This window comes from Streptomyces canus (assembly GCF_030815415.1).
Lineage (GTDB): Bacteria > Actinomycetota > Actinomycetes > Streptomycetales > Streptomycetaceae > Streptomyces > Streptomyces canus_F.
Genome location: NZ_JAUSWW010000001.1, coordinates 10,292,801 through 10,348,968 on the forward strand (window position 1 = coordinate 10,292,801; position 56,168 = coordinate 10,348,968).

At 69.4% G+C, this 56,168-nt stretch carries 51 protein-coding genes and 11 pseudogenes (2 of these 62 running past the window's edge); 23 read left to right on the forward strand and 39 right to left on the reverse strand.

Annotation, left to right across the window (positions count from 1 at the left end; all coding sequences use genetic code 11):
• Positions 1-9, reverse strand: the 5' portion of a protein-coding gene (locus QF037_RS48195; RefSeq protein WP_307036606.1) for an NACHT domain-containing protein. The gene continues 2,982 nt to the left of window position 1, outside the view; 9 of the gene's 2,991 nt are visible here — the first part of the coding sequence; the start codon lies at positions 7-9; its stop codon lies beyond the left edge, outside the window.
• A 332-nt stretch (positions 10-341) separates the two neighbouring features.
• Between QF037_RS48195 and QF037_RS48200 the strand changes: the two genes are divergently transcribed.
• Together QF037_RS48200 and QF037_RS48205 are read left to right on the forward strand one after the other, a co-directional pair.
• Positions 342-650, forward strand: coding sequence for a transposase (locus QF037_RS48200; protein WP_307036608.1), 309 nt, complete (start codon positions 342-344; stop codon positions 648-650).
• Complete coding sequence (locus tag QF037_RS48205; RefSeq protein WP_307036610.1) at positions 647-919, forward strand: IS3 family transposase; 273 nt, start codon at positions 647-649, stop codon at positions 917-919. The genes QF037_RS48200 and QF037_RS48205 overlap by 4 nt, the downstream gene beginning before the upstream one ends.
• Before the next feature lie 73 nt (positions 920-992).
• Here the strand turns inward: QF037_RS48205 and QF037_RS48210 are convergent, their stop codons facing one another.
• The 6 genes from QF037_RS48210 to QF037_RS48230 form a co-directional block, all read right to left on the reverse strand.
• Complete coding sequence (locus QF037_RS48210; RefSeq protein WP_307036612.1) at positions 993-1,418, reverse strand: hypothetical protein; 426 nt, start codon at positions 1,416-1,418, stop codon at positions 993-995.
• A 9-nt stretch (positions 1,419-1,427) separates the two neighbouring features.
• Complete coding sequence (locus QF037_RS48215) at positions 1,428-1,580, reverse strand: hypothetical protein (RefSeq protein WP_307036614.1); 153 nt, start codon at positions 1,578-1,580, stop codon at positions 1,428-1,430.
• Positions 1,581-1,678: 98 nt separating this feature from the next.
• Positions 1,679-2,062 (reverse strand): hypothetical protein, encoded by a 384-nt coding sequence (locus QF037_RS48220; RefSeq protein ID WP_307036615.1) that lies wholly within the window; start codon positions 2,060-2,062, stop codon positions 1,679-1,681.
• Positions 2,059-2,265, reverse strand: coding sequence for a hypothetical protein (locus QF037_RS48225; protein ID WP_307036617.1), 207 nt, complete (start codon positions 2,263-2,265; stop codon positions 2,059-2,061). Before QF037_RS48225 ends, QF037_RS48220 begins: the two co-directional genes overlap by 4 nt.
• An 85-nt stretch (positions 2,266-2,350) precedes the next feature.
• Positions 2,351-2,590, reverse strand: coding sequence for a lantibiotic dehydratase (locus QF037_RS51280; protein WP_373464001.1), 240 nt, complete (start codon positions 2,588-2,590; stop codon positions 2,351-2,353).
• Between the two features lie 65 nt (positions 2,591-2,655).
• On the reverse strand, positions 2,656-3,888 hold the full coding sequence (locus QF037_RS48230; protein ID WP_307036619.1) for an SWIM zinc finger family protein: 1,233 nt from the start codon (positions 3,886-3,888) through the stop codon (positions 2,656-2,658).
• 161 nt (positions 3,889-4,049) lie between these two features.
• On the opposite strand from QF037_RS48230, the gene QF037_RS48235 reads away from it, so the two are divergent.
• Positions 4,050-5,258 (forward strand): RNA-guided endonuclease InsQ/TnpB family protein, encoded by a 1,209-nt coding sequence (locus QF037_RS48235; protein WP_307036621.1) that lies wholly within the window; start codon positions 4,050-4,052, stop codon positions 5,256-5,258.
• Between the two features lie 13 nt (positions 5,259-5,271).
• On the opposite strand, the gene QF037_RS48240 is transcribed toward QF037_RS48235, so the two are convergent.
• From QF037_RS48240 to QF037_RS48265, 6 genes are all read right to left on the reverse strand, one after another.
• Positions 5,272-7,065, reverse strand: coding sequence for an ABC transporter ATP-binding protein (locus tag QF037_RS48240; protein ID WP_307036622.1), 1,794 nt, complete (start codon positions 7,063-7,065; stop codon positions 5,272-5,274).
• Positions 7,062-7,700, reverse strand: a complete 639-nt coding sequence (locus QF037_RS48245; protein ID WP_307036624.1) for a nitroreductase family protein — start codon at positions 7,698-7,700, stop codon at positions 7,062-7,064. The genes QF037_RS48240 and QF037_RS48245 overlap by 4 nt, the downstream gene beginning before the upstream one ends.
• Positions 7,691-9,388, reverse strand: a complete 1,698-nt coding sequence (locus QF037_RS48250) for a hypothetical protein (RefSeq protein ID WP_307036626.1) — start codon at positions 9,386-9,388, stop codon at positions 7,691-7,693. The genes QF037_RS48245 and QF037_RS48250 overlap by 10 nt, the downstream gene beginning before the upstream one ends.
• Complete coding sequence (locus QF037_RS48255) at positions 9,381-10,007, reverse strand: TOMM precursor leader peptide-binding protein (RefSeq protein ID WP_307036628.1); 627 nt, start codon at positions 10,005-10,007, stop codon at positions 9,381-9,383. Before QF037_RS48255 ends, QF037_RS48250 begins: the two co-directional genes overlap by 8 nt.
• Positions 9,986-11,296, reverse strand: coding sequence for a YcaO-like family protein (locus QF037_RS48260; RefSeq protein WP_307036630.1), 1,311 nt, complete (start codon positions 11,294-11,296; stop codon positions 9,986-9,988). Before QF037_RS48260 ends, QF037_RS48255 begins: the two co-directional genes overlap by 22 nt.
• A 139-nt stretch (positions 11,297-11,435) precedes the next feature.
• Positions 11,436-11,567 carry a hypothetical protein gene (locus QF037_RS48265; RefSeq protein ID WP_307036632.1) on the reverse strand — a complete coding sequence of 44 codons (132 nt, stop codon included), beginning with the start codon at positions 11,565-11,567 and terminating at the stop codon, positions 11,436-11,438.
• A gap of 353 nt (positions 11,568-11,920) precedes the next feature.
• On the opposite strand from QF037_RS48265, the gene QF037_RS48270 reads away from it, so the two are divergent.
• Entirely contained in the window at positions 11,921-13,168 is a 1,248-nt protein-coding gene (locus QF037_RS48270) for an outer membrane protein assembly factor BamB family protein (protein ID WP_307036634.1), read from the forward strand.
• A gap of 271 nt (positions 13,169-13,439) precedes the next feature.
• Here the strand turns inward: QF037_RS48270 and QF037_RS51285 are convergent, their stop codons facing one another.
• Positions 13,440-14,270: a transposase gene (locus QF037_RS51285; RefSeq protein ID WP_373463920.1), complete on the reverse strand. Its 831-nt coding sequence runs from the start codon at positions 14,268-14,270 to the stop codon at positions 13,440-13,442.
• A gap of 554 nt (positions 14,271-14,824) precedes the next feature.
• Here QF037_RS51285 and QF037_RS48280 point away from each other — a divergent pair.
• Positions 14,825-15,481 (forward strand): hypothetical protein, encoded by a 657-nt coding sequence (locus tag QF037_RS48280; protein WP_307036636.1) that lies wholly within the window; start codon positions 14,825-14,827, stop codon positions 15,479-15,481.
• A gap of 27 nt (positions 15,482-15,508) precedes the next feature.
• Here the strand turns inward: QF037_RS48280 and QF037_RS48285 are convergent.
• Positions 15,509-15,691: pseudogene (locus QF037_RS48285) on the reverse strand (DUF3459 domain-containing protein); the annotation flags it as partial.
• Between QF037_RS48285 and QF037_RS48290 the strand changes: the two are divergent.
• From QF037_RS48290 to QF037_RS48300, 3 genes and pseudogenes are all read left to right on the forward strand, one after another.
• Positions 15,690-15,851: pseudogene (locus tag QF037_RS48290) on the forward strand (IS3 family transposase); the annotation flags it as partial. The pseudogenes QF037_RS48285 and QF037_RS48290 overlap by 2 nt on opposite strands.
• A 199-nt stretch (positions 15,852-16,050) precedes the next feature.
• Positions 16,051-16,776: pseudogene (locus QF037_RS48295) on the forward strand (LD-carboxypeptidase); the annotation flags it as partial.
• A 149-nt stretch (positions 16,777-16,925) separates the two neighbouring features.
• Positions 16,926-17,069 (forward strand): hypothetical protein, encoded by a 144-nt coding sequence (locus QF037_RS48300; protein WP_307037789.1) that lies wholly within the window; start codon positions 16,926-16,928, stop codon positions 17,067-17,069.
• A gap of 263 nt (positions 17,070-17,332) precedes the next feature.
• Here the strand turns inward: QF037_RS48300 and QF037_RS48305 are convergent, their stop codons facing one another.
• Positions 17,333-17,725 carry a transposase gene (locus QF037_RS48305; RefSeq protein WP_373463921.1) on the reverse strand — a complete coding sequence of 131 codons (393 nt, stop codon included), beginning with the start codon at positions 17,723-17,725 and terminating at the stop codon, positions 17,333-17,335.
• 71 nt (positions 17,726-17,796) lie between these two features.
• On the opposite strand from QF037_RS48305, the pseudogene QF037_RS48310 reads away from it, so the two are divergent.
• Positions 17,797-18,660, forward strand: a pseudogene (locus tag QF037_RS48310) (alpha-galactosidase); the annotation flags it as partial.
• Between the two features lie 63 nt (positions 18,661-18,723).
• Here QF037_RS48310 and QF037_RS48315 read toward each other — a convergent pair.
• Together QF037_RS48315 and QF037_RS48320 are read right to left on the reverse strand one after the other, a co-directional pair.
• On the reverse strand, positions 18,724-20,250 hold the full coding sequence (locus tag QF037_RS48315) for an alpha-N-arabinofuranosidase (protein WP_307036638.1): 1,527 nt from the start codon (positions 20,248-20,250) through the stop codon (positions 18,724-18,726).
• A 470-nt stretch (positions 20,251-20,720) separates the two neighbouring features.
• A pseudogene (locus QF037_RS48320) lies at positions 20,721-21,361 on the reverse strand (glycoside hydrolase family 3 N-terminal domain-containing protein); the annotation flags it as partial.
• Here QF037_RS48320 and QF037_RS48325 point away from each other — a divergent pair.
• The 4 genes and pseudogenes from QF037_RS48325 (at position 21,281) to QF037_RS48335 (ending at position 24,570) form a co-directional block, all read left to right on the forward strand.
• Positions 21,281-21,661 carry a hypothetical protein gene (locus QF037_RS48325; protein WP_307037851.1) on the forward strand — a complete coding sequence of 127 codons (381 nt, stop codon included), beginning with the start codon at positions 21,281-21,283 and terminating at the stop codon, positions 21,659-21,661. The pseudogene QF037_RS48320 and the gene QF037_RS48325 sit on opposite strands and share 81 nt — an antisense overlap.
• Positions 21,662-22,455: 794 nt before the next feature.
• Complete coding sequence (locus QF037_RS48330) at positions 22,456-22,917, forward strand: hypothetical protein (RefSeq protein WP_307036641.1); 462 nt, start codon at positions 22,456-22,458, stop codon at positions 22,915-22,917.
• A gap of 17 nt (positions 22,918-22,934) precedes the next feature.
• Complete coding sequence (locus tag QF037_RS51290) at positions 22,935-23,240, forward strand: AbfB domain-containing protein (RefSeq protein WP_373463922.1); 306 nt, start codon at positions 22,935-22,937, stop codon at positions 23,238-23,240.
• Positions 23,241-23,305: 65 nt separating this feature from the next.
• A pseudogene (locus tag QF037_RS48335) lies at positions 23,306-24,570 on the forward strand (IS701 family transposase).
• 396 nt (positions 24,571-24,966) lie between these two features.
• Here the strand turns inward: QF037_RS48335 and QF037_RS48340 are convergent.
• The gene (locus QF037_RS48340; RefSeq protein ID WP_307036643.1) at positions 24,967-28,290 is read right to left on the reverse strand and encodes a S8 family peptidase; all 3,324 of its coding nucleotides are present in this window, start codon (positions 28,288-28,290) and stop codon (positions 24,967-24,969) included.
• Positions 28,291-28,792: 502 nt separating this feature from the next.
• On the opposite strand from QF037_RS48340, the gene QF037_RS51295 reads away from it, so the two are divergent.
• Positions 28,793-28,960: a hypothetical protein gene (locus QF037_RS51295; RefSeq protein ID WP_373464009.1), complete on the forward strand. Its 168-nt coding sequence runs from the start codon at positions 28,793-28,795 to the stop codon at positions 28,958-28,960.
• Here QF037_RS51295 and QF037_RS48350 read toward each other — a convergent pair.
• Positions 28,926-29,283 (reverse strand): annotated as a pseudogene (locus tag QF037_RS48350) (transposase); the annotation flags it as partial. The gene QF037_RS51295 and the pseudogene QF037_RS48350 overlap by 35 nt on opposite strands.
• Between QF037_RS48350 and QF037_RS48355 the strand changes: the two are divergent.
• Positions 29,281-29,400: pseudogene (locus QF037_RS48355) on the forward strand (IS5/IS1182 family transposase); the annotation flags it as partial. The pseudogenes QF037_RS48350 and QF037_RS48355 overlap by 3 nt on opposite strands.
• 56 nt (positions 29,401-29,456) lie before the next feature.
• Here QF037_RS48355 and QF037_RS48360 read toward each other — a convergent pair.
• Positions 29,457-30,227, reverse strand: a pseudogene (locus QF037_RS48360) (hypothetical protein); the annotation flags it as partial.
• Between QF037_RS48360 and QF037_RS48365 the strand changes: the two are divergent.
• The 3 genes from QF037_RS48365 (at position 30,197) to QF037_RS48375 (ending at position 33,055) form a co-directional block, all read left to right on the forward strand.
• The gene (locus QF037_RS48365) at positions 30,197-31,423 is read left to right on the forward strand and encodes a toll/interleukin-1 receptor domain-containing protein (protein WP_307036646.1); all 1,227 of its coding nucleotides are present in this window, start codon (positions 30,197-30,199) and stop codon (positions 31,421-31,423) included. The pseudogene QF037_RS48360 and the gene QF037_RS48365 overlap by 31 nt on opposite strands.
• Positions 31,402-32,664, forward strand: a complete 1,263-nt coding sequence (locus QF037_RS48370) for a tetratricopeptide repeat protein (RefSeq protein WP_307036648.1) — start codon at positions 31,402-31,404, stop codon at positions 32,662-32,664. Before QF037_RS48365 ends, QF037_RS48370 begins: the two co-directional genes overlap by 22 nt.
• A gap of 100 nt (positions 32,665-32,764) precedes the next feature.
• The gene (locus QF037_RS48375; protein ID WP_307036650.1) at positions 32,765-33,055 is read left to right on the forward strand and encodes an alpha/beta hydrolase fold domain-containing protein; all 291 of its coding nucleotides are present in this window, start codon (positions 32,765-32,767) and stop codon (positions 33,053-33,055) included.
• A gap of 515 nt (positions 33,056-33,570) precedes the next feature.
• Here the strand turns inward: QF037_RS48375 and QF037_RS48380 are convergent.
• The 10 genes and pseudogenes from QF037_RS48380 to QF037_RS48410 form a co-directional block, all read right to left on the reverse strand.
• The gene (locus QF037_RS48380) at positions 33,571-33,924 is read right to left on the reverse strand and encodes an antibiotic biosynthesis monooxygenase family protein (RefSeq protein ID WP_307036652.1); all 354 of its coding nucleotides are present in this window, start codon (positions 33,922-33,924) and stop codon (positions 33,571-33,573) included.
• 171 nt (positions 33,925-34,095) lie between these two features.
• Positions 34,096-34,557: a hypothetical protein gene (locus QF037_RS51300; protein ID WP_373463923.1), complete on the reverse strand. Its 462-nt coding sequence runs from the start codon at positions 34,555-34,557 to the stop codon at positions 34,096-34,098.
• A gap of 122 nt (positions 34,558-34,679) precedes the next feature.
• On the reverse strand, positions 34,680-34,814 hold the full coding sequence (locus tag QF037_RS51305) for a hypothetical protein (protein WP_373463924.1): 135 nt from the start codon (positions 34,812-34,814) through the stop codon (positions 34,680-34,682).
• A gap of 185 nt (positions 34,815-34,999) precedes the next feature.
• A pseudogene (locus QF037_RS51310) lies at positions 35,000-35,380 on the reverse strand (N-acetylmuramoyl-L-alanine amidase); the annotation flags it as partial.
• On the reverse strand, positions 35,317-36,006 hold the full coding sequence (locus QF037_RS51315) for a hypothetical protein (RefSeq protein ID WP_373463926.1): 690 nt from the start codon (positions 36,004-36,006) through the stop codon (positions 35,317-35,319). The pseudogene QF037_RS51310 and the gene QF037_RS51315, both read right to left, overlap by 64 nt.
• A 504-nt stretch (positions 36,007-36,510) precedes the next feature.
• Complete coding sequence (locus QF037_RS48390) at positions 36,511-37,059, reverse strand: hypothetical protein (RefSeq protein ID WP_307036654.1); 549 nt, start codon at positions 37,057-37,059, stop codon at positions 36,511-36,513.
• A gap of 204 nt (positions 37,060-37,263) precedes the next feature.
• On the reverse strand, positions 37,264-37,536 hold the full coding sequence (locus QF037_RS48395) for a hypothetical protein (protein ID WP_307036656.1): 273 nt from the start codon (positions 37,534-37,536) through the stop codon (positions 37,264-37,266).
• Between the two features lie 9 nt (positions 37,537-37,545).
• Complete coding sequence (locus QF037_RS48400; RefSeq protein WP_307036658.1) at positions 37,546-38,412, reverse strand: sigma factor; 867 nt, start codon at positions 38,410-38,412, stop codon at positions 37,546-37,548.
• A gap of 218 nt (positions 38,413-38,630) precedes the next feature.
• The gene (locus QF037_RS48405) at positions 38,631-39,863 is read right to left on the reverse strand and encodes an NAD(P)/FAD-dependent oxidoreductase (protein ID WP_307036660.1); all 1,233 of its coding nucleotides are present in this window, start codon (positions 39,861-39,863) and stop codon (positions 38,631-38,633) included.
• 222 nt (positions 39,864-40,085) lie between these two features.
• Entirely contained in the window at positions 40,086-40,820 is a 735-nt protein-coding gene (locus QF037_RS48410) for an alpha/beta fold hydrolase (protein WP_307036663.1), read from the reverse strand.
• 233 nt (positions 40,821-41,053) lie between these two features.
• On the opposite strand from QF037_RS48410, the gene QF037_RS48415 reads away from it, so the two are divergent.
• The 3 genes from QF037_RS48415 (at position 41,054) to QF037_RS48425 (ending at position 43,782) form a co-directional block, all read left to right on the forward strand.
• The gene (locus QF037_RS48415) at positions 41,054-41,818 is read left to right on the forward strand and encodes a class I SAM-dependent methyltransferase (protein ID WP_307036665.1); all 765 of its coding nucleotides are present in this window, start codon (positions 41,054-41,056) and stop codon (positions 41,816-41,818) included.
• Positions 41,819-42,026: 208 nt separating this feature from the next.
• Complete coding sequence (locus tag QF037_RS48420) at positions 42,027-42,599, forward strand: YceI family protein (protein WP_307036667.1); 573 nt, start codon at positions 42,027-42,029, stop codon at positions 42,597-42,599.
• A gap of 121 nt (positions 42,600-42,720) precedes the next feature.
• Positions 42,721-43,782, forward strand: a complete 1,062-nt coding sequence (locus QF037_RS48425; RefSeq protein ID WP_307036669.1) for a ferritin-like domain-containing protein — start codon at positions 42,721-42,723, stop codon at positions 43,780-43,782.
• A gap of 117 nt (positions 43,783-43,899) precedes the next feature.
• Here QF037_RS48425 and QF037_RS48430 read toward each other — a convergent pair whose 3' ends face one another.
• The 3 genes from QF037_RS48430 to QF037_RS48440 all read right to left on the reverse strand — a co-directional run bounded on the left by QF037_RS48430 (position 43,900) and on the right by QF037_RS48440 (position 46,841).
• Positions 43,900-44,589, reverse strand: coding sequence for an alpha/beta fold hydrolase (locus QF037_RS48430; protein WP_307036671.1), 690 nt, complete (start codon positions 44,587-44,589; stop codon positions 43,900-43,902).
• Positions 44,590-44,768: 179 nt separating this feature from the next.
• Complete coding sequence (gene qcrB, locus QF037_RS48435; RefSeq protein WP_307036673.1) at positions 44,769-46,400, reverse strand: cytochrome bc1 complex cytochrome b subunit; 1,632 nt, start codon at positions 46,398-46,400, stop codon at positions 44,769-44,771.
• A gap of 174 nt (positions 46,401-46,574) precedes the next feature.
• Entirely contained in the window at positions 46,575-46,841 is a 267-nt protein-coding gene (locus QF037_RS48440; RefSeq protein WP_307036675.1) for a WhiB family transcriptional regulator, read from the reverse strand.
• 161 nt (positions 46,842-47,002) lie between these two features.
• Between QF037_RS48440 and QF037_RS48445 the strand changes: the two genes are divergently transcribed.
• A complete protein-coding gene (locus QF037_RS48445; RefSeq protein WP_307036677.1) occupies positions 47,003-47,812 on the forward strand; it encodes an alpha/beta fold hydrolase in 810 nt (269 codons plus the stop codon).
• The gene (locus QF037_RS48450) at positions 47,704-47,928 is read left to right on the forward strand and encodes an alpha/beta fold hydrolase (RefSeq protein WP_307036680.1); all 225 of its coding nucleotides are present in this window, start codon (positions 47,704-47,706) and stop codon (positions 47,926-47,928) included. The genes QF037_RS48445 and QF037_RS48450 overlap by 109 nt, the downstream gene beginning before the upstream one ends.
• On the opposite strand, the gene QF037_RS48455 is transcribed toward QF037_RS48450, so the two are convergent.
• From QF037_RS48455 to aceE, 5 genes and pseudogenes are all read right to left on the reverse strand, one after another.
• The gene (locus tag QF037_RS48455; protein WP_307036682.1) at positions 47,918-48,439 is read right to left on the reverse strand and encodes a MarR family winged helix-turn-helix transcriptional regulator; all 522 of its coding nucleotides are present in this window, start codon (positions 48,437-48,439) and stop codon (positions 47,918-47,920) included. The two genes, QF037_RS48450 and QF037_RS48455, sit on opposite strands and share 11 nt — an antisense overlap.
• A complete protein-coding gene (locus QF037_RS48460; protein WP_307036684.1) occupies positions 48,436-49,167 on the reverse strand; it encodes a sigma-70 family RNA polymerase sigma factor in 732 nt (243 codons plus the stop codon). Before QF037_RS48460 ends, QF037_RS48455 begins: the two co-directional genes overlap by 4 nt.
• A gap of 401 nt (positions 49,168-49,568) precedes the next feature.
• Positions 49,569-52,334, reverse strand: coding sequence for an ATP-binding protein (locus QF037_RS48465; protein WP_307036686.1), 2,766 nt, complete (start codon positions 52,332-52,334; stop codon positions 49,569-49,571).
• A gap of 193 nt (positions 52,335-52,527) precedes the next feature.
• Positions 52,528-53,711, reverse strand: a pseudogene (locus QF037_RS48470) (2-oxo acid dehydrogenase subunit E2); the annotation flags it as partial.
• A 27-nt stretch (positions 53,712-53,738) separates the two neighbouring features.
• Positions 53,739-56,168 carry the 3' portion of a pyruvate dehydrogenase (acetyl-transferring), homodimeric type gene (gene aceE / locus QF037_RS48475; protein ID WP_307036688.1) on the reverse strand. It continues 258 nt past the right edge of the window, so only the last 2,430 of its 2,688 coding nucleotides appear in the window; its start codon lies beyond the right edge, outside the window; it ends in the stop codon at positions 53,739-53,741.

The window sequence follows — 56,168 nt, forward strand, 5'->3', positions numbered from 1 at the left end:
ATCACCCACGAGGTCATCGTAGAGAAGGCACAAGCACGCCGGAGCCTCTTTCCGAAGATTCGCCTCTCCCGGACAGGTTCTGTGATGTAGCTGCTGCCTGATCTTGGCTGTGGCCTGCTGTTGCTCAGCTGGACTGGGCGGTGCGTTGGTCGGTGGAGGCAGGCTGAGGAATTGCCGGCCAGTGGGGTGTGGATTGAGCTGGCTGTTTGTGCTGCGCAGTGAGCCGCCGCGGTCCTGGGGTCGTCGCCTCCAGCCTGTGAGCAGCGCGAGGGTGAGGTTCCCCCGAGATGCGGAGGAAGTTGACAGCGGGTCAGATGGGACTCATGAGAGGACCTGTGACCATGGCTGCACCCCGGAAATACTCGCTCGAGTTGCGTGAGCGTGCGGTACGGATGTACCGCACCACCGAGCCGAAGCCGCAGATCAAGAAGCTGGCCGTCGACCTCGGCGTGCACCCCGAGGCCCTGCGCGGCTGGATCCGCCAGGCCGAGGCGGACGCCGGCGAACGCGACGACCGTCTCACCGCCGACGAACGCGCCGAGCTCGCGGCCCTGCGCAAGGAGAACGTCCAGCTCAAGCGGGCAAGCGACGTCCTGCGGACGGCCTCGGCTTTTTTCGCGGCGCAACTCGACCCGACCCGGCCCAGGTGACGGCGCTCGTTGACGAGCATCCCCGCCTGGGAGTCGAGTGCGTCCTGCGGGAACTGCACATCGCCTCCTCCACCTACTACCGCTGGCGCCGCGCGGAGAAGGAGCCGTGCGAACGGCGGCGCCGCGACGTCGAACTGACCGAGCGGATCAAGGAGATCCACGCGGAGTACGGCGGCAATTACGGCTCGCCGCGCGTGCACGCCGTCCTCGCACGACGGGGGAACCTCACACGGGATCGATTCGTGGATGTACGTGGGCGTTTTTCATGACCCGCCCAAGGTCCTGACGAGCAGCGAAAACGGACCGATCATCAGGGTTCTCCGGATGCCCGGGCTGTGGGTTTCAGCCGCGCTTCCTGAGGCTGTGCATGAGGTCTTTCATGTCCTTGATCAGGAGTGGTTCGAGTTCCGTGGGAGTGGGGGCCGGGGGCAGGTCTCCGAAACTCCGGGTGGATATCCCCAGCGTGAACTCGGCTTGGCCGTCGGGCACGTTCAGCTGCATCCAGTGTGAGCCGCCACCGAAGTCATTCGTCACCAGATAGGCGTGGTCCGCGAGGCCGGGAACACGGTGCACCTCGGTCGCTCCGCCACCGCCGCCTGCCGCGAACCGCTTGGTGGTGCCTGCCCGCCGGGCCTCGAACTCGGCCGTCAGGTCGGTCTCCTTGTGCAGGACGACCGAGAGCTCGAGCTGAGCGCTGTGGGCGCCCTTCCCGAAAGCCCGCAGCTCGCCGAAGCAGTCCGCCGTGTCCATGTCGGGGTGCCTCGTCACCGACGACAGTCAGTCCGGGGACGCGACGAACCGGCTGCTCAGCCCCGGCCAGTGGGTCTTGTCGCACAGCTTGTCGGTAACGCGATATCCGACCACCGTGTCCGGTGTGCCGGCGGCGCCGACCGCATAGAGCCCTGAGCCCCACACGACCGACGCTGCCACGGCGCCCGCCAGCCCGCCCCGGGGTGAAGACCGTGGTGAGCGGCAGGGCGACCCCAGCTGCTCCACGACCCGAGGCATGACGGGAGGGCCAGCCGGCATCACTCGCTACGCCAGGACTCCAGCCGCTGCGCGATCATGCGCAGGTCGGCTTCCTGAGCGCGGACCGCCTGGGCGAGCTCGTACAGCTCGTCGTCCTTGGCCTGCAGCGGCTGGCCGGAGACGTGCATGTACTGGCTGGCGCAGGCCCAGCCGATGACCAGGTTGTAGTCGGCGAAGGGCCGTAGCAGCAGTGCGGTGTGCAGAAACGTCGCGGCCCGGGAGGCAGCCTCTTCGTAGTACAGGACACCTCGCTCCCGTTCGAACGTGTGCCGGTCGGCCATGAACCCCAGAGCGCCCCAGTCCGCGATGGGCACGTTCAGCGGGGAGATCGCCGACTGGATCTGCAGCACCCAGCCGACATCGACACGGATGATCGGGCTCACCGCTGTCCTTCAGGGAAACGAGCCGCGACGCCGGGCAGGATCCGGGCGGCCTCGGCAACCGCCCCTTCGACGAAGGCGAGTCGGTCGGCCTCCTCCACCGTCACGTCGTGCACGTGCTGCTTCAGGCTCCGGCCCGTCAAAGCCGCCCGTGCGCGCAGCCGAGCCATCTCTTCGTCGCTGAATTCCACATTGAGTGCAGGCATGCCCCCAAGGTACCTCCTTAGGTACCGCTAGAGGTACCCGATCGCCAGGATGGACCCGACGAACGGGGGAGACGCGAAACTCGAATCATCCAAACTCTTTCGTAAGGGAACTTCGACGGATCGGTCCGGCTCGCATCCGGGTGCCTCGCACCGTGCACGTCGGGTCGGCGATGACCAGCATGCGCCGCAGTACGTTCGGGTCGCTCCCCAGGCTGGTGATGATGTCGTGGAGCCGCACGGCGTCGACGCTGGCGAAGGCCCGGTGCTCGGTGCCGAAGCGGACGCGTGTGGCCGGGCCGAGGCGCAGGAGGGCGGGGGAGTAAATCTTCCCTGTTCAGGATGCGACGGGGGAAAAAGAGCCTTGACTGAGGTGAACTTGTTCCCCTTGGCTCACTGGCGCTGCTGCCAGACCACGGTGAGCGCGGCAACGGGGTCGGCGTCGGCCAGTGCCGCGGGCCACCATTCGCCGTCGCCGTCCTGGAGGTAGGGGTACCAGCTGGCGTCGGGGCCCAGACGCAATTGGATGCCGTGGTCGGTGAGGGTGAGGCGGTTGCGCCAGGCTCTGAGGGGGACGGGGACGGTGGCCATTTCGGCGAGGGCCGCGGTCAGCGCGGTGCGGGCGGCGGTCATCGCTGTCGGGTCGGGGGTGTGGGGCTGTTCGGCGATGGTGACGCCGGTGGGGCCGCCGTGGCGCCAGGCGCGGGTGAGGCGTGCGAAGGCGGTGGGTTTGGCGCCGGTGTTCTGGATCAGGCGGTGGAACCACTCGGGTCCGGGGGCGCTCGCGGCAATGCGAACCGCGTCCTGGTGCTGGGTCAGGTGCAGGCCGGTGGTGTCGCCTGCGAGGAGCCGCGCGGCGCGTGCGGCGGCGTCGGTCATGAGGCGCTCCAGGTCCGAGGTGGCCAGGCTGCTGCCGGGCGGCGGGGTGACGGGGAGCGCGGCGGTGTGCGCGGCTGGTCCAGGGGGTTCGGGCAGCTCATGCATGTGCTCCGCCCAGCGGGCGTATGCCGCGGCGGCAGGGACGCCGGTCGGTGCTGGCGGGGTGACAGTCTCCTGGCTCGCCGTACGGCGAGCGCGCAGCTGGGCGAGGACCTCCTCGCGGCTGCGACCGCGCAGCGCGAAGAGGACGAACGGGTCGGCGTCGATGGTGGCGGCGATGGCGTAGCAGAGCGCGGCCGCGTGCTTGCAGGGGTACCCCCAGTCGGGGCAGGAGCAGTCCGGGTCGAGTTCGGTGGGCTGCGGCAGCAGGGGGACGCCTGCGTGGCAGGCGTCGTCGACGAGTTCGGCGGGCATCTCGCCGTCGAGGAGCGCGGCGAGGTGCCCGGCTCGGGCCGCGACGGTGTCGAGCAGGGTGTCCCATTGGGCGTCGGTGAGGACGGGCAGGTGGACCGAGGAACGGTACGGGCGCGGTTGGCTGCCCTGGACGGCGGCTCTGACCTGGCCGGGGGTCACGGTGGCCGGGCCGACCATGCCCTTGCGGGCGTAGGTGCGTCCGCGTGACAGACGCCCGGCGTCCAGGGTGGAGCCTTCCAGGGCCGTCACCCATGCCTGCCCCCACCAGGTCGCGGCGAAGGCGCGTCTGCCGGGGGCGGCCACGCGACGCGGGCCGGTGAGCGAGGGGGTCATCGGGTCTGTCCTTCGTGGATACCCCGGCCTTCAGGCCGGGGAGGGAACGAAGCTCCTGCGGAGCAGGGCAGGGAAAGCTGGTTTGCCGCCAGGGCGGACCGGGGTCCGCCGCTCACCGGACGACACCCGCTGGCCAGACGGAAGTTGATAGCGTGTGAGGCGTGACGCGGCAGGTCAAGCGGGCGTTTAAGTACCGCTTTTACCCCACCGGCGTGCAGGCGGCTGAGCTGTCGCGCACGTTCGGCTGTGTCCGCCTCGTCTACAACAAGGCGCTGGAGGAACGCACCCGGGCCTGGTACGGCGAGCAGCGCCGGATCTCCTACGTGCAGTCGTCCGCCGCGCTCACGGCGTGGAAGAAGACCGGGGAACTGGCTTTCCTGGCCGAGGTGTCCTCGGTTCCGCTGCAGCAGGCGCTGCGCCATCTGCAGACGGCGTTCGGGAACTTCTTCGCCCAGCGTGCGAAGTACCCGCGCTACAAGTCCCGCAAGAAGTCCCGCGCGTCGGCTGAGTACACCCGCAGTGCCTTCACCTGGCGCGACGGGCAGCTGACTTCGGCGAAGATGGCCGATCCTCTGGACATCCGCTGGTCGCGTCCACTGCCCGAGGGGACGGAGCCGACTACGGTGACGGTGTCCCGTGACGCGGCGGGGCGCTGGTTCGTGTCCCTGCTGTGCGAGGACACCATCGCCCCGGCTCCCGCCACCACGAACGCGGTGGGCCTGGACGCTGGGATCACCTCCCTGGTGACCCTGTCCACCGGGGAGAAGATCGCCAATCCCCGGCACGAGCGCCGTGACCGGGCCCGCCTGGCGAAGGCGCAGCGTGAGCTGTCGCGGAAGGCGAAGGGTTCGGCGAACCGGGAGAAGGCCCGCCGCACGGTCGCCCGTGTGCATGCGCGGATCGCCGACCGGCGCCGCGATGTGCTGCACAAGCTGTCGACTCGACTCGTCCGTGAGAATCAAACGGTCGTGATCGAGGACCTGAGCGTCCGCAACCTGCTGAAGAACGGCGCGCTCGCACGCGCCATCAGTGATGCGGCCTGGACGGACCTGCGCTCCATGCTGGAGTACAAGTGTGCCTGGTACGGGCGTGAACTCGTGGTGATCGACCGCTTCTTCCCCAGCAGCAAGCTGTGCGGGAACTGCGGGACGGTCGCGGCGAAGCTGCCGCTGAACGTCCGCGAATGGACGTGCGTCTGCGGTGCGGTGCATGACCGTGATGTGAACGCGGCGCGCAACATCCTGGCCGCCGGGCTGGCGGCGTCTGCCTGTGGAGATGGTGTAAGATCTCAACGGGAGTCCTCCCGGACGGGGCAGTCGTCGGTGAAGCAGGAACCCCAGCGGGCGACCGCTGGAATCCCCCGCCTTTAGGCGGGGGAGGAAGTCAAGCGGGTGCGCCTTCCATGGGGGTCTTCACGTTCTGGGCTTCGACGAGGGCCGCGTAGGCCCCGGCGCGGGTGTCCAGCTCGCCCGCGGACCCCTGTTCGGTGATCCGGCCGACGTCCATGACCACGACGCGGTCGGTGGGGTCCAGCCGGGGGATGCGATGGCAGATCACCACCAGCGTCCGGTCGTCCCCTACGGTGCGCAGCCTGTCCATGACGCGCTGGGCCGTGAGCCCGTCCAGGGCGCTGGTGGCCTCGTCGAGAATCAGAACGCGTCCCCCGCACAGCAGTGCCCGCGCGATGGACAGGCGCTGCCGTTCGCCGCCCGATAGCCGGTACCCGCCCTGGCCGATCCGGGTGTCGAGTCCGAGCGGCAGCCTGTCGATCAGGTCTTCGAGGCACGCCGCACGGAGGGCCTCCGCCATCTCCGGCTCCGACACGGTCTCGCGGGCGAATGCGAGGTTCTCCCTGATCGAGCCGCTGAAGAAGGTGGTGTGCTGCGGGACGAGCGTGACATGTTCGGGAAGAGCCCGTGCTGGCACCGGGGTCCCGCCGAGCGAGACGGTTCCGGACCCGGCGTCGACGAGCCCGGCCAGCACCATGGCCAGGGTGCTCTTCCCCGACCCGGTCGCCCCCAGAATGATGTTCACCGTGCCCGGCTCGATGTCGAGGTTGACGGAGTCGAGGGCGGGGCGGTCGGCGCCGGGGTACCGGTGGTGCAGTTCGAGGGCTTCGAGTCCGACAGCCGGTGCGACCGTCTTCGTCGTGGAGACAGGCGTGGGGTAAGGCAGCCCGGTGTACTCCATGACCCGGTCGAACATGGCCATCGAGGACTGGATGCCGGCGCTCAGCGACAGCAGCGTCATCATCGGGTCCGCGAGCCGCATTTGCAGCAGGACGAGAGCCATCACCATGCCCACGGAGAGGTCCTGCAGCAGCGTTCCGCTCAACAGGTAGATGATCGGTGGGATGGCACTGAAGCAGAACCCGATGAACGTCTGCGTCCGTGCGCCTATGACACGTTGCCGCACGGTGACCTTGCGAATGTCCTCGCAGATCTCCAGGTACTGGCCGCGCTGACGCTCGGATCCGGCCAGCGTCCGCCCCAGGAGGACGCCATGAAGGGACAGGGTGTCGGCCACCTTCCCCGTCAACTCGGTGAGCTTCTGCTGTCGTTCGCGGGCGAGACCCCTGCGCACTGCGGCGAACTGGTTGTTCAGCAGCGCCAGCAGGACGGTCAGGCTCAGGGAGATCAACGCCAGCGGCCACGACACGTACACCATCACGGCCGCAGCGGTGAGCCCGCTCGTGAACGCGGCGATCGCGGATCGCAGGGTCTGGCTGATGAAACGGTCGACCCCGTTCAGGTCACTGACGAGCCGGGTCTGGAGTTCGCTCGGCGCATGGCCAGTGAAGAAGCCGAGCGGCCGGCCCTGGGTCTTGTCGAACACCTCCTTGCGCAGATCCGCCACCAGTCGCTGGCTCAGCCAGCTCGAGAGGGCCGCCTCGCCGACGCTGAGCGCACTGGTCAGGGCGGCGCTGACGAGCAGGACCGCACAGAGCACGAAGAGCAGACCGGTGTCCTGACGCGGTAGTGCGGTGTCCACGAGGATGATGACGCAGATCGGGCCGGCCGCGCCGAGCGTCACCCGGAGCACCACCATGAGCAGGATGGCGGCGGTCTGCCACCGCCAGGGGCGGAGTCGTGATCCGAGGAATCGCATGACCTCCGACGCGGTCGAGCACCGGTACACGTCCTGGTCGTCACCGAGCTCTGTTTCGCTCGCGCTCATCCGCCGACACCCCCGCCCGGGCGGCCGTCCGTCCCTCGGCCGAGGGCGACCGTGAAGAGGTGGCACAAGCGCCGGTCCCGTCGCTGCAGGGCGGCGTTCACCCGGTAGTGCGGCAGTCCGTAGACGGAACAGTCGAGTCCATGCGTTCGCGCGGCCAGCCAGACGGCCTGGCCGAGTGCGCCCGCGTAGGTGAGCAGCCCTCCGTACGCGCGGGCCGGCGCTCGCCCGACCGCGGCGCAGAGGAAGAGCAGCACCGGGGCGTCGGCGTAGTCCTCAACGCAGTCGACGGGTATGTCCCCGAGCGGCTCGCTGTCGCCCCACGCGTAGAGCGCCGGGGCCGTTCCGGAGACTCGACGGGCGGCGACGAACATCGAGATCCCCCGGTCCGTCGCCTCGGGTGCCGCCGTGACGGCACGAGCCAGCACCGCGTCCACGAGCCAGGAGGGCAGGTGCTCCCCGGAGAACTCGCGTACGGACCGCCGTCCTCGCTGCACCTCTTCGAGCGGCAGGAGACGGCCCGTCCCGGCGGCGAGAAGGGCAGGCGGGCGGCGGCCCATCCCCGCGGGTACGGCGGCTCTCGTCCGTATCAGCTCGTCGACGCGGCCGCGGTGCGCGTCGTCCGCGATCAGAGGCATGTGTCGGCTCCGATTCCTCGATGGGCCCCGTGCAGCAGCGCCGCACCGGTGACGATCTGGTCCTCGTCGTGGAGACGGAGGACCTGGGCGGGTCGCTCGTCCCAGCACTCCGCCCAGGTTGCCTGCCTGCCCAGCCCCGTGGCGGTGGCGTCGAGCTGGGTTCGGGCGCATCCCGCGTCGAGATGGACGAGGCGGTGTGCGTGGGAGTACTTGACGGCGGCCCGCCCGAGAGCGGCGACGAGCACGATCACCGTCGACGGCGTCCCTTCCGCCGTCAGATCGGTGCCTGCCAGCAGTTGTGCCGCCGGGACGGCGTCCGGGCGTACCGCGATCAGCGCGTGCGCCAGGTCGTCGTAGCGGAACAGCGTTCCCGGCAGCCCGGGAAAGCCGGGCTCGTGCAGCACGTACAGCTCGACGGAGCCCAGGTTTCCGCCGGTGGGCGCCCAGCGCTGCATCAGATCCCCGTCGGAGTCGCGTCGTCGGCCGCCCACCCGTCGCAACAGCTCGGACAGGAACGCCTCGTCCTCGAGGGCGGCCGGGCGATCCGGCGCATCCTCTCCGAACACGCCGTGCACGGTGTGCTCGGCCGAGGGGAGCGGTCGCGAGGGATGGGTCGTGAAGCGGGGGCGTTCGGCCCGCAGCGCTCTGTTGCGCGTCTCCTCCTCCCTGCTGAAGGGTTGCCTGTCCCGGAGAAACGCGGGTGCCAGCCGGGTGAGCCATTCGTTGCGGAGCGCCCGCTCCGCCGCCTCCGGCGTGTCCTGCTCCGGTGAACCGAACCCGCAGTCAGGGCAGGCGGGGTAGGGGACGACGAGGTAGCGCTCGGCGGTGAGGTCCGGGAGCGAAATGCGGGAGACCTGGTTCACGAGTTGGCTGCCCGGCGTGCCCAAGATGCGGGAGACGACCTCGGCGCAGGCCAGACCCGCGGCCAGTTCGGCACGGCCGCGGACGGCGCCCCGGCCGGCCCGTCCCAGCCCGTGTCCCGCCGGCTCCGGGCGAGGCACTCGGGCGCAGGTTCCGTAGCCGGGATACAGCCAGGGGCCTGCCTCGATGTGGTCCTCGGTGACGGTGAAACGGAGTACGGGGACCCCGCTGCCGGTGAGAGACCGGACATCCTCGCTGATGAAGCGGATGCCTTCGGGTGTCTCCACGACGACAACCAGGTCGTGGTCCTGCCACGCCGGGGGCTCGTGCCCGGTCCCGCCGTCGCGGCTGAGGGGCCACGGGACTCGCCGGACTTCGGACACGCCGCTGCGGAGGAGGTCCTGCACCATTCTGTCGGCCAGATCGTCCTCGGCGACTACGCACACGCGTGCCGCGCCCAGTACGTCGGCCATCTCGCCGACGCCCGCGTACACCCTGCCGTCCCTGAACCGTCCGTAGTGCGCGACGACTTCGTCCGGCGGCGCGTCCAGGGTGGGCGTACCGGCGGCGGGCTCCAGCAACCCGCAGCTGTCGAGTGCGGCGACGATCCGGTCGAACTGACCTCGCGGGGCCCCGAGTTCACGCACGATCTCCTCCTCCGTCCGGGTGCCGTCGAAGAGCGGAAGGATGCGCGGAACGACCTGCGTCGCGGTCTTGCCGCGGAGCACCTGCCGACGCGGAGTGCCCGCGACTACGAGCCTTCCGTCCGCGGGGAGAGCCATGATGCCGGGGATGAGCTTGCGGTGGTACACCACGCGATCAGCCATGGTTCCTCTTCGTGAATCGTTCGGGGAGCAGCGCCCGCACGTCCAGCCGCGGCGGCGTCTCGCGGCAGCGGCGGCAAGCGTGTTCGGACACCACCCGGTCGCGGGAGAGCGACAGGTCGGGCAGCCGCACGGTGACGACGTGCCCGACGGCCGGCCGCCGCAGCAGGTCGACGGCCAGGCCCCCGGCCACTCTGACGTGGAAGGGCAGATGGCCGGCCGGTCCCAGCTTCGGGTCGCGCTCGTAGGCGGCGCGTACGACACTGCTGCTGTTCCCGTGCGCGTCATGCTGCTGCTTCCGCCGGTCGAAGCAGCGGAAGCAGGGGCCCGCGCCCGGGAGGACCAGGGGACCTACCCGCAGCACCGCATGGTCCTGGACCACGGGAAGCCACGCCACGCCCGTGTCGTGAGCCAGACGATCGGCGCGCTCGCACACGACGTGGTCCGCACGCCACAGGGCGGCGACCACGATGTCGGGTCGCCCCGCGAAGGCCTCGTCCAGCTCGGCGGCTGGGACGGTGTGCGAGACGGGCAGGGCGGAGGCGACGACGTCGTTCACCCGGTGACCGAAGTCACCGACGGAGAACAGCGCGACCGTGCTCAGGCGAACGGCTGTGGCCATGGGTTCAACTCCTCTTCCGGCAGGACTCTGTGGCCCATGTGCTTCGGCGCCGTGAAGAGCCTGCTGTGCCCTCTGAACTGGGCCCGCGGGTCGACGCTCATCGGTTGGAGATCAGGAATCACGACGGTCACGGCGGTGAGGCCCGCTTCTCTTACGTCCTGGGTGGTCCGGTCGACGACCGCGACCTGCATCCCGGCCTGGGACAGCCGGTCGACGAGGCCGTCCAACGCCTCCACGGGGTCCTCGGGAAGCCTCGGGGCCGCCGAGCGGGAAGCGCTTCTGCCACGACCTTCGAGCAGAAAGTCGAAGGCGTGCGATCTGGTGCCGATGGCCATGAACCGGGCGGAGTCCACCACGTTCCCTGCGATCTCGTCGATGCTGTGCGCCGCCTCGCCGGCGTGGATCAGATCACCGAGGTTCATCGCTTCGAGAAGGGCGCTCTCGGCGGCCTCCGCCAGGCACCGTCCCGCACTGGCCGTCACGAATCTGGAGGCACGGGGGTCATGGTCCGCCGCGATCAGGCAATAGACCGTGGGCACACCCAGCTCCGAGGTGGCGTCGAGCAGAACCGGTTCCATGAACCGGCCCTCGAACCAGGCGATCAGCTCTCGCGTTCCTTCGGTGAACTCGTCCTCGGCGACCGGACGAAGGGGCAGCCGCTGCAACCAGGTGACCGCCACGCTGTCGCGCTCGATCACCTCGAACGCTGCGCGCAGGACGGCCTCCACGGGATCGGTGTGCACCGCGTACCCGGTCGAGATCCGATTGCAGAACCGCTCGGCGGGGACAGCGGAGGCCAAGGCGTAGTTGACCATGACGGCAGGTACCCAGAGCGGCTCGCCCTTGATCAGGTCCAGGCCGCGGACCCATCTGACCTCCGCCCCTTCGTCGAACGGGACCAGGGGCGCCTTCTCGTGGGCGTATTCCCCCGCCGAGCAGCGGGGATACCGGTGCGGCTCCAGGCACTCCTCCGCCAGGTCCATCGCGCGCGCCCAGATCGGCTCCTCGTCGAACGGCGCCATACTGGCGTACCGCTCGGCCCCTTCGGCGATGGCCACGAGCTCCGCGTGCCCGGCCGACTCCAGTCTGACCCCCTTGCACAGCTCAGGGTCCTCGCACGCGGCAGCGACTCCGGCCAGGCCGCTGCCGATCACCGACAGGCAGCTGTACACGCTCCGGTCCGAGACGCGCGCGCGTGTCTCCTCGGTCCGCGCCACGATCCCGTACGGGGAGACGATGCGACGCAGCGCGGCGAGCGTCCCGTCCGTGCCCTGCCCACTCTGGCCCACTGGACTTCTTCCTTCCACCTCAAGCTCCACGACCTCATCCGTGATCGAGCACACCGGACCACCAGGACTCAGCCTGCGGCGTGGTCCGGTGTGGCTCTCTCGGGGATTAGCTCCCCATACCGCGCCTACGCGCCGTGGTTCACGGGCAGAGGCCGGCGGGGGTGCAGGAGTTGCTGGCACACGGGCCGGAGCACCCGCTGCACGGGATCCCCATGGGGACGAGCTCGCTCTCCTCGAACTCCTCGATCTCGAGGTCGAATTCCTCGGTCATCTCTGACTCCTCTTCCGTCGGTCGGTACGTCGGAGCGGACTTGCTCCTGAAGATCAGCATCGGGACCGGACCTGTCAGCGATCTGTCAGCGATCTATCACGCCGTACTGGGGAGGGTGCTTGGCTCCGTCGGGGCCTGCTGTCCCAGGTGACCCGCCAGCTCGAGATCCGCCATCTCGAAGCGCTTACGCGAGTGCCAGGAGTCGCTGATCTTGTGTGACAGGAGTTTCACGGACGCGTCCCGGTTGCGTACCGCCCGACGACTGGCCGAAATCTGACGGCTAGCCTGACCGCGATCAAGACGTCCGAGGGGCGTCGGCACCATACGGGCGAAAACGGGGACGGGGAACCGACATGGGCATACGTGACGGGCACGCGGTGTCACGCAGGCAGGCGCTCAGGCTGGCCGGGACGGGCCTCGGCCTGGCCGTGCTGGGGGCAGGCGCATGGGGGTGCACCCGCGAGGAGGAGACGGGCGCGTCGGGCGGCAGCACAACTCCCGGTGGAAGCAAGGGCGGTGACACCAACAAGGGCAGTGACACCTTCACCACCCCGCCCCCGGGCACCGCGCCCAAGCCGCTGTGGCAACAGAAGACAGCCAACGACGACCTGGCCGGGATCCACGCGCTCGCGGTCATCGGCGGCACGGTCGTGGTGTCGGGTGATCCGCTGGTGGGGCGTGACGTCGTCAGCGGCAAGGAGAAGTGGTCACGGCCGGGCGTCACCATTCCCGGCGCCAAGCTGATCAACGGCGGCGGGACGCTCTATCTCGCCAGCGCCGAGTACGACGGCGACGTGGTGGGCCTCGATCCGGCCACGGGCAAGGAGACCTGGCGCAGCCGCCTGGGCAAGGAGTACGAGCAGCCGCGCCCCATCGCGGCCGACGACCGACACGTCTACGTCCTCGCCGGGATCCTGGAGGAGGACCTCTCGACGCCGACCAACGTGATCGCCGCGATCGACACCACCTCCGGCAAGATCGCCTGGCGTGAAAAGCGGGACACGGGGACCGAGGAGTTCGGCATCACCGCCACGGTCGTCGGCGGGCGCCTCGCGTACACAGACTTCCGGAAGAACGTGACCGTCCGCGACACGACGACGGGCCGGCAGCTCTGGACGAAGAAGATCGGCAGGTCCAACTACTACCGCTTCGCCGTGCACGAGGACCTGATGATCGTGCCGGACGGGCAGCGGTTGCGGGCGTTCGCGCTGGCCGCGGGCACGGAGCGTTGGTCGCTGGCGAATGAGAAGTTCACCTGGTTCAACGATCCGCAGGTCCTGGACGGGGTGCTCTACGCCTCCGACAGCGCGTACGGCATGTGGGCGGTGGACCCCGGTACGGGCAAGCAGATCTGGCACAACGAGGACTTGGTGGGCTCTGCTGCGGAGGCGTGGCAGTTCGCCAAGGTGGGCGGCACGCTGTACGGCGCGACCGAGCACGACAAGAACGGCGGCGTGCATGCCTTCGACGCGGCGACCGGGAAGCTGCGCTGGACGTACAACGACAAAACCGGTGAGAACGAGAAGTGGTATGTGGTCCCGGCGGGCAAGCGGCTGGCCGCGATGCACGCCAAGCGGCTGTACGCGCTGCCGGCCGTCTGAGCCGACGGAGGCGGGCGGGTAGCGCGGTGGCGGGAACCTGACCACGCCCGGCGTCGGCCGCAGGACAGGGCAGGGCGTCATGGGTCGGGCCGCGGGAGGCGCGGCCCGACAGGTTGCCCAGGGCCGTCGCGAGCGCCTGGCCGCCTTCCTGGACCGCCGGCAGACGGTCCGTCGGCGGGCCGCGCCAGCTCAGGGCCGCCCGCTCACCTCGGAGTCCCCCAGCCCAGGCCCTCGGTCACGACGTTAGAAGCTGTTGATGCCCCTATGGATGTCAACTTGCGGTTCGGTCGGGATCTGCGTGGCATACGACTGTCCTGATGGTGGCGATGAGTCGATAGATTTCGCGTGCGACGTACCGCTTCAGGCACCTGATGATCTCCCGGCGGGATTTGCCCTCGGAGAGGCGTCGCCGCAGATAATCCTGGGTGCGATCGTCCCAGCGCAGGCGGCTGAGGACGATCCGGTAGAGAGCAGCGTTGGCCTGGCGGTCGCCGCCGCGGTTGAGCCGTCGTCGTTGGGTCTTGCCGGAGGATGCCTCGACTGGGCTGGTCCCGCACAAGGCGGCGAAAGACGCCTCGCTGCTGAGGCGATCAGGGTTGTCGCCGGCCGAGATGAACAAGGCGGCGGCGCTGTCCGGGCCGACGCCGTGCGCGTCGAGCAGACCGGGGAAGTGCTCTTTAGCACCGGCGGCTATCCGCTTGTTGAGGTTGTCGATCTCGCCGGTCAGGTGCTGGATACGGTCAGCCAGGAGCTTCAGCACGTGTCGGGCGGTGTCTGCCGGCCCGTCTCCCCGCGAGTCATCCAGCTCGGCGCACCGCTTGAACAGGTGCGGGTTGCTCAGGCCGGCCAACGACTCGCGCAGGGCGGCATCCGCCGAGATCAGGACGCTCTTGAGCTGATTGATGGCCTGGGTGCGGGACTTGATCGCTGACCCTTTCGCGAGCTTGAGCAGCCGCAGGGCTTCGATCGGGCAGGTAGCGCCGAGGACGTTAACGACGGCCGCCGCGTGGAAGTCCTTGTGGGTGTCGACACCGAGGACGATCTCTTCGTCGGTGTCAGCCGGGATGTGACACGGGGCAGCTGGCTGCGTGATGCTGGGCAAGGTCGCCTGTCTCCTGATCGCCTCGGAAGCGGTGGCCGCCGCCGGGCCGGGGAGGTCAAGACTGTGACGGTGCCTGTCGCGAAGGCCCCTATCGGGACCGGCAGCAGGTGCCGCTCCGCGCGGTGGCCGACAGATCAACAGCAAGGCACGCAAGCCAGTCTTTCCGCGAGTCAGGCCACCGCTCGAAGCGGTACCTGATCATCCTCACAGTCTTTCCGGACTTGAGGACTGCGTTTTCGCTGGTCGGGCATGGGGTCGGCGATCCTGTGGGAGTGGTGGGCTGTTGTGTTGTCGCTCCTGTGGAGGTCGTGGATGCCGTCGGTCGTGGGGCTGCTGGAACAGCGCGAGCTCGCCACTCGCCGGTCACGCGCGCGGGCGCCGGGTCATCGTCGTCTGAGCCGTCTCCCGCGCGTCGGCACGGCGTCGCCGGGCGAAGGCCCTTACTCGGAACGCGAGTTGCCCGGCCCCAGCGGCACAAGCACCCTCACGGCCGTATGATCCGTACGCTCCTCGCACCGGCGAGGACCGTACGAGGGGGAAGCCGGATGGTCGGCATGCTGACGATGACTCACCTGAGGCGACAGGAGGGGGTCACTCCCGAGCCGGTCGCCCGCAAGATCAACCTCTTTGTCAAGCTGGGACCGTCCTGGACGGTCGGCCACGTGGAACGGGAGCTGCCGCCGGGGGGTGTGCCCGCCTATCTCGCGGCCCGGGGCAGCGGCGCACGCTCCTTCGTCCTGTGGGCGGACGAGTACCGCGGGGCGCGGGTCGCCACCGTGGTGACCGCCTCCTGCGCGAAGGGCGTCTCGGTCTATCAAGTACTCGGCGCGCAGGGTGAGCTCCTCTGCACCGTCGTACGCGAGAAGGCGTTCAGGAGGGGGCTGCGTACTCGGTGGACGGTGAGCCGGCCCGGCGCACCCGACGCGGTGGGATACAAGGGCCGGATCGTCTGGTGGTGCGTGTGGTGGCTGTTCTCGCCCCTGCTGCCGTTCCTCTTCGTGGCGGCCGTGCTGGGCGGGGGCGACCTTCCTCGTGGACCGGGCCGCATCATCTGGCGCGAGGGCGGCTGGGTGCCACTGGAATTCAAGGCGCACGGAAACCAGGTGCATCTTGAAGAAGCGTTCCTGGACCCGCGGTCAGGGGCCGCCGTACTGGCCCTGGTCTGTTCCTTTGACGGCATGCTGAACGCGTGGGACCGGGGGAAGATCTGACGGCCGCCCGCAGGAGGCGCGGTCTCGGTCGTCGGCCAGCACCACGCACGACTCCGGCGGCAGGTGCAGCACCCCGTCGCCGCCCGGGGCCTCGGCCGGCTCCCAGGCGGCCAGCACCCTCCCCCCGCCGGCCCGGTGCCGGCCGGCGCCCAGCGGGATGGCGGCGGGCTTCCCGGAAAGGTTGACCGCGACCCGCAGATCGCCACGCTTCGCGCTGCTTCAGAAGAACGTCCTCGACCGCCGTACCTGGGCCACCCGCCAGGAACTGCGGATCGCGATCGTCACCTGGATCGAGCGCACCTACCACCGACGCCGGCGTCAGAGACGCCTGGCCCGATTGACCCCCGTCGAGTACGAGACCATCATGACCGAGCCGCAGCCCTGGCTGCATAAACCCCGCTGTCACCCACCCCTGCAGCAGTCCCCTTTCTCTAACAGATGCATGGTTCAGCACGGTTCGATGCAGGTCCGGCCTCATCGCTGACAGTCGCAGCGAGAAGGGCAGCCGCTGGGGCGGGCGACCGGAAAAATCGCGTGACCCTGCCCATGGCACCGGCGACACTCACGCCATGACTGGTACTGCACGGCCCCAGCTGCTTCGACCGCGTGCCCTCAGGCCCGGAGACCTCGTAGTCATCGCCGCGCTGTCCGGCCCGCTGCCGACTGCCTACGAGCCCAACGTTCAGCGAACGGTGGAACTGTTCGAGCGAATGGGTTTCCGCGTGCGGCGGGCTCCGCTGCTCGAAGTAGGACGGCACCATTGGTGGAGCGCGGCCACGCCGGCCGAGATCGCCGCAGAACTCAACGGACTTCTGCGTGATCCCGAGGTGCGCGCGATTATCGCGAGTGACGGCGGCCAGACGGCGCTCGGCTACCTCGACCTCATCGACGTCGACGCGATCAAGACCGACCCCAAGCCGATCCTCGGCTACAGCGACATCTCGCTGCTGCACCTGGTGCTCCATGGGCGCACAGGCCTGGTCGGGTTCCACGCCGACATGGCCGTCCCCGGCTTCGGCGGCCAGTGGCCGTCCGCGCCCACGGCGCGCCAGGCGGAACTCGAGCAGCTCTACTGCAGGCTGCTGACCGGTACCGCGGTGATCGGGGCGCTGCCGGCGAGCCCGTCGTGGGAATGCTGGCGTCCAGGTCGCGCCGAAGGGCCGCTGATCGGCGGGGTGATCAACCGCATCGTGCTGGCGCAGGCGACACCCTTCGCGCTGCCGCTGGAGCGGTTCGACGGTGCCGTGCAGTTCTGGGAGGAGATGGGCGGCCTGGCCTCGTACGTGTGGAGCTATCTGCAGGTGATGCGGCACTGCGGCATCCTCGACCGGATCTCCGGCATGGTCGTGGGCGTGCCGCGTGAGATCGGCGGACTTGAGCCCGGCGCTCCCCATCCCTGCGCGAGATCGTCCTCGACGTCCTCGGCGACCGTGACATCCCGGTCCTGGGCAACGTCGAGTTCGGGCATGCCGGCCCGAACCTGCCGATGCCGGTCGGCATCCGTGCCGGCCTCGATGCGCAACGGCGGACGTTGTCGCTACTCGAACCGACGGTAGGACCTCTCGCGATGACGGGACCGGTGAGCTGAGCGACGCGGAACAGTCAGCCGATGGCCCCGGCAGCACCCCTGGGGCCGATTCACGCTTTGGTGACTGCCGCTATGAGTCGCTCGTTCGGCCTGTAGGAGGGGCCATGAACACCTGGCGGCTCGTGTTGATCTAGAGGCCCACCTCCCGACCTCAGGGATCACCAACCCGGTGAACGTACGCGGTCACAGCACTGGCGTCGCGTACTGGACATATCGAACAAATAGGAAATTATTCGGCCACTGAGCGCGCGGCATGGCGCTGATCACGCCGCCGCGATCAGCGCCATGCCGCTATTGATCAAAAACTCATGGGGTCCACTCGTCGATGACGTAGCGGACGTGTCGGCCGCCGAAGTATCCACGCACAATGTGAGGTTGGGTTGTCGACGGTGGAAAAACCGCCGGGTTTCGGAGGCGAGTTCGGTCTGGTTCCTGGCCCGGTGGGTGTGAGGCAGGCTGCGTTTGAGGTCGGCGTTGACCAGCTCGTCCGGGTTGAGTTCGGGTGAGTACGAGGGCAGGAAGTTCAGTTCGACCTGGTCCTTGTGGTCGGCGAGCCACGCCCGGACGGCCTTCGAACGGTGGGCCGAGTGCCGGTCCACGACCAGGTGGACCTTGCGGTCGAAGTGGCCGACGAGCCTGGCCAGGAAGCGGCACATGACCGTCGCGTCGAACGACTCGGTGAAGACCCGACGAGGCGTTCTTCCGCCGCCACGGCGCCCGCGTCAATGCGAACGGCCGCTACCACCTCGACCTGCGCCACCCCGCCGCCCGCGCCCACCTGGACTCGGTGGTGGACCGGCTCGTCGACGGCCTGGGCGTCGGCTACTTCAAACTCGACTACAACGTGGACGCGGGTTCCGGCACCAGCAGTCACCCCGGTGAGGCCCCGGCGGACGGCCTGCTCGGCCACAACCGTGCCTTCCTCGACTGGCTGGACGGCGTGTTGGACCGCCACCCGGGCCTCGTCCTGGAGAGCTGCGCCTCCGGAGGCAAGCGCGCCGATTACGCCCTTCTCTCGCGCGTCCAGCTGCACTCCACCAGCGACCAGCAGAACCTGGAGTTGTACGCCCCGATTGCGGCGGCCGCACCCACCGCGGTCACGCCGGAACAAGGGGCGGTGTGGGCCTACCCGCTGCCCGACGACTCCCTCGACGAGGTCGCCTTCACCATGGCCAGCGCCCTCCTCGGCCGCATCCACCTCTCCGGCCTCCTCCCCGAACTCGCCCCGGAAGCCCTCGCGTTGACGCACGAGGCCGTCGCCGTCCACAAGACTATCCGCGGTGACCTGGCCACCGCTGTCCCCGCCTGGCCGCTGGGCCTCCCCGGCTGGTACGACCCGTGGGTCGCTCTGGCTCTGCACACACCCGACACCACATATGTCACCGTGTGGCGCCGTCCCGGTGACGACTCCGACGAGTCGGCCGTTCCCCCGTTCCCGACCCTTCGCGGCGCCCGGGTCGGCGTCGACGTGCTGTACCCCTCCACCACCAAGGCGCAAGCCACGTGGGACCCCGAGGCCGCGACGCTCGACGTCTCCCTCCCGTCGGCCCCTTCGGCGGTGCTGCTCCGTCTCTCCACCCGCCCGGGGTGAACCGACAGAACAAATAGCGACGGCTCCGCACCGGGGAGGTGTGGAGCCATTCATGACGGCTCCTCAGTGCGCGCGGGCCACGGGGGCCTGGACGGTGACGAACGAGTGGGGAGGCAGCGTCAGAACGAGCCCCTGACCTGTTGGCTTCACGCCGTCGAACGGGCGCGGAACCACCGCCTCGGGCGAGTCCGGGGAGTTGTGGACCTGGAGTCTGTCCGCGGTCAGCAGACGAGCGGTCGGCTCGCCGACCGCTCCTCCGCGCAGGTCGAGTGTCACCTCGACCGGTTCCTCGGCGTCCAGATTGGACACTGAGATCAGCACCGCGCCGTCCTTGATGCTGGCCGAGGCGGACAGCGTGTCGAGCTCGGCATCCCCCACCCGGCGCCGGGCATCCTCGGTGCGCAGGTGCAGGGCGAGTGAGGTGGCGTCCTGGTGGCCCTTGTTCATCTCGAAGACGTGGTAGGTGGGGGTGAGGACCAACGCGTCGCCGTCGGTGAGGATCATGGCCTGCAGGACGTTGACGGTCTGCGCGATGTTCGCCATGTACAGGCGTGCCGCGTGCTTGTGGAAGATGTCGAAGTGGGTGCTGGCCACCAGGGCGTCGCGCATGGTGTTCTGCTGGAACAGGAAGCCCGGGTTGGTACCCGGTTCCACGTCCCACCAGGTGCCCCACTCGTCCAGGACCAGGCCGACCGTCCGGCCTGGGTCGTAGATGTCCATGACGGTGGAGTGACCGGTGAGGATGCGGTCGATCTGCTGTGCCGAGGCCATGGTGCGGTAGTAGCCCTCGGTGTCGAAGCCGGTGGCGCTGCCCTTCGACTCCCAGGTGCCGGTCATCGTGTAGTGGTGCACGGATATGGCCTGGAAGAACGTGCGCGGTGTGGCCACGCAGCCGAAGCAGTTGATCTGCTCCATCAGGGTGCGCGTCCACTTGTAGTCGTCGCCGGCCGCGCCCGAGGCGATGCGGTACAGCTTGTTGTCGCCGTGGTCGCGGCAGTACGTGGCGTACTGCCGGGCCAGATCTGCGGAGTACTCGGCGCGCATGTTGCCGCCACAGCCCCACGTCTCGTTGCCGATGCCCCAGAACTTCACGTGCCACGGCTGGTCGCGGCCGTTGGCCCTGCGCAGCCTGGCCATGGGGCTGTCGCCGTCGCGGGTCAGATACTCGACCCACTCGCTCATCTCCTGCACAGTGCCGGAGCCGACGTTGCCGCTGATGTAGGGCTCGGTGCCCAGGAGTTCACACAGCGCCATGAACTCGTGGGTGCCGAAGTGGTTGTTCTCTTCGACGTCGCCCCAGTGGGTGTTGACCATCCGGGGGCGCCGGTCGCGGGGGCCGATGCCGTCCTTCCAGTGGTATTCGTCGGCGAAACAGCCGCCGGGCCAGCGGAGGTTGGGGATGTTCAGGGCACGCAGCGCCTGGACGACGTCAAGGCGGATGCCGCTCTCGTTCGGGATCGTCGAGTCCTGCCCGACCCAGAAGCCGCCGTAGATGCAGCGGCCGAGGTGCTCGGCAAAGTGACCGTAGAGATGTCGGCTGATCGTTGGGCCCTCGATGTCGAGGTCGACGATGGCGGTAACGGTGGACATGGGGGCTCCAAGAGGCTCGGGAGAATTCTGTATCGGTAAGAGAGTTGGGGGGTACCTGGAGGGGAGGCCGTCAAGAGACTGGGGTGAAGGGCGGCTGCGCACCTCCCCGTACGGAGACTTCGAGACAGCTGTCGAGGAACTGGTGGACCCGACCGACCCGGTCGTTGCCGGTGTCAAAGGTGGGCGGTCGGCTCCGGCGTCGCCTGACGAAGACGCCGGGGCCGCGCGCCGGCGGTTACAGAGCCGCGGCCTCCTCGGTGGTGAGGAAGCGGAGTCTGTGAACGTGCTCTTTGGCGAACATGGGCACGCCGTCCGAGGCCAGCTACCAGGCCGGCTTGCCCCCGCTGTCGCGGATGACCCGCCCGTTGACGACGAGGTTCTCGAACGTGACGTCCTTGCGGATGTCCTCGACGCGGATGTTGTCGTACCTGACGTTGCGGATGAGGTTGTCGTGGATGCCTATGTTGGTCGGGGGGCCACGTCTGTCCAGAGGCTGCGGTTTCCTGGTCCGTCCAGGTCCGAAGGTGTTCCCGCAGGTACGGCGAGACATGGTTCGGCCGCCCATTGACGAGGTTGTGCGCGGGCATCACCCCGGCCACGGCGCCGTGCCTCGACGGGGCGGCGGAAGGCGCGCATGTCGTACTCGTGGAGGACCCTCGGCCGTGCCGAGGAGGACGAAGTCGACCTGTCCGTCTCGTTGTTGTGGGCCGGCCAGCGCTTGAGGACGGGGGCCGTCATCCAGTACGCCGGGTCGTCGCCGCGTAGGCCGCGGGTGTAGGCCGTGGCGATCGCCGCCGTCAGGTGCGGGTTCTCGGCGTAGCCCTCCTCGTTCCTGCCCCGCAGCGGGTGCCGCAGCAGACTGACCGTCGGCGCCCACACGTTGAGCCCCATCCGGTTGTCCCGTGCGCGCATCGTCCGCGTCTTTTGGGCGACGGCGTCGCCGACCCGGCGGAGGAGGCCGTCGTTCCAGGTCGCGCTGAGGCCGACCGCCTGCGGGAAGACCGTCGCCGGGTCCCATCCAGGCCACACCGTGCAGGGCCTCCCGCCCGGTGCGGAAGGCGGCGAGACCGAGACGGTCCACCGCGGGGGTGAACTGGTGCAGGAATGCGATGCGTTCGTCGAGTGTGAGGCAGGAGAGGAGGTCGTCGACGTGCTGGTCCAGGGCGGCGGTGGGGTTGCGGAAGAGGGGCGGCGAGCTTTCGGTCACGTACTCAGATCCCTTGAGGAGGAGAAGCAGGATGCGAAGCAGGAAGAAGACCTGGAGGCCGAGCTGGAGGTGGTGCGGGAGCTGACAAGTCGAGGTTCGAAGCGCTTCGATGTTCCGTCGCCTCGACTCAGACGTCAAGGCGTTCACCCAAGCTCACACAGACCCGCAGAAGACCCCGTCAACGTGCCACTCCGCAATGTTTGAGGGAGAAGTGACGCGAGCCTTGTGGCCACACAGGTGGCCCCTTAACCTCGCTGGCAGTATCGAAGCGCTTCGAAGACTTGTCCTCCTGCCCGCGCTGCCGGTGCACGGCGAACGAGCGTTGCTGGTGCCCGGTATCGGCCACAGCGGTCGATGAACGCCCCGACTCGCCCCGGCGCCCCGCTCGCGGCCGCGGAGGTTGTCGCGCCTGGAGCCCGCTCCCGGCGGGCGATCACGCGATGATCATCCTCAGCTGTCGGGAACTCGACGAGGCCGAGCACTGCGACGCCTTCCACGCCGCGCGCCGCCAGGCCGATCATGTCCCAGCTGTATGCGCGGGTGTGCGAGGGCCTCAACGGCGCCTACACGGCCGGGAATCCCCACCTCTGCGCGCACCCCCGCCACGCACAACGCCGTCACGGACGCACTGGCAGGCCCGCATGCGCACCCTCACAGCAACGGCCGGACATCACCAAGTGGTTCGACCGCGATGTGTCGCCCAGCGCGATGACCAGCGCCGGGTTCAGCATCACCCGCGACGGTACGGCGCGCATCGGCTCGGACAGCGACCGGTTGGACGGCAAAGTCGCAGGCATGGTCGACGTCTTCCACCACCGGCGCTCGCTTCGGCCCCTGCTCGCCCGGACGGGCGACGGTTCTCCAAGGAGCGCACCGATTCCACGCTTCCGACGCGAAGCGGGATATCTGCAGCTGAAAGTGGGTGGAGACAAAGGGTCGCACGAGATTCGACGCTTTCGACCAAGCGGCTGTAGAAAGTCCACGCCGAACGGCAGCGTGTGTTTGCCGTCGGCGCGAGCGGCAACGCGCAGTACATGAGCCAATCGAACAGTGACGCGAATCAAGATTCCAAGGCCAACCAGAGCGCTGCTAAGGCCCGGCAGGCCACGGCAAAGGCGACTGCCCCTGCTGCGAAGGCGGCGGACAAGACGGCCGAGGCGTCAGGTGACGTGGCCTCAGCAACCGTGGACGCGGCTGAGCGTACAGCCGGAACGGGCGCTGCGATCGTGAACAGTACGGCCGAACGTGTCCAAGCCGGCCGTCAGGTCGTCATCGACGCCTCGGGACACGCCGCGGCCGTGGCCAAGACGGCGTGGACGGTGATCGCCCATCGCAAGGTTCTCGCCGCTGGTGTGGGCGCGGGCTTGTCGGTGCTGGGTGCCACGTCCTACCTGGCGGGTCGGCGCGCGGGCCACCGCGCGCACGGTCCGATCACCCGTCTGACCGGCGGGCGGATCTGAGGCGAGATGCGAGTCCCGTGACTCGGCGAGCCCGTCATGCACCTGGGCGACCCAACGAGCGTGCCGTCGACGCGACTTGTCCGGCATCGCCGCGCTCTACGGCTGCCCTGACCAGACGCCGGACAGGCTCTGGAGTTGACCTCCGAGGGCGCGCCGGCCTGTCCGACTGTTCTTGCGTGTTGTTCGAGTCCGCGAACACGTATGGGCAGTATCTGCGCCATGCCGATTACACCGTCCACATCACCAGCGACGGTAGCTCGAACGTGGGGGACGCCGCGTCCAAGTGGGACGACGACATTAGCTGGGTCATCACTCAGCCCTAGTAGGGCTTGGTCATCTTCACTTGTGCGTGCGTGTCTGATGCTGCGTGAGTGTCGTTGGAAATGGTGTGACACCTGAGGAGATGGCCTCGGTCCGGGAGGACTTGGAGGCGTTCGCGGCGGAGTTGTTCGACGGGTTCTTCCGTGCGGATCAGCGGCGGTGGGGGCAGGCGTATGTGCGCGGGCTGCTGCTGGACGGGCAGCGCAAGTCGGTGGAGCCGATGGCGGCCCGGCTGGGTGAGGACGGCAACCGGCAGGCGCTGGCGCACTTCATCACCTCCAGCCCGTGGGATCCCGCGCACGTGCGGGCCCGGCTGGCCTGGAGGATGCACGAGGCCATCGGTCCCGAGGCGTTGATCGTGGACGACACCGGCTTTTTGAAGGACGGGGATGCTTCGGCGTGTGTGTCGCGGCAGTACACCGGCACCGCGGGCAAGGTCACCAATTGCCAGGTGGGCGTCTCGCTGCACCTGGCCACGACCGCGCCTCCGCGGCCGTCGACTGGCGGCTGTTCCTGCCCGCATCCTGGGATCCCGACGCGCCGGAGGCCGACCCGGACAAGATCGCCCGCCGCGGCCGGTGCGGGATTCCGGCCCAGGTGGGGCATGTGGAGAAGTGGCAGCTGGCCCTGGACATGATCGACGAGAGTCGGTCGTGGGGCATCGACGTTCCCCTGGTCGTCGCGGACGCCGGATACGGCGATGCCGCCGCCTTCCGGCTGGGCCTGGAGGAACGCAAGCTGCCCTACGCGGTGGGGATTTCCTGGCGCCATACCGCCCAGCCCGCCGACGCCCAACCCGTCCAGCCCGACTATGGGGGCACCGGCCGGCCACCCAAAGTGCAGTACCCCGAGCCTGCGCAGACCATGAAAGACCTGGTCATCGCGGCCGGCCGGGCGGCCGCACGGCCGGTGTCGTGGCGGGAAGGCTCCCGGCCGGGCAAGAGCCAAAGCGGCTTCAAGCGTATGTACTCGCGGTTCGTCGCCCTGCGGATCCGCCCGGCCGGCCGTGGCATCCGCAAGGCCACCGACGATCCTGAACTGCCCGAGCGGTGGCTGCTGGCGGAATGGCCCGCGACCGAGCCCGAGCCGGTCCAGTTCTGGCTCTCGAACCTGCCCTCCGGCATGGCACTGGCCACGCTGGTGCGGCTGGCCAAGCTCCGCTGGCGCATCGAGCACGACTACCGCGAGATGAAACAGGCCCTGGGACTGGCCCACTTCGAAGGCCGCACCTTCAGCGGATGGCACCACCACGTCACCCTCGTCTCCGCCGCCCACGCCTTCTGCACCCTGCAACGACTGGCACCAGACCCAAAAGACGCCGCGCAGGCCTGAGCCTCTACCAAGTGGTCCGCGAACTGCAGACCCTCCTCGCCACCTGGACCGGCGCCTGCCCCACCTGCCACCGCGACATACCCACACCACTACGAACCTGACCAAGCCCTACTAGACGATCTGTTGCCGTCACCCTCACGTTGGCAGAGCGCGAACCCGCCGAACTGCATCGGCTGGTCGGGCTCAGGGCACACGGGCGGCGAGCCGGCACCGTTGCTGCCTGCCCCTACCCGTCGCGATCACGCCCCGCACACGAAGAGGCCCCTGGTCGTCGAACAGAGACTTCCTTTGCCGCAACGCACTCATATCCGGATGGCCCGCCGGAAGCTCTGCTTCCGGCGGGCCATCCGTGCGTGTCAGCGTTCAGTGATCCTGTCGGTGATCCACCGGATCACGTCACTTCCCGTAGTACGCGTTGTAGATCGAAATCGTTGACTTGTTGCCCTTCTTGTCGGCGATCTTGGCGTGGAACGAGATGCCCTTGCCCTTGGCCGGGTTGGTGGCCGCGATCTTGCCGTTCTTGATGGTGACCTTCTTCCAGGTCTGCCCGTCGTCGTACGACACGTACACCGCCAGGGACTTCAGATTGCTGCTTGCTGCCGAGCCCTGGACGGTCACCGGGACGGAGACCTTCTTGTCCGCCGGCACCCTGCCGTCCAGGCCAACGGCCGCGTCGAAGCGGAGCGAGGACGCGGGCAGTTTGGCCAGGTCGGCCTTCTTGGAGCGGAAGGTCCAGCTGGCGTCGACGCGGGTGGAGGCCGCGGCGACCTTGACGCTGCGCTTGACCGAGGTGGTCAGCTTGTACGCGGCGTCACCGGCCGGGACCTCGAAGACGCCGGCCCCCTCCAGTGGGTCGCTGTTCGAGCCGACCTTGGCGCCGTTGCGGTAGAGGGTCGTGGTGACTGACGAGTAGAGCGAGGAGCCGACGTGGGTCTGTCCGTCGGCGAACAGCGGCAGGGAGCCGTAGATGTCGTTGCCGTCGCGGTAGAGGCCGAGGTCTGGGCCGATGCGCGGGCCGAAGACCGCTGTGTTGAAGGTCTTCTTGTAGCTCGTGGCAGCCTTGAAGGTCTGCGGGGTGCCGAGCGGGTAGAAGGCCTCGACGATCGGGAAGCCGTTCTCGTCGAGCCCGCCGTGCTGCTCGAATTCGAGTCTCCACTTGACTCCGCCCGCGGTGGACAGGCGCAGCGTGCGCGTGCCGGGCAGCTTCTGCTGGACCCCGGGCGCAAAGGTGCTTGTACTGCCGGGCAGCTCGCCCCAGGCGTAGACCACGCCCTTCTTGCCGCTTGACGAGGCGCCCAGACCGGTCTTCACCGTGGCCAGTTCACTCGCCTTGTAGTGCTTGGTGTAACCGGTGGCGAGCTGCTTGAGCTTGCCGCCGGCGAGGGTGTCGTACTCTGCGGCGGGCTTGACCCAGTGACCGCCCCACTGCTGGTACAGGGTGCCGTCGGTGATCTGCGGGCCGGCGTGCGCGGTACGGAAGTTGGCGTACGAGTCCAGCCACCAGCCGTACGAGTTGGTGCCGTCCGGCACGCCGACGGTGTACAACGGCGTAGCGGCCCCTGACTTCGCCGCCGCGTCGGGCACGGTGATGTCCACCGGCTTTGTGTTGCGCGCGTCCACCGTGATCGTGGCCTTCTTGGTGATGCTCAGCTTCGGCTGCGTCACCCAGTCGAAGCCCTTGGCGGGGTCGTCCGGGTCGACATGGACGGCCGAGTTGAAGATGTAACCGCCCTTGGGGAAGCGGACCTTGACGGTGCCGGACTCGTCGTAGGGCGAGTACCACTTGTCCTGGGCGAGCCCGGTGACACCGTCCAGGCCGGCGCTGTAGTACTTCGCCGGGTTGCCGTCACGGCCGATGAACTTCAGCGTGACGTCGTACGACTCCACCTCGCGCTGCACCGCCGCCGCCGTGCGTACGCTCTGTCCGCCGCCGGTCGCCGTCACATACGCGGAGTAGGCGCCGTCGAGCGTGCCGCCCAGCCTGGTGTTGACCGTGAGGTCGGCGGAGGCCGAGCTGCCCGCCGGGACCTTCAGCGTCTTGGTGCCGAGTGTGAAGAAACCGGCCGGTGCGGCCTGCCCCTTCGGGCCGGTACCCGTCACCGCAAGGGTCAGCGTGACGTCGGTCGTCCCGAGGTTCTTGTACGTGATCTTGTCGGTGACCGGGGTGTCGTCGGTGTGTGGCCACTGCTGGATGCCGAAGCTCACCGACGTCGGGTCGGCGATCACGGTCTGCTTGATGGCCTTGTCGACCTGGACGCGTCCTGAACCCTGCTGGAACGGCGTGTACTTGCCGTCTTTGGCGGAGCCGGTCAGCGCGCCCTTGAGCTCGGCATACGTCCAGTCGGGGTGCTGCTGCTTCAGGATCGCCGCGGCGCCCGCGACATGTGGGGTCGCCATCGAGGTACCCGAGATGCTCACATAGCCGGTCGGCTTCTCGCCGACCTCCTTGGCTATGACACTGCCCGGAGCCGAGGCCGCCGTGATGTCCACGCCGGGCGCGGTCACATCGGGCTTGATCTGCCCGTCGAGGCCGGGGCCCGCGCTGGAGAACGAGCCCAGCTTGTCGGTGTCGTCGACGGCGCCCACGGTGAGCGCCGCCTCCGCGCTGCCCGGGGAGCCGATGGTCTGCTCGCCGAGATCGCCGTCGTTGCCCGCGGCGATCGCGAAGAGGACGCCCTTCTCCTTGGACAACTTGTTGACCTGGGCTTCTAGCGGGTCGATGTCGAGGGTGTCCTCGCCGCCGAGGCTGAGGTTCACGACGTCGGCGCCCTGCTCGACCGCCCAGTCCATACCGGCGATGATGCCGGAGTCCTCGCCAAAGCCGTCGTCGCCGAGCACCTTGCCGTTGAGCAGCTTGGCGCCCGGTGCGACGCCCTTGTACTTGCCCGCCGACGTGGCACCCGTACCGGCCACGATGGACGCGACGTGCGTGCCGTGGCCGTACTTGTCGGTGGCGTCGGCGGCGGTGGAGAAGTTCTTCTCGGCGACGACCTGGTTCTTGAGGTCGTCGTGGGTGGCGTCGACACCGGTGTCCAGGACGGCGACCTTGATGCCCTTGCCGTCGTACCCGGCAGCCCACGCCGTGTCGGCGCCGATCTGCTTGACAGACTTGTCGAGGCTGGCCTTGCGGACCCCGTCGAGCCATACGTGGGCTATGCCGGAGGCGGTTTTCGCGCCACCGGGCCGCGTGTCGGTGATGGCGGCCCACAGGTCGGGCGTGTCGCCCTTGGGCGTCAGTACCGCGTCCGCGTTCAGCGACTTGAGGGACCTGCGGACCTCGGTGTCGCCGGCTTCCCGGACGTCCGCCTTCGCCGCGGCGGCCGCGCCGCTGTAGCCGACGATCAGCTTGAGGCCCTGCTTCTGGGCCTTGCGGTTGGCCGACTTGTTGAGCTCGGTGACGTCGAAGAGCCGCGCGTCGAGCTTGCCGCCGGCTATCAGCCGGGCTGCGTCGGCCGGCACGACGAGGGTGTGCCCGTCGGTCTTGCGGATCTGGACGGGTATCCCCTCACGGCCCTTGACCCGCTCCAGGCCAAGGACACGGCCCTTGGCGTCGACGATGACACGGTCGCCGGTGATCAGGGTGACGCGGTGCTTGGGCGTGGTCTGTACGGCCTGGTCACCGGCCGTACGCTCGGCCTCCGCCGGCGCCGGGCTGGTCATGCCGGCTGCCAGAGCCACGGCTGCCGCCGTGGCGATCGTGGCCGCGCACGCTCTTTTCACTTGTCTGCGCAAGTCTCCCCCTGGAGGCTATCTGAGAACTTGTTGTCTTCCGGGTGTAATCACTGGGTTTCTGCTGGTCAGGCGTAAATCTGCCGCCGACCGCTTCGCCGTCGACGCGGTGTTCCTCATGTCGGCTCGTAAGGGCGAGGGTTCGCTTTCGCTCGTCCGCTCGGACCTGCCCTTCGCTTGTGGCGTGATGATGGCCCGTCGTGCCCTTGAGATTGACCAACTCGGCTCAGCACTCCCGCGTCACCGCAGACGCACCCGAGGCTGGGGACCGTCATCGGTCACAGGCCGGAGCGGTGACTGACAACGGGCGCGTGCGGGAGGGGAACCGTCCTGGCCGCGGCGGGGACACGTCCAGCAACGGACATCGGTGGCAGGGCCTTTCAGTAGTGGCGAAGAGACGCGGCCAGCATGCCGGGACCTCGTTGACCGGATGCTGATCCAACCTGACCGGATGATCAGGAAGGTGGGCCGGCGCTGTGCGAGGCTGCACCGCATGCGCATCCTGGTGCTCGAAGACGAGGTGGACCTCGCTCACACCCCGCGCATCGGTCTGACCGCCGAGGGCTACAGCGTCGCCTTGCTCATGACGCAGCTGTCAAACAAGTGGTGTAACTGGGTAGTTGGGGTTACTGACGGGCTGTCGGGCGGCCTTCGAAGGTGATGTCGAAGGCATTCAGCGCGGTCTTCCAGCGCATGGTCCAGCGGGCCTGGCCTTTGCCTGTGGGGTCGAGTGACATGATCGCCATGTGGAGGCATTCGACGCGGCTTGCTCGTTGGGGAAGGGTCCGCGGGCTTTCACCGCCCGGCGGATCCGCGCGTTCACCGACTCGATCGCATTCGTCGTGCAGACGATGCGGCGGATCTCGGTGTAGAGCCGCAGGAACGGAGTGAACTCCTCCCAGGCGTCTCCCACAGTTTCACGAGCGCCGGATATTTCCGGCCCCAGGCATCAGCGAACTCGGCGAACCGCTCCAGGGCCGCCTCCTCGGTCCGCTGCTGGCGCTGGAGCCGGCCTCCCGTCCGGCTGAGGCGGCCGACCGGTTGCGGATCGTGGACGGCACCCTGGTCCCGGTCCGTGACCGGCACGTGGGCTCCTTGTCATGGCAAGCGCCGGCGTAGGCAGGCGGGATGGTGATGCCGAACCAGCCGAGCTTGGCCATGATCTGGGGTAGCTTGCGCTCCACCTGGTGTGGGGCGGCCTCCATGCGCTCCACGCGTGCGGCGGCCTCGCCGGTGGCGAACGCTTCGACCTGCTCCCACAGCTGCAGGTGGGCAGTCGTCAGGAAGGGGGCCAGTGAGGCGGGTGGGGTGGTGGGCATATCGTCTCCCTGTCCCTGGGCGGGGGGCGCCGAGTGGTGCGGTGCGCCCGGCCTCCCGGGCAGGCGGCCGTGGTGAGGATGAGGTGGGGTTGGCGCAGGCTCAGTGCGCGGGCGCTCTGGCAGCCAGGTGCTATCTCTAGCCCTGCTGTCCAAGATTTCTCTTGTTTGTGTGGCACGTGATGCAGCTGGCTGAGCAGGGAAGTTAGCGGCGGTGAGGCGACATGGCGTGAGAGATAGTCGTGACAAGTCGTGCAAACGCGCAGGACATCTTGGTGCGGGTTCCGTTGGAGATTTGATCTTGTTTGGGATGGAGGAGATCGCCCTCTCCAGCGAGTACGGGCAGCGCCTATTTCCCTCAGGCGAGCCTCCGGCCGCCGACCCCGCGATACCGCCGTGTCCCGCCCGTCTTGCCCGCAGCGGTATCGGATCCGCCGCTACGGCGAGCCACGCTGGTCTTGGATCCGGTGCCGTGGGCCAGTCCGCCCCCGCCGTGGACGGAGGACCGTGAAGACCAGGTCCCGGCTGGCTTCTGCCCCCTACGCTGGAACGCAGCACGGAGCGTGGTTTCGGGGGACACGATGAACGCGATCGAGGGGTCCGGCACGGCATCTGACGGTACGTCGGACCGGCGCTGGTTCATCAGTCATGCGGGGGCGGACCGGGCGTGGGCCGAGTGGGTCGGATGGCAGCTCCTGGACGCGGGCTATCAGGTGGAGCTGGACTACTGGGACTGGGGTGCGGGCGACAACTTCGTGCTGAAGATGAACGCCGCCCTCGCGCATGGTCGGCTGCTTGCCCTGTTCTCCCCGGCGTATTTCGAGCCGGAGCGGTTCACGACGCCGGAGTGGACGGCGATGGTGGCGATGCGGGAGAAGATCACCCCGGTCCGGGTGGCCGAGGTGGAGGCTCCGGCGATTCTGCGTCCGCTGCTGAGCCGGGATCTGTTCGGTCTGAGCCCGGTAGAGGCGCGCAGGGTGTTGCTGGGGGCGGTCGACGGCCCGTCCCGGCCGGATACGGAGCCGCCCTTCCCCGGCTCGGGTGACATGTTGCGGCAAGTCGGAGCCAGCGGCCCCCGCCTGCCTGGGAGTCTGCCGCGGGTGTGGAATGTGCCGGCACGGAACGCGGCTTTCACCGGCCGGGACGGCATGTTGGTCAGGGTGAGGGAAGCGCTGGCGTCCGGGCAGCGGGTGGCGGTGCGGGCCCTGCACGGCCGCGGTGGCGTCGGAAAGACCCAACTCGCCATCGAGTACGGCCACCGGTTCGCGGGAGAGTACGAACTGGCCTGGTGGATCGCGGCGGAAGATCCGGCGCTGATCCCCGACCAGCTCGCCGCTCTCGCCGCCCGGATCGGGGCTGCACCGGGCGGTACGGTGCCCGTCGAGGCGGTGCAGTTGCTGCTGGGGGAGTTGCGGACCCGCTCGCGCTGGCTGCTGGTGTTCGACAACGCCGAAGAGCCCGACGCTCTCGCGGCGTTCCTTCCGGGCGGTTCCGGGCATGTGCTGATCACTTCCCGCAACCCGCACTGGAACAGCTACGCCGTACCCCTGGACGTCGACACTCTCTCCCGCACCGAATCCGTGGCGTTGCTGCGCGCTCAGGGCGCCGTTCTCACCGATGCGGACGCCGATGACATCGCCGCCACCTTGGACGACTTGCCGCTCGCGCTGGCGCAGGGTGCCGCGCTGTTGACCCGGGGTTTGTCACCGGCGGATCTGAAGGAGGAGCTGGCGGCGAGCCTGGTGGCGGTGATGGCTCAGGCCACCCGCCCGGATACCCGACAGCGTTGGCCGCGCAGGTCCGCCTGACCCGCATCCGTCTGGAGACAGACCACCCCGGTGCCGGGGCGGTTGTGGATGCGCTGGCCCTGCTGGCCCCTGAACCCTTCCCCCTCACCAGCTGCGCTGGCCACCTCCCCGACCCGACGTCCCACCTCCTGGGGGAGACGGTGGGTTCGCGGCTGGTAGCGGTGGGTGCGGTGGAAGCGATTGCCCGGCATAGCCTGGCCCGGGTTCAGAACGGCACTCTGCAACTGCACCGCCTGACCCAGGAGATGCTCGCGGGCCAGATGACCAGCCAGGAACACGACCAGGCGATGGCCGATGCCGAAGCACTCCTTGCCGCGGTCTATCCCGGCCGCCCAGACGAGCCGCAGTTCTGGCCGGCCTGGCAGGTCCTGCTCCCGCACGCCCTGGCCATCGACCCCACCCGGCTCACCACCAGCCGGGGCCGAGCCCTGGTGGCGGATGCGTGCTGGTATCTGATGGACCGCGGGCAGGCCCGCCCGGCCCGGGAGCGGCTGCAACTGCTGTACGACGCCTGCTTGCAGCAACTGGGCCCCGACCACACCGACACCCTGGAGGCCGCCCACAACCTGGCCCGCGCCTATGACGAAACCCAGGACCACGAGCGCGCCCGCGCCCTGGACGAAGACACTCTCGCCCGCTTCCGACGCCTCCACGGCGACGACCACCCCGGCACCCTGGTCAGCGCCCGCAGCCTAGCCGTCCGGCTGTGGGCGCTGGGACGGCATGAGGAAGCCCTCGCCCTGGACGAGAAGACGTTGGAGGTGCAGCGTCGGGTGTGGGGGGCGGAGCACCCGTACACACTGCTCACGGCGACGGGACTGGCCGTCGAGTTGGCGTCCGTGGGCCGGGTAGAGGATGCGCTGGTGTTGGAGGAGGAGACGTTAGAGCGTCGGCGTCGGGTATTGGGCGAGGATCATCCGGACACGCTGCTCACGGCGTCGAACCTGGCTATCCGGTTGGCGGATGTGGGTCGGGTCGAGGAAGCGGTGGTGTTGGGAGAGGGGACGTTGGAGGTGCAGCGTCGGGTGTTGGGGTCGGAGCATCCGAACACGCTGGACACGGCGCACAGCCTGTCCGTCCGGTTGGCGGAGGTGGGTCGGGGGGAGGAGGCGTTGGTGTTGGGGGAGGAGACATTGGAGGCGCGGCGTCGGGTGGTAGGGCCGGAACACTCTGACACCCTGCAGTCCGTCGAATTGTTGGAGTGGTTGGAGCGACAACGAGCTGATGGAAGGGAGGATTAAATCCCCCGGTACGCCGGCTCTGTAACGTTCACCAGCGCATGCCCAGGGCATTGAGGGCCCCACGGCATTCAGGGCTGAGCTTGGCCGCCCGGCGGCGTGCGTGGGAGATAGACGAGCCCAGCCCAAGCAGATGTACGGCGCCGATCCGTCGAGGCTGTTCGTGGCGGGCAGTTCCGCCGGCTCCAACCTGGCGGCCCTGTGCGCGCTCACGCCGAACGCCCCGGTGTTCCAGCCCGGATTCGAGTCGGCCGACACCTCGGTCACCGCGGCGATCTGCCTCTACGGCTCTACGGCCACTACTTCGGCGATCCGCCGGACGAGCCGCCCCGATCCAGCCCCAGGGATACATCCGCCCCGGTGCGCCGCCATTCCTCATCGCCCACGGCACTGACCTCGTGGGCGGAACGGACCGGGCCGAGCACTGGGTCGATGGCCAACGTGGCTGCGGCTGCGCTTGTCATGATGCCTCCCAGGGATGGGCCCCGCACGGTCGGGGCGCTGCACCCAGCACACCGCGCGACGCGCCCGGTGGTGGTCGTCAACCATCGTGCTGTGCAAGGCATTTGCACGTCGTGCAAGCCGCCTCGACGGCACCTCCCAGCGCCCGTACCGTGGGAGGCACCCGGTCGTGCAGTGTGGGAGGGGCCAAGTGCCCGTTGACCCGCTCTGGAACACCCCCAAGGCGCGCGGGTCGGGGGGCCGTCCTCGCGGCCGCGAGGGGTGAGAAAGCCGGACGCCGCGCGAACCGGCCGCGAGGACAAGGTCCGGGCTGCCGCGGCTCTCCCTGCGGGAGGCGGCCCCGTCCGCAAGAAGACGCCTGCTCCTTCGTGGGCCGACGCCCAGCACGCCGGCAAGCTGCAGATGACGGAAGCACCCCTCGAGGCCAGGATGCCGAGTGACGCGTTGTCAGGAGGGGTGGAGTTCGACGACGACGCGGTAGCTCGCCGGTTCTGAGGTGATGTGCAGGTCGGGATCGTCGAACATGCGCTGCAGCGAGGCATGCCACTCGGGACTGTCGGTGGCCTTGTCGAGCGCGGTCCCCGACGTCCACTCCGCGATGTGGACGAAGCGGGTCTCCGGGCCTTCGGTGAGGGGCCGGTGCAGGCGGGAGCGGACAAAGCCGGGCTGGGCCGCCATGATCCGGGCGTTCTCCTGGTACACGACGGTGAAGTGGTCGGCTTCGTCCGTCGGCATGATGTAGCTCTTGATGACGGTGACAGGCCTGTCGGTGCTGGTCTTCGATGTGAGGGAATGGTTCATGCCCCTATTGACCGACGACGCCTCGCGTCTGTGACCGGTGGGCGGGTGCCGAAGTGAGCGCTCGAGTCGATGCGGGCGGAACAAGCAAGGTGGTGGCCCTCATGCGGGGCTGCCCGACGGCACTTCGCGTGAGGGGCCCTCTGGGGTCGGTCAACTACCGGGAAGGCAGGGTCAGTTGCTGACGTTCTCCCAGTGGTGGACGGCTGTGGTCGCGGTGACGTCGTTCTCGTAGACCAGGGCAACACGGTGGTTGTACTGGATGGTGTACATCTTCTTGCCCCCGATGACCACCGCTCCGCTGGAGGGGAAGTAATCGTCGGTGGCGGCCGCTTCCCGCGTGGCCACGTATGCCTGTCCGGTCGGGATGTCGTACATGGTCAGGGGTGCCTGCGTGGAGGCCCCCAGGCCGGCCGGGTATTCGGCCTTGTCGGGGTAGCTGGAGCCGTAGAGGGACACGGGAGCGGTGCCCACGGGCTTGATAATTTTCACTCCGTAGCTGGTACGGGTGTTGACGCCACCGGGGTTGTGGAACCACACCTTCGCACCGCTGAACCAGATCGCGGTCCAGTCGTCCTGGGCGTCCGCGACGACGAACTGCTGGCCGGCCTGAGTCGTGCTGCCCCAGTCGTTCACCGGCCGGTGCCGGGCGCGGTGCCGTGGATCGCCTGGTCGCCGAAGAGCGGGGCCGTCTCGCTCGGGGCGGTGTGCAGGTAGACGAAGTTGGCCGGGTGCTGCTGCTCGGTGCAGGCGGTCGTCTAGCCGGTCGGGTCGTCGGAGGGGCAGATCTGGAGGGTCTGCACGTTGTCCGCGAACGACGGCTTGATCGACACGACGGAGCCGGGCTGCGGCACCTCGGACACGCCGCTGACGGGGGCGTCGAGCAGGCTCATGAAGTGGTTCCAGTCCCAGGCTGGTGAAGTACCTGGCCGAACGGTTCGGCATCCCGCCGGACCGGCAGCACGTCGTCGGTCATGACAACGTTGCTGGACCCAACTCGGCCTTGGTCTCCGGGATGCAGGTCCGCCGTGGCCCGGTACTGCGCCTCCGTGTACCAGGCGGCGCCGTGCGCGGCGTACCCCTCGTGCTCGATGCCGATCGAGTGCAGGTTGGTCGAGTAGTTGCCCGCGTGGAAGGCGACGTCCTTGGCCGGAACCATCTGGGTGACCGTGCCGGTCGAGGACATCACGTAGTGGGTCGAGGCAGGGTTCGTGGGATTCGCCAGGCCCGCCACGCCGGCGTCGTAGGTGGACTCCAGGTCGTGGATGACGATCGTGTCGATGCGGATGCCGTTGGCCGGCCGGTCGGCCACCTGACGCCCGACCGGTGACCCGGCGACGAAGGTGCAGTCGACGGTCGCGGGGCATTCGGTGGCCGCCGCCGTGGACGAGGCCTTCAGGCGTAGGGAGTTGATCTGGTCCCGGGCGGGATCGACGGAAGGTCCGGCGGCCAGACGCACCCGCTGGCCGTCCTGGGTCGTGGCCGAGGCGCCGCTGCGGATCGTGCGAAAGACGCGGTCGGCGAAGGCGGCGGCGGCTTGCTTCTGTTCGGCCTGGCTGTACCGGGCCACGGCTCCGTACCACTGGGAGGGGTCCGTGGGGGTCGCCCGACCAACTCCTTCTCGTACGAGGCGAGCAGGGCGGCACCCCCGCGGATGTTCGCGGTGTCGTCCTCGCGCAGGGACTTGACGGACAGTCCGGTCAGCTCGGCAGCCTGGCGCAGGGTGTGCAGGGCGGGGTCCGCGGCGAGGGAGTCGAGGTCGGCGCGGCCCGCCGCGCCCGCGGCGCCGCCCGCCAGCATGGCGGAGGTGACGTCCGTGAGGTTCATCGGTCCGTAACCGCCGTCGGTGCTCGGCAGGGCGCCGTGCTCCTCCCACGCCGACTCCAGGTGGGAGAGGGCGAGCAGCACGCTCGACGGAATGTCGAACTCCTCGGCGGCGGCCAGCAGCGCCTGTTGGCGCGCGTCCGCGGTCGGGCTCGGGTCGTCGGCGAGCGCGTGGCCGGGCAGGGTGAGCAGGGAGCCCGCGATCAGTGCGCCCACGGCGATGCCGACGGGCACGCCGAGGGCCTTCTTTCGTCTGTGCAAGGTGTTGCTCCTCAGAGGATGAAACATGGGCATCAAGGTGCGCCGGCGGCGTGGCCGCTCGTGAGGGGAAGGCCCGGGCGACAACTCGATGCGCGGATGACTATAGGGGCCATGTTTGTTGCAGCGGCCACGGAAAGGGTCACTGTTTCCATCACACGTGTGTTGCGGCTGACCTGTGTGGAAAGGGCATAACGGCCCTTTCGGGTAGGCGAGTTGTCGCTGAGAGCAGGCGGGGGAGCGATCGGCGAGAAGGTGAGGTATCAGTGGTGGCCCGCGGCTTCCCGGGAGGGTGTCATTGGATTCCAAGACGATGTGGAATGCTATACACTCATCACAGCGATTCCGACACCGTGTGACACGCTCGGTGGCCAGTGTGGGAGCGCTCGCCCACCCGCGGACCGACCGTCAGCGGGGTGCGTGCCTCGGGCGCCTGTGCGATCCCCCGCGAGCAGGCGCCCGAGGCAGCCGCGTGACCTTGCGTGCCCGGAGCCGAGAGGGCTCCGGTCAGGACTTCTGGGCGCGGTAGAGACCGCGGCCGGCCCGGCGTACGCGGGAGGTGCCGACCAGACGGTCGAGCGTGCTGCGCACCGCATTGATGCTGCCGGAGTCGGTGTCGCGGCCGAGCGCCGCGGCGACGTCGCGTGCGCGGACCTCCGCATCACCGACGCCGGCGAAGTACTCCAGGATCTGATCGGTGAGCGCGCCGTAGCTGCGCGCTTCATCGGCCTCCGCACGCGAGGAGGTCGCCGGCTTCGCCTTCTGAGTGGGCTCCGTCCGTCGCGATGCGGCCTGTTTCCGGGCTGTGCGGGCGGGCGCGACGGCCGGAGTGTCGGCCTTCGCCTCTTCGGGCTGCTCGGCGGCGTGGCGGCCGGACGGCTCGGCCATGAGGACCGTCAGGGCGCTCAGGGCACGCTGGACGGAGTCGAGGTGGGCGGCCACGGCGGCCAGCTCCCTCTCGAGTGCCCGCTTCTGAATCTCCAGGCGGGCGAGGTCCTCCTGGAGGCTCTCCGCAGTGACCTCAATCTCATGCGCTGCGCGAGTTGCCGAGACCATGTCTTCCTCTCATCCTCAACCCTCCGTGCCGCGCCTCACTGAAGTCAGCTGCGGTGCCACTCGGCTCGGACCCGGGGACGTGTGTGGGTGCATCGTATGTCACAGCGTACGAGTTCCGAACCCGGAAGATGCAAGGTGGTGGTGCGGGGTCCTTCCCGGATGAGGTGACTGCCACTGTCCTTTCACGCTTTCGTGACCGGCGCCTCAGCGGTGGGGACACGGTGCGGGCCGGTCGCCGTAAGGGGACTCCGGGTCGGGGAGCGCGGGACGGGCCGTGGTCGGCGGGTGTTCCTCGGGCGTTCGGCCGGATTCCGGTCGGGACCGCTCGCGCAGGAGGCGCAGTCGCTCTGCCGATCGCTCGATGCGGGTGCCGACGTCGTCAAGCGCCTCTTGCAGGATGCGGATCTGTGCCTCGAGTACGGCCGCTTCCGCGGCCAGAGAGGCAGCGGCCACACGCGGATCGAAGTCCTGGTCCATGAGTCGTCCTCATTTCTCCCGCGTGGCCGCCCGGTTCCAGTGGCGGAGCTTGTCCGGGTTGAGGACCGCCCAGATCTGCACGACGTGCTCGCCCGCCACGTCCAGGCTGATGACCGCGGCGACCTCGCCGGCGTAGCACACCACGATTGCGGTGCGGCCGTTGACGGACCGGCAGTTCAGGGTGGTGCGGGGGCGGCCGGCCAGGAGGGTCAGCAGGCTGTGGGTGACGCGCCGTGCGCCGTGGACGGGCCGGGTCAGGGTCCTGACCTTGCCGCCTCCGTCGAAGAACACGGTGGCGTCCGGTGCCAGCAGGGACGTCAGGCGGTCGGGGTTCTCCCCCGCGCAGGCCTGCCGGACCGCTCGGACCACACGGTCGTGCTGCTGCGGTGTCGCGGGGTGTGCCCACCTGGTCCGAAGGCTGTGCCGGGCCCTGGCGGCGAGTTCGCCGCATTCTTGTTCCGTCTGTCCGACGACGGCGGCGACCGTCCCCGGAGCCATCCCGAACACATCGTTGAGGACGAATGCGGCCCGCTCGGCCGGTGACAGTGTGTCCAGCGCCTCGAGAAGGGCATGGCTCACCTCGTCGTCCAGGTCCTGAGGGGGTGCCGCGCCGACCGGGTCCGGGTCCGACCGGCCAGTCGGCGCCAAGCGCTCCAGACAGATGCCGCCGACGGTCTTCACCAGCCAGGACCGGGGTTCGGCGATGCGGATCCTGTGCTCGTCGCACAGGCCGTACCAGCGCCGGTAGGTCTCGGCCACGACGTCGTCGGCGTCCTGGCTGCGGCCCAGCATCCAGTAGGCCACGTTGAGCAGCTGGCGTCGCTCGTCGAGCAGCTCCGCGATCGGCACGGTCTCGTCGTCCGGTCCCCGGTCCATCTGGCATCACCCCTTCGCGCAGCACCCGACAAGGCGCCGCCACCCCTGATTCCGGCCGATGTCCGCCGCGGCTCCCTGGAATGGGGCAGTCCGCTTTCGTCCGGCGGGTCGTATGCACTGCTGACCGGACAGGGACGGATCGTGTGACACGGTTTCCCGGGCGTGCGCAGCGGCACCCCCCGTGCTCCGGCGGGCCGCGGGCACCTTCGCGGCGGTCGTCAGGGCAGAAGGCTGTCGAGGGGCGTCTCGGGATCGGACAGGGCCGCGTCCGCCACGGAGGCACCGGACTCGAAGAGGACGCGGACGGAGTCGATGACGTTCCACACGTTCACACTCATGCCCGCCAGGACCCGGTCCCCGGACAACCAGAAGGCGATGAACCGCCGCTCGGCCGGGTTCCCGCGGAAGACGACGCGGTCGTAGCCGCCGGGCTCGGTGTACCCCGTGTACTCCATTCCGAGGTCGTACTGGTCGGTGTAGAAGTACGGCAACCGGTCGTACGCGGCCTCCTTGCCAAGCATGGCCAGTGCCGCCGTGCGGGGCTGGTGCAGGGCGTTGGCCCAGTGCTCCACCCGCAGATGCCGGCCGAGCCGGGGATGGTAGGCGTTGGCGACGTCCCCCGCGGCGTGCACGTCCGGGGCCGAGGTGCGCAGACGCTCGTCGGTGACGATGCCGTTGCGCACCTGCAGTCCCGCCGCCTCGGCGAGCTGGACGTTGGGGGTGATGCCGATGCCCACCACCACGGCGTCGGCGGGCAGTCGGGTCCCGTCGGCGAGCTGAACGCCGTCGGCACGGGTGCCGTCACCGGTGATGCGCTCGACGGCGGCGTGGGGCCGCAGGACGACCCCGTGGTCCCGGTGCAGATCGGCGAAGGCCTCGGCCGCCTCCCGGCCGAGCACCTTCAGCAACGGCAGCTCGGAGTGCTCCAGGACGGTCACCAGCGCCCCGGCCGTCCGGGCCGCCGCGGCGGTCTCCAGGCCGATCCAGCCGCCGCCGACGACCACGATCCGGGCCCCGGGGGTGAAGGCGGCCTTGAGCCGCTCGCTGTCTCCCACGCGGCGCAGGTACAGCACGTTGTCCAGGTCCGCCCCGGGCACCGTGAGCCGGCGGGGGGACGATCCGGTCGCCAGGAGCAGCTTGGCGTAGGGCATCCGGCGTCCGCCGGTGAGTTCGACCTGGCGGGCGTGCGCGTCGACGGCCGTCACGCGCGTTCCCGTCAGTAGGTCGACGTCGTGCTCGCGGTACCAGTTCTCGGGATGTACGAAAATGGACTCGCGGTCCTCCTTGCCGAGCAGGTACCCCTTGGACAGCGGCGGTCGGATGTAGGGGCGCTCCGCCTCGTCCCCGATGAGGACGAGCGGGCCGTCGTAGCCCTGTTGCCGGAGTTCCTCGGCGGCCTTGCCCGCGGCGAGGCCGCCCCCGGCGATCACGAACCCGTTTTCTCGCGACATGATGTTCCCGTCTCCGCTCGCGCGCACCGGACACTGGTGTGTCCTCGTGCGGTGAGACCGTGAGAACCCGCAGGTTGTGACACCAGCCCGGGTCGCGGCGGCTGCGTGCGGACCTGCGAGAGCAGAGCGGAGCAGCGCGACGAGGGCGCGGACGACGTCCGTGTTCCACGGCTGTGGCTGAGGCGGTCCGCAGGTCCGCGCCCCATCGCCGACCGGCGCGGGCTAGCGTCCGGTGCCCTGCGCCCAGTGCTTCTCGAGGGCGGCGGCCACCTCCGCGGGCCGCTCCAGCACCGTCCAGTGGTTGCAGTCGAGATGGAGAACGCGGGTGGCGCGCAGGGCGGCGCCGAGTTCGTCGCCGAACTCGATCTGACAGGCGGGGTCGCGCTCGCCCCAGAACACCAGCGCAGGTGCGGTGACGTTCGACAGGGCCGGTTCCCACTCCGATCCCATGGTCACGGCGGACCGGTACAGCCGCAGAACGCTGTCCTTCATTGTGTCGTCGACGTGCCGGACCATCTCCTCCACCGGTCCGGCGGGCGCGTCGAAGCCGTTCACCAGGTCCTTCGCAAAGGCCTCAGGGTGCAGTTCGGCCATGAACCGTTCGCCGGCGACGGGGTCCTGCCAGGTCTCGGCCAGCGGGTGCCAGACGTAGCGGGAACTGATGGGTCCATTGCCGCCGGCCCAGGTGCGCACCAGGTCGGGGCGCAGGGAGGCGACGCGGGCGGTGAGGATGCAGCCCCAGTCGTGACCGACCAGGTCCACGGGCTCACCGACGCGTTCGAGGCGCTCGACGAGCCAGTCGACGTACTCCTCCTTGCTGGAGCCGAAGCCCATGGGGAGGGGGGTGCCGAATCCGGGCAGGTCCCAGGCCTCGACGTCGGAGCGGGTCAGGTGTCGGCGTACGCCGTCCCACACGCGGTGAGTGTCGGGAACGCCGTGGATGAGGATGGCGGGCATGGTCGGTACATCCCTCGTGATTGGGGCCGCGGCCGGGGTCCGGAGAGGCTGTGCGGCCGCGGCGGGCCGGGACGACGAGCATCATGTGCTGCGCCGGATGCCACCCAACATAGTGGCACACAGTGTTACGGGTGTTAGCCGCTCAGTCCGGGGGAGGGGAGCGAGCAGGGGGAGATCCCGCGCCGGGGCACACATCCCGTCACAGATGAGGCGCCGGACCTGTCAATTGGGTCATGTACTCGCTTTCGTCCCGTTCGCCCGCCCGTCCGGCGAGCGCGCCCTCCGCAGAGGCTTACGCCGTCAGTGCCGAGTTCTACGACGTGCTGCAAGGCGAGGCCGATGCCGCGCGCGTGCGGGAACTGTACGGAGAAGCGGTGGGCAACGCGCGGGTCGGTGTGCTGGACATCGGCGCGGGCACCGGCCGTGTCATCCTGCTGGGCCTCGCCGGGTCCGACGTCGGCGTGCACGCCGTCGAGCCCGCGCGGTCCATGCGCGCCGCCCTGATGACCCGGCTCGCATCCTTGCCCGCCGACGTGCGCGAACGGGTCACCGTCCACCCCTGCACCCTCCCTGAGACCGGTCTGCGCGGTGTCGCGGATGTCGCCGTCTGCCACAACACCCTCGCGTGCCTGGATCCGTCCTCGCGCCGCCGCCTCTACCCCGCCGTCGCCGAAGCGCTCTGTCCCGGCGGCGTCTTCCTGCTGCAGCTTCCCCCCGCACGCCTTCCGCGGGTGCGCACCGTCCACCCGCTGCCCGCCCAGACACTCGGGCGGCACGAGTACGGCGGGCACATGGTGCTGTCGGCCGACGCGGGCCGCATCCGGACACGTTTCGACTACTGGGTGCGGGACGTGACCGGTGTCCTGCGCGAGCACACGGAGACCTTCTGGATGTGGCCGGCTTCCCGGGACGACATCGTCGCGGAGCTGGCCGAGCACGGCTTCACCCCGGTACCCGACGCGGGCGATCCCGCGGTGCTGATCGTACGACGCGCGTGACGGCGCGTTCACGCGTCGACACGCTGTGACATGCAGAACGCCGCCCCGGCGGCGGTCCCGGTGTCACACGCGCGGGCCCTCACCTGTCTGTCCTTCTGCGGACCTTGCCCGGGCCTCCTCGGGCTGCGGTCCGTTCCACCATCGGCAGGCACACGGCGACGGCTCGCAACGACTGATCGTCGTGACCAGCGACCGCAAGGACCCACATATGTCGACCGTCGTCCCGTACACAGCGCTGACAGGTGTCTACACCATCGACCCGGCACGCAGCACCATCGGCTTCTCCGTCCGGCACGCCATGATCGCGAACGTGCTCGGACGGTTTGGCGCGTTCGAGGGGCTGGTGAAGCTGGACGGGTATCAACCCAGCCGCTCCGAGGCTTACTTGAGCGTCCAGACCGGCAGCATCGACACCAGCAGCCCTGACCGGGACACCCATCTCACGGGCCCGGACTTCTTCGACGCCGCCACCTATCCGCTGATGCTCTTTCGTTCCGCGGGCCTTGCTGACCGCGGAGACGGTCAGTTCCGCCTGACGGGCCACCTCAGGATCAAGGACGTCGAACTCCCTCTCCACATCCACCTCGCCTTCGAGGGGGCCACGCAGGACGAGAGCGGAGACCACCGTGTCGGCTTCTCCGGCACCGCTCTGGTGCGCCGCTCCGACTGGGGGCTCGGCTGGAACACGCCCGTCGAGACCGGCGGCGTCCTCATCAGCGACAAGGTCAGGCTCAGCTTCGACATCTCCGCCGTCCGCCTCTCCCGCGCGGAAGCCGCATGACCAGCCCCGTGCCACAACACCGACCGCCCCGCGCGGTCTCCGCCGGCAGCGATGCCGGTGACCACAGGCCGGTCCGCAGCCGCGGCCGAACCGTACGCACGAAACCCAGGTGAGACCCCCCATGAATCCTCAAGACCCCACCGGCCAGGCCCGGTTTCGCTCGATCACGACGATGGAGGACCTGCGCGAGCACCTGCAGTGGGCCATCGAGCTGGAGCACGCCACGCTGCCGCCCTACCTCACAGCCCTCTACTCCCTCGACCCCGAGCGGAACGCCCACGTCGTCGAAGTGGTCAGCAGCGTGTTCGTCGAGGAGATGATCCACCTCGCCCTGGTGGCGAACCTCCTGAACGCGGTCGGCGGGCAACCCCGCGTCGACACCCCGCGGATACTGTCGCCGCATCCGCGGCCCATGCCGCACGCCGACCCCTCCATGCAGCTGTCCCTGCTGCCGTTCGGTCAGGAGGCGCTCACCATGTTCCTCCGCCTCGAACAACCCGCCCACCCGGGCGACCCGGCCGAGGGCGACGCCTACATGACGATCGGTCAGTTCTACGACGCGATCGAGAAGGGCCTGCGACACCTGTGCGCCGAGCTCGGCGAGGAAAAGGTCTTCACCGGTGATCCCGCCCGCCAGGTGGCCGCAGGGCCCTTCGGGCACACCGGCGGGCGGCTGAGCCCGGTCACCGATCTCGCCTCGGCGCTCTCCGCCCTGGAGGAGATCGTGGAGCAGGGCGAGGGCGCGGCACGCGTCGACGTGTGGGACGGGGACATGGACATGTTCCACCCGCAGACCAAGGCGGTCTCGCACTACTACCGCTTCCAGGAGCTCGCACAGGGCCGGCGCTACCAGCCGGGGGACACACCGGAGACGGGGCCCACCGGGGAGACGATCACCGTCGACCGCGCCGGGGTGCGACCGATGCGGCCCGACCCGCGGCTGGAGGACCATCCGGAGGGCAGCGCGATCCGCACGGCGCAGCAGGCGTTCAACATCGCGTACGGCAAGCTGCTGCAGCTCCTGGAGCAGGCGTTCAACGGCAATCCCGCGATGCTCGGGGTGTCGGTGGGCACGATGTACGCGCTCAAGGGGCAGGCACAGAGCCTGATGTCGATGTCCGACGGCGAGGGCCTGACCGCGGGCCCGACCTTCGACTACGTCGCTCCGGAAGATCGCGGCTGACCCCCCTGCACACATGGTGGCCCCCTGGACCGACGGCGAACTCCAGGGGGCCACCATGTGTGCAGGGGGTCAGGGGGCGGAGCGTGCCTGCGCCCCCTGACCCGCGGCACCGATGGGTCAGCGCACGGTCCGAGCGGCTGTCTCGATCACCCCGGCGACGTCGGCGGGGTGGGAGACACTCACGGCGTGCGAGGCCCGTACCCGCGTGATGTGGGCGTGTGCGCGCTGTGCCATGAAGATCTGGGTCTGCGCCGGGATGTTGCGGTCCTGGGTGGCGACCACGGCCCAGGACGGGATGTCCTTCCAACCGGGCTCGGAGGCGTCGTCCGCCAGCGCGGCATTGGTGATCGGGCGCTGCGTGACGGCCATGAGGTCCGTGGTGTTGCCGGGGACGGCAGCGGCGAACTGCTGATGGAACTTGCTCGGTTCGATCGTCAGGTCCGCATCGCGGGAGCCGTCCGGCAGGGTTACCGGCACGGAGCGCAGAGCGTCGCCGAGGGTGCTGCCGGGGAACTTGCCCGACAACTCGACCGCACTCTCCCCCTTTTCGGGGAGGAAGGCGGCGACGAACACCAGGGCCTTGACGTTGGCGGCGTCGTGGGCGGCGTCGCTGATCACCGATCCGCCGTAGGAGTGTCCGGCCAGGACCACCGGGCCGTCGATGCCGGCCAGGACCTCCTTGAGGTAGGAGGCGTCGTTGTCCAGCCCGCGCAGCGGGTTGGCCGCGGCGACGACGGGGTAGCCCTCGTGCCGCAGCCTCTTGATGACGCCGTTCCAGCTGGTGGAATCGGCGAACGCGCCGTGCACGAGTACCACCGTGGGCTTCGTCTCGCTGTCCGGTGCGGAGTGGTTCTGTCCGCGTGGGCGGGGGCGACTGCCGTGGCGATGAGGGCGGTGGCGACGGAGGCGGTGGCCAGGAGGCGGGAAACGGTGTGCTGTCACCTTCAAGGACCGTGTGCGTATCGCAGGTGTGACACTTTGTTTCTTTAGTCCTTTTTGCTGGTGGAGTGATGTTTGCCGGTGATCTCCCGGTACTCCTGGACGGTGGGCTTGAGGATCTGTGTCCCCTCGCCGTAGAAGCCGCGGCTGAGTCGCGCGCGCAGCCGTCGCGCCTTGCCGCTCGCGTCGCCGTCTGCGTCGCGTTGTCCCGGGTCGAGGGGCCGGTACTGCTCGTGCGCCGTGAGGGCATGGAGCTGGTAGGGGTCGAGGGGCTGGTGCACCTCTACGTACTCGCCGTGCGGCAGGCGCTTGATGACACCTGTCTCGCGGCCGTGCAGGACCTTCTCGCGATCGCGGCCTTGCAGACCCAGGGCGATGCGCTTGGTCACGCGGAAGAGGACGACCGGTACGACGAACAGGGCGATGCGCACCGTCCAGGTGACCGTGTTGACCGACAGGTGGAAGGTAACGGCGATGATGTCGTTCGCGGCTCCGAGCAGTGCCACCAGGTAGACGCCGAGCCATGCCACGCCGAACGCCGTGCGTACGGGCCGGTTGCGTGGCCGTTCCAGCAGGTGGTGTTCGCGGTCGTCGTCGGTGACCCAGGCTTCGATGAACGGGTAGGCGCCCATGACGAGGAGGAAGCCGAAGCCGGCGAGGAGAGGGATCAGATTGTCCAGGGCCAGGGTGTGGCCCCAGAAGTTCACCTCCCACCCGGGCATGACACGCAGCAGCCCGTCTGCGATGCCCATGTACCAGTCGGGCTGGGATCCCGCGGAGACCTGATCGGCGCGATAGGGGCCGAACTCCCAGACGGGGTTGATCTGTGCGATCGCGGCGATGGTGAAGATGACCCCGGCGACCATGCTGAAATAGCCGGCCGCCTTGACCACGTACACCTGCATCGGCAGGCCGACCACGTTTTGCTCCGTACGGCCTGGTCCCGGGTACTGGGTGTGTCGGTGCCGGTGCCCGAGGAAGGCGTGGAAGGCGACGAGCGCCAGCATCAGCGCCGGAATGACCAGGACGTGGATCACGTGGAAGCGGGGCACCAGGTCGTGCCCGGGGAACTCGCCGCCGAACAGGAACATCGACAGGTAGGTACCGACGATCGGTACCGACAGAAGTGTCCCGTTCACCACGGCGAGCCCGGTTCCCGACAGGAGGTCGCCGGGGAGGTCGTAGCCGGTCTGGCCACCGAGCATGCCGAGGATGAGCAGGGCGAAACCGGCCACCCAGGTCAGCTCGCGAGGCTTGCGGAAGGCGCCGGTGAAGAACACGCGCATCAGGTGGGCCAGCAGGGAGGCGACGAAGATCAGTGCTGCCCAGTGGTGGGCCTGGCGGATGAGCAGGCCGCCGCGTACGTCGAAGGAGATGTGCATCGTCGAGTCGAACGCCTCGGACACGATCTGGCCGCGCAGCGGAGCGTAACTGCCGTCGTAGACGACCTCGTTCGACGACGGGTGGAAGTAGAACGTCAGATATACGCCGGTGACGAGCAGGACGAGGAAGCTGTAGAGGCAGATCTCGCCCAGCAGGAACGACCAGTGCTCCGGACGGGCCCTGCGAGTGCCGGTCGTGGTGGTAGGCCCGATGCCCATCCGTGTTCTCGCCCAGTCGGCGATTTTGTCACCGCTGCGGCTGCCCGTCGTAGTGACCGGTTCGATTGCGTCGCTCATGTCATTACCACCATCAACACATCACCGGGAGCGCCTTGCGGCCGGGTCTGCGCAACGAAACGTGCATGGCGACGAGCTGCCGCACCGGGTTTCGTTGCCCTCATCAGAAGGGACCGAGAAAGTGGTGAAGGTGTGACATGACCGTAAGACAGGATCATGCCGGGGTTGTCCGGGTCAGGATTCCTTCGCGCCGATCCGCTCAAGGTCCTTACGTGCCGAGCGTCGTCGCGTCGCGCGGCGCTCGCTCTCCGTCGTGCCGCCCCAGATGCCCTCGACCTGACCGACGTCCAGCGCCCACTGCAGACACCGCTCCCGCACGGGGCACCGGGCGCACACGGCCTTCGCCTCGTCGATCTGGACCAGTGTCAGACCCGCGGTGCCGATGGGGAAGAACAGGTCGGGGTCTACATCCCGGCAGGCCGCTTTCTCGCGCCAACTCATGGCAGCGCCTCCCTACTCGTCGCGGATGCCTCTCATGTATGTGACCGTCCGAAGGGAGTTCCTGTGACATTCCACGGCGGAGAGAAACGGTGTGAAATACAGTGTGACAACAGACACAATGTCTTGAGCGGGGCTCCGGGCCGTCGCACCATCTGTGAGTTGTGAACGCCACACAGGGCCCGAGGCCCCTACCCAGCCCAGCCATCGATCCCCGAGACCCCCTCTCCCCGGGCACCCACACCCTCGTCGTCCAGCACGGCGCGGCCGCCGTCGACCAGCGCTACCACGTCGCCGGAACCGGCCCGGTGTGCGTCGCCCACTCCGGAGGGCCGGGCATCGGCTGGGAGTACCTGCGCATGCCCGAGCCGGAGCGCAGCATGACCGTCGTCTACCTCGAGCCGGTCGGCACGGGCGAGTCCGGCCGGCTGGCCGACCCACGCGACTACACCCTCGCCACCTACACCCACTTCCTGCACGCGGTGATCGAGCACCCGGGCCTCGCCGAGGTGGCCCTACTGGGCCACTCGCACGGCGGCTTCGTCGCGCAGCGCTACGCCCTCGACCACCCCGAGTACCTGGCGTCCCTCATCCTGTACGACACCTCACCGGTGACGGGAGAGGAGTTCTGGGCGGCCGCCGTGGCCAACATGCAGAGCTTCGTCCAGCGGCACGCCGACGAGCGGCCGGAAGTGACCACCTACGTCGCGGGTCTCACCACGCGACTCGACCGGTCCGACGACGAGGGCGCGACGAGGGTGCTGCGCACCATCTCGCGGCCTACTTCCACGACTACTGGGGCCGCGAGGAGGAGTTCGCCGCGGGGCGGGCATCCCTGCGGATGTTCGCGGCACCGGCCTGGGGGGTGGAGCCCCCGTTCGACGTCCGCGAGGAACTGCCCCGGCTCCCCGTCCCGACGCTGGTCCTGGTCGGCGGGGACGACTTCATCTGCGGGCCGCGCTGTGCGCGCATGATGCACCAGCTCCTGCCCGACGCCCGGCTGGTGATCCTGCAGGAGACCGGCCATCTCGGGCACATCGAGCGTCCCGAGAAGTTCACGGCGGCCGTGCGCGACTTCCTCAACGGTTGACCGTGCGGGCGGCGCTCTCGCCGATGAGGAAATGCCACAGGAGGGGATCCGCCTCCTGGGAGCCGAGATTGCGGACCGCGCCCCGGACGACCTGTTCGTAGCGGGATGCGGTACGGCGCAGCGCGGCGTGCCCCGCCGGGGTCAGCAGCACCTGCACGCCGCGCCGGTCGTGGTCGACGACGCTCGAGGTGATCAGGCCCTGTCGGCGCAGGCGTGCCATCAACCTGCTCGTGGCGGACTGGCTCAGGCCGAGCCCGTTGGCCACATCCCCGAGCCGCATGGGTTCGGCGCCGGCGTCCGCGGCGGAGCTTCTTCCCACGTAACGCAGGGCCTGTACTTCACTCAACCCGAACCCGGTCTCCTCGCGCAGCCGCCGCTCCACCGTCCCCTGGACGCGACGGTGGAGGCGGTCGAGGGCGTCCCACCGGTCGGTCGCGCTGGACTGCGTGCGATCGTCGGCAGGGCCGGTGCGCACCTCGCACACCACGTCCTCGTGCGACGTGCCGGTCATGCGGTGGCCCGATAGGAGGGCGCGCCGTCGCGTGCGGCCGTCTCCTCGCCGGAGTACGGTGCGTCCTGGCCGGTCAGCACGTGCTCCAGGTGGTCGAGGTCTCCGGTGCGGGCGGCGACGAAGATCGCCTGAACGAGCCGCCGATGGGTGGCTGCGTCCACGTGCTGCCGGTGCCGCCGGTTGTTCAGTCTGTCCTGCGCGCGGAAGACCTGCTGGCGTGCGTTCGCCACGGACAGGCGGAGCAGGTCGCCGATCTGGTCGTAGGAATAGCCGAACGCCTCGCGCAGCACGTACGCCGCGCGCTGGTTGGGGGTCAGGGTCTGCAGAAGCAGCAGGACGGCATGCTCCACCGAGTCCTGGCGTTCGGCCAGGGCCTCCGGTGTCATCCCGGCGTCCGTGGACTCCGGCAGCCAGGGGGTGGCGCTGGATTCGCGCCGTCTGCGTGCCGACTGCAGCACGTTGATGGCGAGCCGGACCGTCGTCGTGCGGAGCAGCGCACCGGGGTCGGCGACGACGGTGCGGTCCGTGCCCTGCCAGCGCAGCCACGCCTCCTGGATGATGTCCTCGGCTTCGCCGGGATCGCGGAGGATCCGGTTGGCGATCTTGAGCAGTCCTGGCCGGACGCGACTGAACACGAAGACCGCGTCGTTGAGTTCCACGGGCGCGGCAGTGATGGTCACCATCACCGACTGCGGACTCTGCCGGGTTGCGATCACAGATGTGTCCACGATCGGCTCCTCTGGTAGCTGGGGGTCGGCGGCTTGCTTCGCCACCGACACCAACTTCGCGCCGACAAGGGCACTGCCGCGCCCCTGATAGACCGTGGGGCACCCCGTGGTCGTACCGTGGCCGCCACGTGGCCAGGGCCTCCCACTCCCTGGTCCCGCACGCCCCTGGGGCCCGTCACTCCCTGGTCCCGCACGCCTCGGGCTCCTGGCCGGGTCCGGACCTCGACGGGACTGGACCTCGTTAGGACCGGCCATGGACAGCCCGGAGCTACGGGCCGTGGTCCGAGGAGTTCCGTGGGCGCACCGCGTGGCGGGGAGGCCGTCTGTGCGGCCCGCGCGTGCTCCGGCGGGGCGCGGCGCGGCACGCGGATCGCCTGGCCGACTGCGCCGCCCCCGGGGGGTCAGGCGGGATTCGCCGCCCCGCCCGGCAGCACGGCGCCCAGCTGTTTGCGGGATCGGATCCCGAGCTTTGTGAACACCTTCCGCAGATGCCACTCGATGGTGTGCGGGCTGAGGAACAGCTGCGTGCCGATCTCGAGGTTGGTGAGCCCTTCGCCGGCCAGCCGGGCGATCTGGGCTTCCTGGGGCGTGAGCGCCGCATGGGTGCCGGTGGCGCGCCTGCGCACTGTCTCCCCGGCGGCTTCCAGCTTCTGGCGGGCGCGCTCGGCGAAGGCCTCTGCGCCCGCCTGGTCGAGGATCTCGTGGGCGCGGGCCAGTTGATCCCGGGCCTCGGCGCGGCGGTTCTCGCGGCTTAGCCACTCGCCGTACAGCAGCCGGGTGCGTGCGAGCGCTGTCCGCACCGGGGTGCTCTCAAGGCGGGCGATCGCCTCCCGGTACAGGGCGTCGGCCGTGTCCCCCTCACTGATCAGGGCACGCGCCGCCGCGGAGGTGCCCGTCGCCCAGGCCGTGCCACTGGCCTGGCAGATGGTCGCGAGGCGGTCGGCGGCCTCGACGGCGAGGTCCCGCTGCCCGCTGCGGGTCGCCGCCTCCACCAGCTCGACCAGGGAGGAGAGGGCGAGCCCCAGCTCCTGCGGGTACTCGCAGCCCTTGGCGGCGGCGTCGCAGGCTTCCTCGTAACGCCCGAGGCCGTTGTACAGCACGGCCAGCGCCCACTGGGGAGCGGTGAGTGCCTTTCCCTCGCCGCTGAGGGTCCGGTTGCTGGTGATCGTCTCGATTGCCCGCAGCGTCTCGGTCTCGCGGCCACGCCAGGGTTCGATCACCAACGCCCCGTAGTGTGCGAGGAAGTGGCTGCCGGTAGCCTCGCCGATTGTCACCGCTTCCGCGGCGAGCGAGTCCGCGTCGTCCAGATCACCGGCGAAGACCCGGTTCGCCAGCCGCAGCAGGAGCGCCGAGGGGAGCACGGACAGCGTTCCCGTCTCCCGTGCCAGACGGACGAGCTTGGCCGACAGGGTGCTCCAGCTGTCGAAGTCCCACACGTTGTGGGCCATGCGGCAGGCGAACGGGAGCCAGCCCAGTGACTGTTCCACTGTGAAGCCGCCCAACCGCAGCGTGTTCAGTGCGCGGCGCAGTATCGGGGCGCCCGTCGCGTAGCCGTCCGTGGTGGCCAGGGCCAGGCCGTCGAGGAAGAGGTCAGTGGGTCCGGGGTGAGCCGTCGGGGGCGCGGTGCGTGCGGCCCGGGCGACCTCCTCGAGGCCGGGGCCGCTGGACAAGCGGCCCGCGGTGAGGGCCGCGTAGAACGTGTCCCGGTAGGTTTCGCGCGCGATGCCGGCGTCGAGCGGCTCGAACTCCCGGGCCGCCGTGAGCAGCAGCGGCACGGTGGCACCGGCACTGCGGGATCCGAAGGTGATCTGCCCGCGCAGCAGGCTGGCTTGGGCGTGTTGCAGATCGTCGAGCGCGCCCATTTCGGCCACGTTCAACAGCTCGAGCGCGGCGTCGAACGCTCCGGCCAGGTACTTGGCCCGGGCCGCCGCCAGCGCCCTGCTGCGGCGGCGGGAGGGATCGGGCGTCAGCTCGGCCGCTCGTTCCAGGAAGGCCGCCGATGCGGCGATGCCGCCACGCGCCTGCGCGCGGTCGGCCGATCGGGCCAGTTCGTCCGCCACGGCCTCGTCGGGCTCCGCAGCGGCGCGGGCCAAGTGCCAGGCGCGGCGGTCGGGGTCGGACCGCGCATCCGTGGCCTCGGCCAGTGCCCGGTGCGCCTCCCGGCGCTCGGCCGGTCCCGCCGCGCGGTAAACGGCCGAGCGCACCAACGGGTGCCGGAACTGGACCCGTGTGCGTACTTCCAGCAGGTTCGCGGACACAGCGGGGGTGGCCTCGCTCATGGACACGCCGAGGATGTCGGCGGCGCGGCGGAGCAGTGAGACATCGCCGACGGGCTCGGCCGCTGCGAGCAACAGCAGCCGCCGTGCCTGCGGGGGCAGTTCCTCGACGCGCAGGCTGAAGTTGTGCTCGAGCCTGCCGATGAGTGGCCCCATCGGCGGTGAGGCGTAGCCGCCCGCGAGTTCGGCCGCGGTGGTGCTGTGGGGCAGTTCCAGCAGGGCCAGCGGATTGCCGCGCGCCTCGGCGAGAATCCTGCTGCGGACCGGTTCGTCGAACCGGCCGGGAAGCACCGAGGTCAGCAGGGCGCGGGCATCGGGCTCGCTCAGACCCCCAAGGGTGAGCTCGGGCAGCCCTTGCAGGGCGCGTTCCCCGTCCGCCTCGCGGACGGCGAAGATCAGGCCTACGCGCTCCGCCATCAGACGCCGGGCGACGAACCCGACGATCTGGGCGGTGACGCGGTCGAGCCACTGCACGTCGTCGACGAGGCAGATGAGTGGCGTCACCTCAGCGACGTCGGCGAGCAGGCTGAGGACCGCCAGCCCCACGAGGAACCGGTCCGGGGGAGTGCCCGCGCTGAGCCCGAAGGCGGTCTCCAGGGCCGTCCGCTGCGGATCGGGGAGGTGCCTGAGGCGATCCAGGAAGGGCGCGCACAGCTGGTGCAGACCCCCGAAAGCCAGCTCCATCTCCGCCTCGACCCCCGCCGCGCGCACCACGGTGCAGCCCTCGGCGGTCTCGGCCACGTACTCCAGCAGGGCGGACTTGCCGATACCGGCCTCACCGCGCAGCACGAGCACCGCGCTGTGGCCGTCGCGCACCTTGGCCAGCTGCCGGTCCAGCACCGCTCGCTCGCTCTGCCGCCCGTGCAGGAAGCCCGGATTCTTGCCTTTCATGAACACCCCCGGCTGCGAGCGTATAGATGTGGTCTTCGGCCACACAACTCATCTGCGCTGGTCACCTCGTGGGTGAGTGGCAGGGCAGTGGCGTCGTGTCGGACCGTGATGGAGCCGCGGCCGGGGTCGGCCGGTGTGTGTTGCCGGACCGTCGGCGGTCGTGTCCGGCGTATCCGTGGCCACCGCCGTCGCGTCAGCGTATGTCCTCGAACGCCGCAGCCTCGACGATCTTCTTCACGGTGGTCAGATAGCGGGCGGCGTCCGCGCCGTCCACCAGCCGGTGGTCGTAGGAAAGCGAGAGGTGGACCAGTTCGCGGACACCGATGTACTCCTCGTCGCCGTCTTGTACGACCGCGGGCCGTCTGACCGCGGCTCCCACGCCCAGGATGGCCGCCTGGTGCGGCGGGACGATGAGGGTGTCGAAGAGGGCGCCGCGTGTTCCGGTGTCGGAGACCGTGAAGGTGGCTCCGGCCACGTCCGCGGGCGTGAGTCGGCCGGCGTGGGCGTGGTCGGTGAGGCCGTGGACGGCACGGGCGATGCCGCTGACGGTCAGATCGCCCGCGCCCGCACCACCGGAGTCACCGGCCCCTGGTCGGTGTCGACCGTGATGCCGACGTTCTCGGTGTCGTAGTACGTGATGGTCGCGCCGCCCGTGTCGATCCTGGCGTTGATGACGGGATGTGCCTTGAGGGCCTGGGCGGCGGCCAGGACGAAGAAGGGCAACGGTGTCAGGGCGAAGCCCTCGCGGGCCATGTAGCCGTCCGCTGTCGCCCGCCACAGCCGCAGCAGGCCGGTGGCGTCGGCCTCGACGGTGGAGGTCAGCTGCGCCTGCTCCAGCAGCGCCTGCTTGAGACTGTCGCCGACGGCCTTGCGCAGCCGGGGGACGGCGGCGGTGTGCCCGCGACGGGCAGCCGTCGGCGGAGCCGCTGCTGGTATGGGGCGCGGAGCCGGAGCGGCCGCGGGTGCCGGTGCCGGCATCGGGGCGGGTGCGGGTGGCGGCACCGGGGCCGGGGCGGCGGCGGGTTCGGGGTGCGGCATCGGCGCCGCGGCGGGCGGCTGCGCGACCGGCGCCGATGAGGGGGCGGGCTGCGGTGCGGTCACCAGCGCGGCCGGGTCGGCGGTGACCGCGGTCGCCGCCGACGGTTCGGTGTCGGGCGGGCCGATGACGGCGAGCTCGGCGCCCACCTCGACCGTCTCGTCCTCGCCGACGACAATGGTCAGCAGGACTCCCGTGGCGGGAGCGGGAATCTCGGTGTCCACCTTGTCGGTGGACACCTCCAGCAGCGGTTCGTCCTCCTGCACGTGCTCGCCGGGCTGTTTCAGCCAGCGGGTCACGGTGCCCTCGGTGACGGACTCGCCGAGCGCGGGAAGGGTCACGGAAATGGTCATGGCGGTGTGGCTCCTTCAGGTGTCCAGGCCGTAGTGCTTGCGGGCGCGGTCGACGGTGTCGGGGTCCACTTGTCCGGCCCGTGCCAGCCGGTCCAGGGCCGTCACGGTGATCGATTCGGCGTCCACGCGGAAGTAGCGCCGTGCGTCCTCGCGCGTGTCGGACAGGCCGAATCCGTCCGTGCCCAGTGAGTAGTAGCCCTGCTCGATCCACTGGCCGATCTGGTCGGGGACCTGGCGCATCCAGTCGCTGACGGCCAGGACCGGACCCGGCGCACCGGCGAGCGCCCCGGTCACGAAGGGCACACGCGTCTCGCCGCGCGTGCGGGCGGTGTCGGCGTCCATCGCGTCCCGGCGCAGCTCCGTCCAGGACGTCACCGACCACACGTCGGCGCGCACGTTCCAGTCGGCGGCGAGCAGTTCCTGCGCACGCAGTGCCCAGTGCACGGCGGTGCCGGAGGCCAGGAGCTGCAGCCGAGGGCCGGACACGGCGGGGTCGCCGGGTCGGAACGGGTACAGGCCGCGGACGATGCCCTCCTCGATGCCGGGCCACGCAGGAATGGGCGGCTGGGGCTTCGGCTCGTTGTAAACCGTGAGGTAGTAGAAGACGTTCTCGGGTCGCTTTCCGAACATCCGGCGCAGGCCGTCGCGGACGATGACCGCGATCTCGAAGGCGAAGGCCGGGTCGTAGCTGACGGCCGCCGGGTTGGTGGCGGCCAGGAGGTGCGAGTGGCCGTCGCCATGCTGGAGACCTTCGCCGGTCATGGTGGTGCGTCCTGCGGTGCCGCCGACGACGAACCCGCGGCCCATCTGGTCGGCGAGGGCCCAGAACTGGTCGCCGGTGCGCTGGAAGCCGAACATGGCGTAGAAGATGTAGAACGGGATCATCGGCTCGCCGTGGGTGGCGTACGAGGTCGCGGCGGCGGTGAATTCGGCCATGGAACCGGCTTCGGTGATGCCCTCGATGAGGAGCTGCCCGGTCTCGCTCTCCCGGTAGTGCAGCAGCTGGTCGGCGTCGACGGGGTCGTAGGTCTGGCCCTGCGGCGAGTAGATGCCTGCCGTGGGGAACATCGACTCCATGCCGAAGGTACGGGCCTCGTCGGGGATGATCGGCACCCAGCGGGCGCCGGTGCGGCTGTCCCGCATCAGGTCCTTCACCAGGCGGACCAACGCCATGGTGGTGGCGACCTCCTGGTGGCCGAAGCCCTTGAGTAGCGCCTCGAACGGCTGCGCGGCGGGCTCCGGCAGCGGCTTGGGGATCACACGGCGCGCGGGGGCGGGACCCCCCAGTGCGGCGCGCCGCTCACGCAGATACCGCACCTCGGGCGAGTTCTCCCCCGGGTGCCAGAAGGGGACGACGTCACCGGCGAGGGCGCTGTCGGGGATGGGCAGGTCCAGCACGTCGCGCAGCTCGTGGAACTGCGCCATGGTCAGCTTCTTCATCTGGTGGTTGGCGTTGCGGGACTCGAACGCCGACCCGAGGGTGTGCCCCTTGACCGTCTGGGCGAGGATCACCGTCGGTGCTCCCCGGTGTTCGACGGCGGCGCGGTAGGCGGCGTACACCTTCAATGGTTCGTGCCCTCCGCGGGAGTTCTCGAAGAGCTCCACCACCTGGGCGTCGCTCAGGGTGGCCGAGAGGGTGGACAGGGCGTCGCCGACGAAGAAGTTCTTGCGGATGTAGGCGGCGTCCCGCGCGGCGAAGGTCTGCATCTGGGCGTCGGGCTCCTCGCCCAGGCTGCGCACCAGGTCGCCGGTCGTGTCCTGGGCCAGCAGCGGGTCCCAGGCTTCGCCCCACAGGGTCTTGACGACGTTCCAGCCCGCCCCGCGGAACCGGGCCTCCAGTTCCTGCACGATCTTGGAGTTGGACCGCACGGGTCCGTCGAGGCGCTGCAGGTTGCAGTTGATCACGAAGGTGAGGTTGTCCAGGCCCTCACGGGAGGCCAGCGTCAGGGCGGCCGTCGCCTCCGGCTCGTCCGTCTCCCCGTCACCGAGAAACGCCCACACGCGGGAGGCGGAGGTGTCCTTGATGCCGCGGGCCTGCAGATAGCGGTTGAAGCGTGCCTGGTACACGGCGCCAAGAGGGCCCAGGCCCATGGACACGGTCGGGAACTCCCACAGCCACGGCAGGCGCCTGGGGTGCGGGTAGGACGGGAGGCCGTGACCGCCGGCCTCGCGTCGGAAACCGTCCAACTGCTGCTCGCTCAGTCGGCCTTCGAGGAACACCCGGGCGTAGATGCCCGGCGAGGCGTGCCCCTGGAGGAACAACTGGTCACCCGAGCCGTCCTGTTCCTTGCCGCGGAAGAAGTGGTTGAAGCCGATCTCGTACAGCCAGGCCGCCGAGGCGTAGGTGGAGATGTGTCCGCCCAGGCCGAGCCGGGAGCCGCGGGTCACCATGGCCGCGGCGTTCCACCGGTTCAGGGCGGTGATCCTGGTTTCCATGGCGATGTC

Bases quoted from the DNA above. Each gene is read 5' to 3' on its own strand.
- QF037_RS48230 (WP_307036619.1), bottom strand. From the start codon at position 3,888: ATGACCCCCTCGCTCACCGGCCCGCGTCGCGTGGCCGCCCCCGGCAGA.
- QF037_RS48225 (WP_307036617.1), bottom strand. From the start codon at position 2,265: ATGCCTGCACTCAATGTGGAATTCAGCGACGAAGAGATGGCTCGGCTG.
- QF037_RS48365 (WP_307036646.1), top strand. From the start codon at position 30,197: ATGAACGCGATCGAGGGGTCCGGCACGGCATCTGACGGTACGTCGGAC.
- QF037_RS48395 (WP_307036656.1), bottom strand. From the start codon at position 37,536: ATGGACCAGGACTTCGATCCGCGTGTGGCCGCTGCCTCTCTGGCCGCG.
- QF037_RS48305 (WP_373463921.1), bottom strand. From the start codon at position 17,725: ATGTGCCGCTTCCTGGCCAGGCTCGTCGGCCACTTCGACCGCAAGGTC.
- QF037_RS48405 (WP_307036660.1), bottom strand. From the start codon at position 39,863: ATGTCGCGAGAAAACGGGTTCGTGATCGCCGGGGGCGGCCTCGCCGCG.
- qcrB (WP_307036673.1), bottom strand. From the start codon at position 46,400: ATGAGCGACGCAATCGAACCGGTCACTACGACGGGCAGCCGCAGCGGT.
- QF037_RS48270 (WP_307036634.1), top strand. From the start codon at position 11,921: ATGGGCATACGTGACGGGCACGCGGTGTCACGCAGGCAGGCGCTCAGG.
- QF037_RS51305 (WP_373463924.1), bottom strand. From the start codon at position 34,814: ATGAGCCTGCTCGACGCCCCCGTCAGCGGCGTGTCCGAGGTGCCGCAG.
- QF037_RS48380 (WP_307036652.1), bottom strand. From the start codon at position 33,924: ATGAACCATTCCCTCACATCGAAGACCAGCACCGACAGGCCTGTCACC.
- QF037_RS48315 (WP_307036638.1), bottom strand. From the start codon at position 20,250: ATGTCCACCGTTACCGCCATCGTCGACCTCGACATCGAGGGCCCAACG.
- QF037_RS48415 (WP_307036665.1), top strand. From the start codon at position 41,054: ATGTACTCGCTTTCGTCCCGTTCGCCCGCCCGTCCGGCGAGCGCGCCC.
- QF037_RS48280 (WP_307036636.1), top strand. From the start codon at position 14,825: ATGCTGACGATGACTCACCTGAGGCGACAGGAGGGGGTCACTCCCGAG.
- QF037_RS48265 (WP_307036632.1), bottom strand. From the start codon at position 11,567: ATGACCGAGGAATTCGACCTCGAGATCGAGGAGTTCGAGGAGAGCGAG.
- QF037_RS48200 (WP_307036608.1), top strand. From the start codon at position 342: ATGGCTGCACCCCGGAAATACTCGCTCGAGTTGCGTGAGCGTGCGGTA.
- QF037_RS48390 (WP_307036654.1), bottom strand. From the start codon at position 37,059: ATGGTCTCGGCAACTCGCGCAGCGCATGAGATTGAGGTCACTGCGGAG.
- QF037_RS48410 (WP_307036663.1), bottom strand. From the start codon at position 40,820: ATGCCCGCCATCCTCATCCACGGCGTTCCCGACACTCACCGCGTGTGG.
- QF037_RS48465 (WP_307036686.1), bottom strand. From the start codon at position 52,334: ATGAAAGGCAAGAATCCGGGCTTCCTGCACGGGCGGCAGAGCGAGCGA.
- QF037_RS48240 (WP_307036622.1), bottom strand. From the start codon at position 7,065: ATGAGCGCGAGCGAAACAGAGCTCGGTGACGACCAGGACGTGTACCGG.
- QF037_RS48440 (WP_307036675.1), bottom strand. From the start codon at position 46,841: ATGAGTTGGCGCGAGAAAGCGGCCTGCCGGGATGTAGACCCCGACCTG.
- QF037_RS48250 (WP_307036626.1), bottom strand. From the start codon at position 9,388: ATGGCTGATCGCGTGGTGTACCACCGCAAGCTCATCCCCGGCATCATG.
- QF037_RS48255 (WP_307036628.1), bottom strand. From the start codon at position 10,007: ATGGCCACAGCCGTTCGCCTGAGCACGGTCGCGCTGTTCTCCGTCGGT.
- QF037_RS48425 (WP_307036669.1), top strand. From the start codon at position 42,721: ATGAATCCTCAAGACCCCACCGGCCAGGCCCGGTTTCGCTCGATCACG.
- QF037_RS51295 (WP_373464009.1), top strand. From the start codon at position 28,793: ATGCGCATCCTGGTGCTCGAAGACGAGGTGGACCTCGCTCACACCCCG.
- QF037_RS48400 (WP_307036658.1), bottom strand. From the start codon at position 38,412: ATGGACCGGGGACCGGACGACGAGACCGTGCCGATCGCGGAGCTGCTC.
- QF037_RS48245 (WP_307036624.1), bottom strand. From the start codon at position 7,700: ATGCCTCTGATCGCGGACGACGCGCACCGCGGCCGCGTCGACGAGCTG.
- QF037_RS48455 (WP_307036682.1), bottom strand. From the start codon at position 48,439: ATGACCGGCACGTCGCACGAGGACGTGGTGTGCGAGGTGCGCACCGGC.
- QF037_RS48420 (WP_307036667.1), top strand. From the start codon at position 42,027: ATGTCGACCGTCGTCCCGTACACAGCGCTGACAGGTGTCTACACCATC.